Genomic DNA, 57,671 nt, shown 5'->3' on the forward strand with positions numbered 1-57,671 from the left:
CTGCTGCCTCCCGTAGGAGTCTGGACCGTGTCTCAGTTCCAGTGTGGCTGATCATCCTCTCAGACCAGCTAGGGATCGTCGCCTTGGTGAGCCATTACCTCACCAACTAGCTAATCCCACCTAGGCATATCTTGACGCGAGAGGCCCGAAGGTCCCCCTCTTTGGCCCGTAGGCGTTATGCGGTATTAGCCATCGTTTCCAATGGTTATCCCCCACATCAAGGCAATTTCCTAGGCATTACTCACCCGTCCGCCGCTCGACGCCGTTATCGTTCCCCGAAGGTTCAGATAACTCGTTTCCGCTCGACTTGCATGTGTTAGGCCTGCCGCCAGCGTTCAATCTGAGCCATGATCAAACTCTTCAATTTAAGATTTTGTGACTCAACGAATACTGACTTCAAAACTACTGTGTAATTTTAAAGCTATTATCATTCTAACAGAATGATAATGAATTGACTGTGCCGATAATAAATTATCGATTGGTCACTCAGTTCATTGAAATCATTTTGATTCCGAAGAATCTGTTTTATCTAACGATAAAACATTTTGATATTCATCAACGAGTGCCCACACAGATTGATAGGTTTAAATTATTAAAGAGCTTTTCCTTTTTGAGCTTCGCTCAAATCGGACGGCCATTTTAGCGATTTAAGTTTTAGTGTCAACCACTATTTTCAAAACTTTTTTCAAGCGCTTGGCTTGGCTAATTTGGCTTACTGATTCGTTTTGGTTTCTTTCGAAGCCATCCCGTGTCAGCGAGGTGGCATTATAGAGATTTCGATCGCACTGGCAAGCCCTTTTTTAAGTTTTTTTCGTTTTTTTATTCGTTCGATTAAAAAGAACTCAAAACGCCTCAAAAGTAGGCTTTTTTCTTACATATTCTTCAGTTTTTCAGTGAACACAGAGACTTTTTCCCAGTTCGTGTACTCAACTTCCTTGGTTGTATCCGTTTCTCCACCTGTCATATTCATAATGAAGCGAATCATGGTTTTATCGAACCAGTTATAACGAGGGTAATAGAGGGCGCCAGCAAAAACACCGATCAAAGTAGGTTGCCACGGGGACTTAAGAAGGAACTTCTTAATGTAAGCGCTGCCTTCAGGGGTATCTTTGCCTTGGTCTTCTTTACGCGCCGTTAAGTTAACGCAAAAGAAAGCAACCTTATTTGATTGCAGCTGAGCAAGGTTGGCATTAATGAATTGATATAGCTTCTTATTGAGGTGCCCATAGCGAATAGATGCGCCAATCAAAACTCGGTCGTATAGAGCAAAGTCGACATTACCAATGGTGTGCAGATCTTGAAGCTCACATTCGAACTCATTCATTTCTTCTTTTATATAGTTCAAGATTTTCTTGCTCTGCCCTTCACGGCTTGAATACAAAAATAGAGCTTTTGCCACAATATGTCCTTAGCTACGCCAAAACGTAGGGGTCAATAAAATTAATAAGGTGAATATCTCTAAACGGCCAAACAGCATGGATACGATCAACACCCATTTAGCCTTGTCATTCACATCGCCGAAGTGCATTGCCACTTCACCTAAGCCTGGACCAAGGTTATTCAATGTTGCCGCTACCGCAGAGAAAGCACTCAGCTCATCCATCCCCATAGCAATAAGAGCCAACATACAAACCACAAAAACCAATGCGTATGCTGAGAAGAAACCCCAAACCGCATCCACAACACGTTGTGGTAGTGCCGAACCGCCAACCTTGATGGTATAGACAGCACGCGGGTGAACAAGACGCTTCATTTCACGAGCACCCTGTAAGGTAAGTAGTAATATTCGAATGACTTTCATACCGCCACCCGTTGAACCTGCACAACCCCCTATAAAAGAAGAGAATAGAAGCAGCACAGGTAAGAATAACGGCCATTCAGAAAAACCGGTGGTGGTGAAGCCTGCGGTTGTTGAAATAGATACTGTCTGGAACAACGCCTGATCGAAAGCATCATAATACGAATCATAAGAGTGATGATTCAGCAGCAATAAGAAACAAACTAAGAACAGGACGACTTGAATAAAGATAAAAGCGCGGAACTCAGGATCTTTCCAGTAATATTTAGGATGTACGCCACCAGAAGCAAATGCCGCAAAGTGAAGAGAATAGTTACACGCAGATATAAGAAGGAACACCACGGTAATCATGTTGATAGCAGGGCTGTTGAAGTAGCCCATACTCGCATCGTGAGTCGAGAAGCCACCAATAGCAATCGTAGAGAAACTATGGCTAATTGCATCAAAGAAACTCATGCCAGCAAGCCAAAACGCCACCGCACAAGCAATAGTTAAGCTGAGATATATGTACCAAAGCGCTTTTGCCGTTTCAGCAATACGCGGGGTCATCTTACTGTCTTTTACTGGGCCTGGAATTTCAGCTCGGTACAGCTGCATACCACCGATGCCCAGAACAGGAAGAATGGCTACCGCCAATACGATGATACCCATACCACCGAACCATTGCAGAAACTGGCGATAAAACAAGATCGCCTTAGGTAGATCATCAAGGCCGACGATCACCGTAGCACCAGTGGTGGTCAGTGCAGAAAAGGATTCGAAGAAAGCATCGGTTACCGAAACATTCGGGTTATCAGCGATCAAAAACGGCAATGCGCCTGCACTGCCGATTACCGTCCAGAACAACACCACAATGAGAAAGCCATCTCGCGCCTTCAATTCATGTTTATAGCGTCGGTTTGGAAACCAGCAAGTTGCTCCACAAAATAATAGAACGAAGAAAGTCGTCACAAATGGCACACCCGCACCATCTCTATAGATCAGTGCGACGAGCGCAGGTGCGAGCATTGATACACTAAAAAGTGCTAATAATAATCCGACGATTCGAATAATTGAGCGAAATTGCATGAGCTATTGAACGAAGCGAAATGCTTCACACTTCCTAGTTGTCTTTGACTTTCGTTACCAGTGCCTTGGCACCGCTTTTATTGATCATGGTTTGGGTAAACGAATCTACCTGAAGGAGCTCTATTTCAATAATAAGCTCAACTTGAACACCATAATCCGCTTGGACTTCAACAGCCTGATGCTGAGCCATAATGGATTGCGCAATTGGCACAAAGCCATAGTCTAACTCTAGCCGTAATTTTGTGGTTATTTTTTTCTCGATAGTTTGAAGCAGCTTGAGAGCTTGTTGCACTCCTCCGCCATATGCCTTTACTAGCCCACCCGTTCCAAGCTTGATTCCGCCAGAATAACGAGTAACAACAGCCGTCAGTTCACCAACACCAGAACCAGACAGTTGCGCCAAGATAGGCTTACCCGCAGTACCAGATGGCTCTCCATCGTCACTAAAGCCCCATTGCATTGAGTCTTCAGGTCGCCCTGCAGCAAAGCCCCAACAATTATGTCGCGCTGATGAATGCTCTTTTTTTACCTGTTCTACGAACTGTTTAGCAGCTTCTACACTTGGAGTATGAGCAAGATGAGTAATAAAGACGCTCTTCTTGATCTCTTCTTCAAACAGAGCCGACGCTGACGGTATTAAATAGGGCTGTTCATTCATATCGTTAACTTAATTAATAAGAGCGGCGAAGTGTATCACGCGTGAATAATAAGGGTTAGAGGATCTGTGCTATCGCACAATGTTAAACAATTGTTTAAAAAATGTATTGAAATTCACCAGGCAGAGGTACAGACTAGAATAACTGGTCTTACCAGGTATTCTACAATAATAGAAAGATAACAAGATTCTCTCAAACAATCGTGGATTGTATGTCATGGAGATAGACAATGATTTACCAAGCTAACACCTTACAGGTAAAAGAATTACAAGATGGTATTGCAGAACTTAACTTCTGTGCTCCGGCCTCTGTAAACAAACTCGACCTTGCTACTTTAGAATCACTAGATAAAGCGTTAGATGCCCTTAATGCTCACGCTGGATTACGTGGTTTAATCTTAACTTCAAATAAAGATGCGTTCATCGTAGGCGCAGACATCACTGAATTTCTAGGCTTATTTGCTAAGCCAGAAGCAGAACTTGATGAATGGTTAAGATTCGCGAATTCAATCTTTAGCAAGCTAGAAGACCTTCCTGTCCCAACTCTTTCAATGATGCGTGGCCATGCCCTTGGCGGCGGCTGTGAATGTGTGCTCGCTACCGATTTCCGTATCGGTGACAAGACCACCAGCATTGGCCTACCTGAAACCAAGCTTGGCATCATGCCTGGCTTTGGTGGTTGTGTGCGTCTGCCTCGTGTTATCGGTGCTGACAGCGCAATGGAAATTATCACGCAAGGCAAAGCATGCCGTGCAGATGAAGCACTAAAAATTGGCTTGTTAGACGCGATTGTAGAAACAGATCAACTGCTAGAGTCGGCAATTAATACCGTTTCTCTGGCTGCAAATGAAAAACTTGACTGGCAGCTACGCCGTCAACAGAAAACATCAGCATTATCGCTAAGCAAACTCGAAGCGATGATGAGCTTTACCATGGCGAAAGGCCTCGTTGCTCAAAAAGCTGGCCCTCACTACCCAGCTCCGATTACTTCAGTCATTGCTATTGAAGAAGCGGCACGCAGCGATCGTGATGCAGCACTCGATATCGAACGTAAACACTTCATCAAGCTGGCGAAATCTGAAGAAGCTAAAGCACTTGTTGGTTTGTTCTTAAATGACCAATACATCAAAGGTCTTGCTAAAAAAGCAGGTAAGTCAGCAACCAAAGACACTCAGCGTGCTGCTGTACTAGGTGCAGGCATCATGGGTGGCGGTATTGCTTACCAATCTGCACTGAAAGGCGTGCCAGTGATGATGAAAGACATCGCACAAGCATCGCTTGACCTTGGTATGAATGAAGCATCTAAGCTATTGAATAAGCGTCTATCTCGCGGTCGCCTAGACGGCTTCAAGATGGCAGGCATCCTGTCTTCGATTACTCCAAGCTTGCATTACGCAGGTGTTGAGCAATCAGACGTCGTCGTAGAAGCCGTGGTAGAAAACCCGAAAATAAAAGCTGCAGTACTGAGCGAAGTGGAAGGCCTAGTTGGTGAAGACACGGTACTCACTTCAAATACTTCTACGATTCCAATCAACCTGTTAGCGAAATCTTTGAAGCGCCCAGAAAACTTCTGTGGCATGCACTTCTTTAACCCAGTACACCGCATGCCTTTGGTTGAGATCATCCGTGGCGAGCATACTTCAGAAGAAACAATTAATCGCGTAGTCGCTTACGCAGCGAAGATGGGCAAATCCCCTATCGTTGTTAATGACTGCCCAGGCTTCTTCGTAAACCGTGTACTTTTCCCTTACTTTGGCGGTTTCAGCATGTTGCTACGTGACGGTGCTGACTTCACTAAGATCGATAAAGTCATGGAGCGTAAGTTCGGTTGGCCAATGGGCCCAGCTTACTTACTAGACGTTGTGGGTCTAGACACAGCCCACCACGCACAAGCTGTGATGGCGCAAGGTTTCCCTGAGCGTATGGGTAAAGAAGGTCGTGATGCGATCGACGCACTTTACGTTGCTGAAAAATACGGTCAGAAAAACGGCAGCGGTTTCTACACATACAGCGTAGACAAACGCGGTCGTCCTAAGAAAACTTTCTCTGAAGACATTCTTCCAATCCTGGCTGACGTATGCCAACAGCCACAAGACTTTGATGACCAGACAATTATCCAACGCGTGATGATTCCAATGATCAACGAAGTGGTGCTTTGTCTAGAAGAAGGCATTATCGCGACACCGCAAGAAGCGGATATGGCACTGGTTTACGGTTTAGGCTTCCCTCCATTCAGAGGCGGCGTATTCCGCTACTTAGACAGTGTGGGCATTGCTAACTTCGTTGAAATGGCGAAAGGCTACCAAGACTTGGGTGCAATGTACCAAGTTCCTCAACTATTGCTTGATATGGCAGCGAAGGGCGAAAGCTTTTACGACAGTCAACAAGCCAGTTCTCTGTAACCCACATTTGGAAAAGGAATAGCAAAATGAATAATGTAGTTGTTGTTGATTGCCTGCGCACCCCAATGGGACGTTCCAAAGGTGGAGCTTTCCGTCACACTCGTGCTGAAGATCTGTCGGCACATTTGATGAAAGGCATTTTAGAGCGTAACCCAGAAGTTAACCCTTCAGAGATTGAAGATATCTACTGGGGTTGTGTACAACAAACTCTAGAGCAAGGCTTCAACGTTGCACGTAACGCCGCTTTGCTTGCTGGTCTACCAATTGAGATTGGTGCCGTAACGGTTAACCGTTTATGTGGCTCATCTATGCAAGCTTTGCATGATGCAACCCGTTCAATCATGGTGGGTGATGCTGAAATCTGCCTGATCGGTGGTGTCGAACACATGGGCCACGTACCAATGAACCACGGTGTTGATTTTCACCCTGGCATGTCTAAACACGTAGCGAAAGCTGCCGGTATGATGGGCCTAACCGCTGAGATGCTAGGTAAAATGCACGGTATTAGCCGTGAAGACCAAGATGCATTCGCTGCACGCTCACATGCTCGTGCTCAAGCAGCAACGGTTGAAGGTCGTTTCAAGAATGAAATCCTGCCAACCGAAGCTCACGCTGCAGATGGTTCTCTATTTACCCTAGACTATGACGAAGTGATTCGTCCTGAAACCACGGTTGAAGGCCTATCCCAGCTGCGTCCTGTATTTGACCCAGCAAACGGTACAGTAACAGCAGGTACTTCATCAGCATTGTCTGATGGTGCTTCTGCAATGCTTATCATGAGCGAAGAGAAAGCCAACGCACTTGGCCTTAAGATTCGTGCTCGCGTGAAGTCGATGGCTATCGCAGGCTGCGATCCTTCAATCATGGGTTACGGCCCAGTACCAGCAACCCAAAAAGCACTAAAACGTGCAGGCCTAGCCATTAAAGATATCGGTGTAATTGAGCTAAACGAAGCGTTTGCCGCTCAATCTCTTCCATGTGCGAAAGACCTAGGTCTACTGGATGTGGTTGATGAGAAAGTAAACCTTAACGGCGGTGCGATTGCTCTTGGTCACCCACTAGGTTGTTCTGGTTCTCGTATCTCGACCACCCTAATCAACCTGATGGAAGCACAAGATGTGAAATACGGCTTAGCGACCATGTGTATTGGTTTAGGCCAAGGTATTGCAACGGTATTTGAACGCCCATAGCGATCACTGACGGTAATACTGGAAGGGTAATCTTTTGTGCAGCTATATTTATATAGCTGCACTTTTTATTACTCGACATCCAACAATACATAGATTCGTTCAGCGAACTTAGCGAAAGAAAATCACTACTTACATCTATGCACAAAACGCATAGATTCAATGTTGATGTTTCATTATTTTTTCTCGGATGATTCAACTAAAGTTACTTCAGTTTCCTAATATTCCTCCACGGAGCAGATCATGTTTAAAGCACTTGTACTAAACCAAGAAGACAAAAAAACTATCGCGTCAGTTTCTCAAATTGAAGAGTCTCAATTACCAGAAGGTAACGTGAAGATTGATGTTAGCTACTCTTCTTTGAACTACAAAGATGGTTTGGCGATTACAGGTAAAGGGCGCATTGTTCGTAACTTCCCTATGGTTCCTGGTATCGACCTTTCAGGTGTGGTTTCACAATCTGATGACCCACGCTACAAAGCAGGCGACGAAGTCGTTCTAACTGGTTGGGGTGTTGGTGAAGGTCACTGGGGTGGCATGGCTGAGAAAGCAAGCCTAAACGGTGATTGGTTAGTACCAATGCCTGCAGGTCTTGACGCTAAAAAAGTAATGGCGATCGGTACAGCTGGCTTCACTGCGATGCTTTGTGTGCAAGCTATCGTAGATGCAGGCATCAAACCTGAAGACGGTGAAATCCTAGTAACAGGTGCAAGTGGCGGTGTGGGTAGCGTATCTATCACTCTACTAAACCAACTGGGGTACAAAGTGGCAGCGGTTACTGGCCGAGCTTCAGAAAATGGCGAGCTTCTAAAATCACTAGGTGCGACACGTATTGTAGAGCGCGCTGAACTAGAAGAACCAGCAAAACCACTAGAAAAACAACTGTGGGCTGGCGCTATCGATACGGTAGGCAGCAAAGTACTTGCTAAAGTGTTGGCGCAAATTGATTACAACGGTGCGGTAGCAATGTGTGGGCTAGCAGGCGGTTTTGACTTACCAACAACAGTAATGCCATTCATTCTACGTAACGTTCGCCTGCAAGGTGTGGACTCTGTAATGTGCCCTCGTGAAAAGCGTATTAAAGCGTGGGAACAATTGGCGGAGCTACTACCAGAATCTTTCTACGCTCAAGCAACCAAAGAAGTGTCTTTAGATGATGCAATTAAAGCTGCAGAAGACATCACTAATGGTCAAATCACTGGTCGCGTAGTCATTAAACTATAGATTCTCAAATACAAAGTTATCAAACATAAGCGCCAACTTTAGGCTTGGATAACCCAAAACAACAAAGGGCTGATTTGTATCAGCCCTTTTGCGTCTTTGTCATTTGGGTCGAGTGAACCCAAACCAAGTCTTAGCTAACCCAAGCCGACATCCGCAATCCGTTTTTGAATCAACTCACCACATTCCTCTTTGACCACTCTTCTCAACCATTGTTGTGAAGCAGAGGAATCGCAGCGCGAGTGCCAGATCAGTGAGTAATCAAACGGCATAAACTCGAATGGCAGCGGCTTGACGACTAAGTCATAACGCTCTGCAACCAAGTACGCCAAATCAGCAGGAACCGTAATCACTAACGGCATTCTATCGACGATCGCCAATGCCGCTTCAAGGTGATAAGCACGCAGTACCATTTTTCTAGGTTGTTGATTGGCTAAAGCGTTGTCCAATAAAGCCTTTACACCATCACTGATCGCAATCATGGCATGAGGTAAAGAGACATAATCCTCAAGGCTCAACGAACTGTCTGCCAAAGGGTGATTTTTAGAGAGTAAGCACGACACCCCCACAGGGCCAAGGACCTCTTGATGAAGTGGCGCAACACTGCCACTTGGTCGGCAAATCGCCATATCGACGCGCTCGGTACTAAGCTGCTTAAACAAATGTTCATGCTGCAGCGGTGCAAATTCCAAAGAGATATTCGGTGCTTGCTCATAAATCTTCGGCAGTGCATACGGCAAGATGGTTTGCATCGCGTAATCAGTGGTCGCAATTAAAAAGCGTTCACTGCAATAGTAAGGGTCAAAATCACTAGGGCTGAGTAATTGACGGAATGATTCTAGAGGCTGATCAATTCGCTGGCTGATCTCGAGCGCTTTTTTGGTCGGAATAAGATGTTGGCCCTGACGAGTAAAAAGAGGATCTTTGAGGAGGTCTCTTAAGCGTCCTAGCACTCGGCTGGTTGCCGACTGGCTCAAGTTGAGACGAAGCGCGGCCTGGCTAACGCTGCCCTCTTCAATCAATACCTTTAACGCGACCAATAAATTAAGGTCTCTACGATAGATGTCTTCTAATTCCACGCCACTTACCTAGTTGAATACAATGATCATTGTTCACTAAATTGTTTATAGCATGCTTTAGATAAAAAAAAATCCCGCAATTACGCGGGGAAGCCCAAGAAAATTTGGGGATAGTGTCGGAATGTCGTATCGGAATTTGTTTGCTGTACCTAGGTTAGTGCTCTTGCTCTTCGGCTACACCCTGCCAACGGCGCATCTCAACCCAAATACCAATAATCGTTGCTACTATGCCAAAAATAGGCATCAGTGAGGCCTCTGTCGATGAGCGTAAAACTAACGCACAAAAAGAAATAAAACAGAGAACCGAATAAATTGTTAATCTATCTAATCCTGTCAACATCGCCACTCCTTAGCTAGTTGCCTTTGTTTCAAATTGTTATCAACTTGTTAACTAAGTTATAGGAAATGATTCTGTTTGCCAAGCACTTATTGCATATTTTTTCTGCAGACGTATTATTCACACGTTAGATAGAGATAGAGATAGAGATAGAGATACAAACCATGACATTCAAACCTGAACTGGCAACCCATACTTTAGAAGCTGAAGGCCTGCGTTGCCCAGAGCCAGTAATGATGGTCAGGAAGACAATTAGAAACATGCAGGATGGCGATGTGTTACTGGTAAAAGCTGACGATCCTTCGACCACGCGAGATATCCCGAGCTTTTGTCGATTCATGGATCACCAGTTGGTAGGCCAAGAGACAGAAACGCTGCCTTATCAATATTTGATCAGAAAGGGATTGGAGGCGTAACGCCCCACCGAGTATCAAGTATCAAAAAAGCCGCTCGTACCTTATGTTCTTAATAGAACTCAGAGTACCAGCGGCTTTTTGTTTATTCGTTTCTAGATTTGTTTTGCAGATGCTCAAGCTGATGCTGGATTTCTCGGATATCTTTACGCAGCGGAATAATATGCGCGACTCGAATCCAAGCCTCTACCGCAAGCCCTGTCATGATCATGGCCCCTGCGACCATTGGCAGCCACATGTCCGTCAACACCATGCCTAGTAATGTAAGTGCAAGACCAAAGGTAAATAGATAACTTTGGCTTTGTGGAGTAATACCCATATAACGCGTCAACATAATCATGCCCTCGTGTTCTTAACTCACAAGATTAAAATATCATGACAAGTATGACAGTTATATGTCCATCCGCTCGATAAACCCCACAATACTGCAAGAGTATGACCTACAACACATTACTCCACTAATTGAGTATAATAAGACTCAATACTGCCTATTAATAGAAAGCCACTGCGATAGCTAAGCCCACGAATAACAAGGCTGTGATCTTACGAATCAGATCAAGAGGCATCTTATCCGCAGACAGTTTACCTATGATCACTACGGGTACATTCGCCAGCAACATACCAATAGTAGTACCCAAAATCACCCACGCTAATGCATCAGAATATTGAGCCCCTAGAATCGACGTCGCAATCTGGGTTTTATCGCCAATCTCAGCGATAAAGAAAGCAATAAAACTGGCGACAAACGGGCCTCGGTTTGAGATCTGCTCATCGTCATCCAGCTTATCGGGAATCAGAATCCAGCCCGCCATTGCAATAAAACTGACCACCAGCACCCACTTTAAAACTTCTGGCGATAAGTAATCAGCGACGACCACACCGAGCCACGCTGCAAGAGCATGATTGGCTATGGTGGCAAAGAAGATAGCTGCAATGATGGGTATCGGCTTTCGATATCGACTGGCTAATAAAAGAGATAACAACTGGGTCTTATCACCGATCTCGGCTAATGCGACAGTTGTAATTGAAATTGCTAAAACGCTCACGACATGCTCATTTGGGATGGAGATTATTATATTTAACCAAAGACAAACCTCGCGCCCCATCCCGGTTCACGATGCTTGTCTAAGGTCTTGCTAAGCGCCACCAAGGTGGTGGTTGCCTCGAACGCCATGATGATTTTGCATCAATTATGTTGACGAACGAACTCATTCACTAGGATATGAACAAGTAAGCTACTCCCCAAAGACCACGAGATTCTAATCACCCACGTAGTCAAAAACAAGTGTCAAACTTATCAAAATATCCACTTGCACCGAAAAACAAACATTAAAGGCAAAAAAATCCATTAAACGACATTTTAGACCACTAATTAAACAAGATTACCCCTACTCGCTTTACGAATATCTCGGTATACTCAGAGGTAATTTTTCTCATTCATTTAAAAGAATCGCGCGAACCTGACTATGCAAAAATACGATATCAAAACCTTCCAGGGAATGATCCTCGCGCTGCAGGATTACTGGGCTCAAAACGGTTGTACCATTGTTCAACCTCTAGATATGGAAGTAGGTGCAGGCACCTCTCACCCAATGACATGTCTACGAGCACTTGGCCCAGAGCCAATGTCTACAGCTTACGTTCAACCTTCTCGTCGTCCAACCGATGGCCGTTACGGTGAAAACCCTAACCGTCTGCAGCACTACTACCAATTCCAAGTAGCGCTAAAACCATCGCCAGACAATATCCAAGAGTTGTACCTAGGCTCCCTAGAGGTTCTTGGTGTTGACCCACTTGTTCACGACATTCGCTTCGTTGAAGATAACTGGGAAAACCCAACACTAGGCGCATGGGGCCTTGGTTGGGAAGTATGGCTAAACGGCATGGAAGTAACTCAGTTTACTTACTTCCAACAGGTTGGCGGCCTTGAGTGTAAGCCTGTAACTGGCGAGATCACTTACGGTATCGAGCGTCTAGCAATGTACATTCAGGAAGTAGATTCTGTTTACGACCTAGTATGGAACGTTGCACCAGACGGTTCTAACGTGACTTACGGTGACATCTTCCACCAAAACGAAGTTGAGCAATCAACATACAACTTCGAGCACGCAGACGTAGATTTCCTATTCACTTTCTTCGATCAGTGCGAAAAAGAGTGTAAAGAACTACTTGAGCTTGAGAAGCCACTTCCGCTTCCAGCTTACGAGCGCATTCTAAAAGCAGGTCACGCATTCAACATCCTTGATGCGCGCAAAGCTATCTCTGTAACAGAGCGTCAACGTTACATCCTTCGTATCCGCAACCTGACTAAATCAGTTGCTGAGGCGTACTACGCGTCACGTGAAGCGCTTGGCTTCCCAATGTGTAAGAAGGATAAATAATCATGGCGAAGAATTTTCTAATTGAACTGGGTACGGAAGAGCTTCCACCAACGGCACTTCGTTCTCTAGCAGAAGCATTTGCTTCTAACTTTGAAGCGGGTCTTAAAACGGCTGAGCTTTCTCACGAAGGCATCAAGTGGTACGCAGCACCTCGCCGCCTAGCACTTAAAGTAACCGCACTAGCTGAAGGCCAAGCAGATAAAGTCGTTGAAAAACGTGGTCCTGCTGTTTCTGTGGCATTCGACGCTGAAGGCAACGCGACTAAAGCTGCACAAGGTTGGGCTCGTGGTAACGGTATTACTGTTGAGCAAGCTGACCGTCTAAAAACAGACAAAGGCGAGTGGCTTCTTTTCAAACAAGAAGTAGCTGGCAAACCTGTTCAAGAATTGGTGATGGACATTGCAGCGAAAGCACTAGCTTGCCTACCAATCCCTAAAGCAATGCGCTGGGGTAACTCAGACATTCAATTTATCCGTCCAGTGAAAACACTGACAGTACTGCTAGGTGATGAGCTTGTTGAAGGCGAAATCCTAGGCGTAGCATCTGCTCGTACTATCCGTGGCCACCGTTTCATGGGCGAACAAGAGTTCACAATCGATTCTGCTGACCAATACCCTGCAATCCTAGAAGAGCGCGGTAAAGTAATGGCAGATTACGAAGCTCGTAAAGCGATCATCCTTGCTGACTCTCAAAAAGCGGCAGCAGCGGTTGGCGGTAAAGCTGACCTAGAAGATGACCTTGTTGAAGAAGTAACGTCTCTGGTTGAATGGCCAGTAGTGCTTACAGCGAAATTTGAAGAAGAGTTTCTAAAAGTGCCTTCTGAAGCGTTGGTTTACACCATGAAAGGTGACCAAAAGTACTTCCCTGTTTACGACGACAACAAGAAGCTACTTCCGAACTTTATCTTCGTATCAAACATCGAGTCTAAAGAGCCTCGTCACGTTATCGAAGGTAACGAGAAAGTGGTACGTCCACGTCTTGCTGATGCGGAATTCTTCTTCAATACAGACCGTAAGCGTCCGCTGATCGACCGTCTACCTGAACTAGACCAAGCTATCTTCCAGAAGCAACTTGGTACTATCAAAGACAAAACAGACCGCATCACAGAGCTTGCTGGCTACATCGCAGAGCAAATCGATGCTGACGTTGAAAAGTCTAAGCGTGCAGGCCTTCTAGCTAAGTGTGACCTAATGACATCTATGGTATTCGAATTTACGGATACTCAAGGTGTGATGGGCATGCACTACGCGACTCACGATGGTGAAGACGAGCAAGTAGCACTAGCACTTTACGAGCAGTACATGCCTCGTTTCGCAGGCGACGATCTACCAAGCACTGGTATCTCTTCTGCAGTTGCAATGGCAGACAAGCTAGACACTATCGTAGGTATCTTCGGTATTGGCCAAGCACCAAAAGGTTCTGACCCATTTGCACTTCGTCGTGCGTCTCTAGGTGTGCTACGTATCATCGTTGAAAACGGCTACAACCTAGACCTAACCGATCTGATCGGTAAAGCGAAAGAGCTACTAGGCGACAAGCTAACCAACGACAACGTAGAAGCTGAAGTTATCGACTTCATGCTAGGTCGTTTCCGCGCATGGTACCAAGATGCTGGTTTCAGCGTTGATATCATTCAAGCGGTGCTAGCACGTCGTCCAACTAAGCCAGCTGACTTTGACCAACGTGTTAAAGCGGTTTCTCACTTCCGTGAATTGGAAGCAGCAGAAGCACTAGCAGCAGCGAACAAACGTGTAGGTAACATCCTTGCGAAATTCGATGGTGAGCTACCCGCTGAAATCGACCTAACTCTCCTTCAAGAAGACGCAGAGAAAGCACTGGCTGAGAACGTTACAGTAATGACGGAAGCACTAGAACCAGCATTCGCAACAGGTAACTACCAAGAAGCCCTAAGCAAACTTGCTGACCTACGTGAGCCTGTTGATGCATTCTTCGATAACGTAATGGTTATGGCTGATGACGAAGCGCTTAAGAAGAACCGTCTAACGCTACTGAACAACCTACGTAACCTGTTCCTACAGATTGCTGACATCTCTCTACTGCAAAAATAAGTACGAGTGATAAAGTTACTTTAGTTGTCTAAAGATAAACACCCAAAGGGAAGCGAAAGCTTCCCTTTTTGTTTTTGTGAACCAAGCATTTATTTGTAGAGGTTTTATTGACCTACTGAATGAAACAGCACTCAGACTGTAGAGGGCATTGTTTGCTATAAATGACCTGTTTATTCAGGGAAAGGAAACAATGAAAAAAACAGTACTCGCGCTTTCAATGCTGGCACTCAGCGCATGCAGCCAAACCAGTGACAACAACCTATTACTGACTATTGATAACGACACTGTCGTATTTGAATCATCCGGTAAAGGCACCGTGATTGCAGAACAGGAACTCGCGAAAGGTAGCTATACCTTCTCTATCAGCGATACTCAAAATACCTGTGGCACCAGCTATGCACTGGCCGAAGAGAGTCGCATCAAGTTCAATAAACCCCTTCGCCTAGACGACTGCGCTGATAAATCTGAAATCGCTATTAAAGTCTTTCGCGCTAACACTTATCAATTTGTACTCAACCCACAGACCAATGAATTCACGGTTCAGATAAAACCAAAGCAACAACAAGTACAAAGCTTTGCTTGTCCGGTACCTAGTGACGAACCAACCATCATCAACGTTGCTCAAACCTTTGATGACGGCACTGTGGTAAGAGACGCCCTTTCAGGCAAACAAGTCACAGTGACCAACGGCAGCGTCACCATGCAGCCTGCAGAAAACAGCCAGGGTGTTCTGTTGCTTGAGAAAGTAGAACAAGAAAACAAAGCAGAATTTAGTTGGGACAACGCCACGGTCTACTTCGTAATGACTGACCGTTTCCACAATGGCAACCCTGATAACGACAACAGTTACGGTCGCAGCCAAGACGGGCAAGATGAAATCGGCACTTTCCACGGTGGTGACTTAGCCGGCTTAACCGAAAAGCTCGATTACATAGAATCACTCGGTGCTAATGCTATCTGGATAACGTCTCCATTAGAGCAAATCCACGGCTGGGTTGGCGGCGGTGACCGTGGTGACTTCAAACACTACGGCTACCACGGCTATTACCATCAAGACTGGACCAAGCTCGATGACAACATGGGCACCGAAGACGAACTGAAAACCTTCATCGATACCGCACACAGCAAAGGCATTCGCGTTGTCTGGGATGTGGTAATAAACCACACGGGATACGCGACGCTTGCCGACATGCAAGAGTTTGATTTTGGCAAGCTAAACCTAACGGATGAAGAAGCAACGAAAACACTTGGCGAAAACTGGACAGACTGGCAACCCGCTAAAGGTCAGAACTGGCACTATTTCAACAACTACATCTCATACAGCGATAAAGAAGCGTGGGAGAAGTGGTGGGGTAAAGCTTGGCTACGCAGCGATATCGGCGCCTATGATTCCCCGGGTTACAACAACCTGACCATGTCTTTAGCGCATCTGCCCGATTTCAAAACCGAATCAACAGAGACAACTGGGCTGCCGAACTTCTATCGCAACAAGTCCACCAGCGCGACCGATGAACTCAAAACACCCCGTGATCACTTAATCACTTGGTTATCGGATTGGGTACGCGAATATGGTGTCGATGGTTTCAGGGTCGATACCGCTAAACACGTAGAACTAGAAGCTTGGGCAGAATTGAAAGAGAGTACCAACCAAGCGTTAGCTGAGTGGAAGCAGAACAACCCCGACAAAGCATTGGATGACCTACCTTTCTGGATGACTGGCGAAGTATGGGCGCACAGCGTAGTCAAATCAGACTACTTTGCGAATGGCTTTGATTCGATCATCAACTTTGAATTCCAGAGTGATATCGCACCAAAGGCGCTTAAATGCCTATCCGATCTCGATGCTGATTACCTTCGTTATGCTGAGAAGATCAATAACGACAGCGAATTCAACGTATTGAGCTATCTATCGTCTCACGACACCTCGCTATTCTGGACGCAACACGGCAGTGACTTTGCCAAACAGACCAAAGCAGCAAACGCGTTGATGCTGGCTCCGGGAGCAGTGCAGATCTATTACGGGGATGAAATTGCACGAGACTTTGGCCCAACGGGTTCCGATCCTATGCAAGGCACTCGCTCTGACATGCCTTGGGATCAAATCACCGGCGAACGTGCAGAGTTGCTAGAACACTGGCAAGCACTTGGCCAATTCCGCCTGCGCCATCCAGCCGTTGCTCAAGGTAAGCACATCATCCGCAACAGCAAGGGCTACTATGCGTTCGAACGCCAATACCAAGATGACAAGGTATTAGTCGTTTATACAGGTTCAAAGTAAACCTTCATAAACATAAACACTAGAAACCAGAGGAGAAGCTTAGGCTTCTCCTTTTTTTATCACTAAAGGTACGCTCAATAAGCAAGCTGTTACTCATTAACCAAACTTTATAGAAGTTTTTTACGTGTTAGAGCATTTGGCGCTATGCGTCGCAAAAACATTGCGGTATGTTCAAGGAATACACTGATGGCAGACATAAGGTCTGCCTTAATGACACATAACAAGCAATCACAATGAATTAGGTAAAATTAGTAATGCAGTTCTCTAAGTTTGGCGAAAAGTTTAATCGATACTCTGGAATCACTCGTTTAATGGATGATTTGAATGATGGCCTGCGCACTCCTGGCGCTATCATGCTCGGTGGTGGTAACCCAGCCGCTATCCCTGCCATGCTCGATTACTTTAACCAAGCCAGTGCCGACATGCTCGCCAGTGGAGAACTCATCGCCGCCCTCGCCAACTACGATGGTCCACAGGGCAAAGACAGCTTCATCAAATCGTTAGCAGCAATGCTGAAAGAGACCTATGGTTGGGACATCAGCGAAAAGAACATCAGCCTGACTAACGGCAGTCAAAGTGGTTTCTTTTACCTGTTCAACCTATTAGCAGGTCAACAACCTGATGGTTCGCACAAGAAGATTTTGTTGCCGATCGCTCCGGAATACATTGGCTACGGTGACGCAGGGATTGATGACGATATTTTTATCTCTTACCACCCAGAGATCGAGCTGCTAGAAAACCGACAATTCAAATATCACGTCGATTTTGAACAACTCAAGGTTGATGACTCGGTGGCGGCTATCTGTGCATCTCGTCCAACCAACCCGACGGGTAACGTACTAACCGACGAAGAAGTACGTAAACTGGATAAGCTGGCGCGTGAAAACAACATTCCATTGCTGATCGACAATGCTTACGGCCTACCATTTCCAAACATCATCTTTGAAGATGTCGAACCGTTCTGGAATGAAAATACCATTCTGTGTATGAGCTTTTCTAAACTTGGCTTGCCGGGTGTGCGTTGCGGTATCGTGATTGCGAGTGAAGAAGTAACACAAGCATTGACCAACATGAATGGAATCATCAGCTTAGCGCCAAACAGTGTCGGCCCTGCGATTGCCAACCACATGATTGAGAAAGGCGATCTACTCCGCTTGAGCAGTGAGGTAATCAAACCTTTCTATAAAGATAAATCTCTACGTGCTGTCGAGTTATTACAAGATGCTATCGATGACCCACGCTTCCGAATCCATAAACCTGAAGGCGCTATCTTCTTATGGCTATGGTTTGATGAACTGCCTATTACCACTATGGAACTGTACGACCGCCTTAAAGCTCGCGGCGTATTGATTGTTCCTGGGGAATACTTCTTTATCGGCCAAGAAGACGAGTGGGATCATGCTCACCAATGCTTGCGTATGAACTACGTTCAAGACGATGAAGCGATGCAGAAAGGTATTGCGATCATTGCAGAAGAAGTAAAAAAAGCTTACTCAGCGTAGTAATAAGAGCTTTTAGCTTACCGTAGACCAAATACAAAAAGAGCACCTCATGAGGTGCTCTTTCACTTTTACTTCCCGATAGTTTTTAGCTCTGAGGAGCTAACAGCAATTAACCTTCTAGTAGGCTATTACCATTGATAGCAATCTTACGAGGTTGCATCGCTTCTGGGATTTCGCGTTCTAGGTCAATGTGAAGAAGACCATTTTCCATGCTTGCACCTACCACTTTTACGTAGTCTGCCAGTTGAAATTTACGCTCGAAATCACGCTCTGCGATACCTTGGTATACGAAGGTTTTCTCTGCTTCTGCTTTACGCTCACCTTTCACAATTAGCATGTTCTCTTTCTGAGTCAGATCTAATTGGTCATCAGCAAAACCTGCGACTGCCATAGTAATACGGTAGTTGTTTTCGTCTTTTTGCTCGATGTTGTATGGAGGGTAACCGCCAGAAGAGTTCTTCGATGTGTTCGCTTCCATCATGTTGAATAGACGATCGAAGCCGATTGCGTTGCGGTAAAGTGGAGTGAAATCTACAGTTCTCATAATGCTATCCTTTTACTAAGCAATAGTCTTAGCCGTTAATTTTACTTAGATCGAACCTGTGAGTGACCCAGTAAACAGCTAAGAGATTCAGTTCGCATTCCTCGGGTTTCACCTCTATTGGCGACAACGCTGGGACATAACAATGAATCAATTTTTAAGTTATGTGCTGCGAAAGTTATCCTCTATTGAGCGATGTTTCGTCAGCGTACTGAAGGTTCTGTTTCTTCTCTTGTAGAGCAAGACAGCCATCCTCTTCACAAATAGATATGTGGATTGAACAAATCAGTTTCAAGGGATTATTTTCAATTATTTTTACAAAACAATATTTTTCAATACCTTATAGACACAAAAAAGCACCATCCAAAGGACAGTGCTTTAAAATAATTTAGGTTTCTTTATCGAAGATGGATTGGTGAGTTCAAGAAGAAGGCGCGCAATTTATAAGTATAAATGAGCACCTTCGACGCAGAAATCGGTCAATCCAACAAAGAGAAAGCAATCTAAACGTCTAGGTTAGCTACTTTAAGTGCATTCTCTTCGATGAAGTTACGACGAGGTTCAACTTGGTCACCCATTAGCGTCGTAAACAACAGATCCGCACCAACAGCATCTTCAATCGTTACTTGCATCATACGGCGAGTTTCAGGATCCATCGTGGTTTCCCAAAGTTGATCAGGGTTCATCTCACCTAGACCTTTGTATCGCTGTAGGCTTAGACCACGACGAGACTCTTTCACTAACCAGTTCAGAGCTTCAACGAAGCTAAACACTTCTTGAGTACGCTCACCACGCTTAATGTAAGCGCCTTCTTCAATCAAGCCATCAAGTGCTTCAGAAAGATCGGCCAGCTTAGCAAACTCTTTAGAGTTAATAAGATCGATGCTCAGTACGTGTTCATGAGTCACACCGTGAGTACGAACTACAATCTTAGGAACGCTTAAACCTAGCTCTTCGTGTTTTTCAACTTCAAGGCTGTATTGGCTAGCACCCACTTCTTTCGCGTTTAGCTGCTCAACAAGCTGCTTGCCCCAAGCTTCAACTGCCGCGTCATCATGACACTGCTCAGCTGTTAGACGAGGAACGTAAATCAGTTCGTGAACCAATGCACGTGGGTAACGGCGGCTCATACGATCCACTAGCTTGATACCCGCGTTGTATTGCTGAACAAGCTTCTCTAAACCTTCACCTGCAAACGCTGGCGCTTCAGGGTTTACGTGCAGTTCTGCATTGTCTAGAGCCAAAGATACTTGATACTGGTTCATCGCATCTTCATCTTTAATGTACTGCTCTTGCTTACCTTTCTTCACTTTGTAAAGTGGTGGTTGAGCAATGTAGATGTAACCACGTTCGATCAGCTCAGGCATTTGACGGTAGAAGAACGTCAGTAGCAGAGTACGGATGTGCGAACCATCGACATCGGCATCGGTCATGATGATGATGTTGTGGTAACGCAGTTTATCTGGGTTGTATTCGTCACGGCCAATACCACAACCAAGCGCTGTGATTAGCGTAGCTACTTCTTGAGAAGATAGCATCTTATCGAAACGCGCTTTCTCTACGTTAAGGATTTTACCTTTCAGAGGTAGGATAGCTTGGTTCTTACGGTTACGCCCCTGCTTAGCTGAACCGCCAGCAGAGTCCCCTTCCACAATATATAGTTCAGACATTGCAGGATCTTTTTCCTGACAGTCAGCAAGTTTACCTGGAAGACCCGCTAAATCTAATGCGCCTTTACGACGAGTCATTTCACGAGCTTTACGCGCTGCATCACGAGCACGTGCTGCATCAATAATTTTAGAACAAACCGCTTTAGCTTCACCTGGGTTCTCAATCAGGAACTCAGATAGCTTCTCACCCATTGTAGATTCAACGGCAGACTTCACTTCTGAAGAAACCAGCTTATCTTTAGTTTGGCTTGAGAACTTAGGATCAGGCACTTTAACAGAAACAATCGCTGTCAAACCTTCACGAGCATCATCACCAGAGGTTGCAGTCTTCGCTTTCTTAGAGAAGCCTTCCTTGTCCATGAAGCTGTTCAGGGTACGCGTTAGCGCAGCACGGAAACCCGCTAAGTGAGCACCACCATCGCGTTGAGGGATGTTGTTGGTGAAACAGTAGATGTTTTCTTGGTAGCCGTCATTCCACTGCATCGCAACTTCAACGGTAATGCCGTCTTCACGCTCAGAGTTAAAGTGGAAGATTTTTTGGATGATTGGCGTTTTGTTCGTATTAAGGTGTTCAACAAACGCTTGAATGCCGCCTTCGTACTCGAAGTGATCCATTTTGTCTTCTTCGCGCTCATCAATCAGCTTGATTGACACACCTGAGTTCAAGAATGATAGCTCGCGTAGACGCTTGGCTAAAATGTCGTAATGGAACTCGATGTTAGTGAAGGTTTCTTCACTTGGCCAGAAACGAATCTCTGTACCCGTTTTATCTGTATCACCTACAATCGCTAGTGGCGCTTGAGGCTCACCATGGCTGTAAGTTTGAGTGTGGATTTTGCCACCACGGTGGATAGTAAGAGTAACTTGCTTAGAAAGTGCGTTAACTACTGAAACACCAACACCGTGCAGACCACCAGATACCTTGTACGAGTTATCATCGAACTTACCACCAGCGTGAAGAACCGTCATGATGACTTCTGCTGCTGATACGTTTTCTTCTGGGTGCAATTCTGTTGGAATACCACGGCCGTCATCGCGAACAGACACAGAACTATCTTCATGGATAGTTACAATGATGTCATTACAGTGACCAGCTAGCGCTTCATCAATAGAGTTATCTACCACCTCAAAAACCATGTGGTGCAGACCGGTACCATCATCCGTGTCGCCAATGTACATTCCAGGACGCTTACGAACCGCATCCAGACCCTTCAGTACCTTAATACTCGATGAATCGTAATTATCTGACATAGTTACTCTCTGACTAATTATCCTTGCTCTATTTTGCCATGTTCCACATGAAACATCCTGCTATTTTCGTCATGCATATCAGCAATCTGATCAGCGGTAATAGAGCTTACAAAAACTTGAGCCTGGGTCGCCTTTAAACACTCAGCAAGACGTGCGCGGCGCTGGCTATCTAATTCGGAAGCGAAGTCATCTATCAAATAGATGCACTGCTTACCAGTCATTTGAGTGAGGTGTTGCCCTTGTGCTACTCGTAGCGCGCACACCATCAACTTCAATTGACCTCGTGACAAGACATCTTCCACTGGAGTGCCGTTCACTTTTATCTTCAGATCCGCTTTGTTTGGCCCACTAAAGGTATAACCAAGCTGCTGATCCCTTTCAAAATTCTTCTCTAATATCTCGGAGTATGGGGTGTCTTTATCCCAGCCACGATAATAGTTAATCTTTATCTCAAACTCAGGAAGGAAGGTCGCACAGATTTCTTCGGCGACTTCTTTGAGCTGATCAACGTAGGTGGCACGCCACTGACTGATGCTTTCTGCTAATCGGGCCAATTCTTGGTCCCAATAGCTCAGCTCTCGATAGTGCATTGCCGTTTTCAATAAGGCGTTTCGCTGCTTATTGAGACGCTTTACCCTGCCCCAGGCATCATAAAAGCCCGACTCACTGTGGAAGACTCCCCAATCAATGAATGCTCGGCGATGCTTAGGTCCATCTGTCAGTAAATCAAACCCTTCGGGGTGAATCAACTGCAAAGGTAAGACTTGAGCTAACTGAGCTAACTTTTGCCCAGTTTGACCGCTTATTTTAACCTCTGTCGTGCCATCGCGCTGCTTATTAATGCCAATTGGCAGCTCAAATCGATCCGAGGTCATAAAACGGCCATGTACAAACAGCTCACTACAGTCGTTTTGTATGATACGACCGGTGAGTGAACTCTTGAATGAGCGACCGTGTCCGAGCAGATACACCGCTTCAAGGACGCTGGTTTTGCCGCTTCCGTTAGCCCCTATAAGAAAGTTAAAGCCTGATGACGGTTGAATGTCACAGGCTTCAATATTTCTAAACTGCTTAACGATTAAGCGCGATAAAGGCATAACGTCTTCATATTAATCTTCAATCACGACTCGGTAGTTCAACATATGGTGGCTTATAAGCGAATTGGCATAACAACGTACATCGCGCTGTCATCTTGTGCGTTCTCGATAAGCGCACTCGCATTTGCATCTGACATTGAGATACGAACCTGTTCACAACGCAGTGTGTTCAGAACATCCAATACGTAGCTTACGTTGAAGCCAATTTCTAGTGCGTCGCCGTCGAAATTAACATCGAGTACTTCTTCTGCTTCTTCTTGCTCTGGGTTGTTCGCTGTAATACGCATCTCGCTATCAGCAAGGTTAACGCGAACACCACGGAATTTTTCATTCGATAGAATAGCAGCACGAGAAAATGCTGAACGTAACTCATCACAACCCGCTTCCAGTGTTTTGGTGGTATTTTGCGGCATTACGCGGCGATAATCAGGGAAACGACCATCAACTAGCTTAGAAGTGAAGACATAGTTGTTCACTTCAGCACGCACGTTAGAGTTACCAATTTGCAGTGTTACTGGTTGTTCAGGTGCATCTAATAGCTTCACTAGCTCTTGAACACCTTTGCGAGGAACAATGATCTGCTTCTGAGCAAAATCCGCACCCAGTTGTGCTTGAGATACCGCCATACGGTGACCATCGGTCGCCACGCTGCGCAAGATAGAACCTTCAATCTCAAACAACATACCGTTGAGGTAATAACGAACGTCTTGGTTCGCCATTGAGAATTGTGTTTTCTCGATAAGACCACGAAGTTCAGCTTGTGTCACTGACACTTCAACTTCACTGCTCCAGTCTTCAATATTTGGAAAATCTGCCGCAGGTAATGTTGCTAATGAGAAGCGGCTACGACCAGAACGAACTTGAATACGGTCACCATCCAATACTACAGTGATCACTGAGTTATCTGGCAATCCACGACAGATATCTAGGAATTTACGTGAAGGTACGGTAATGCTGCCCGCTTCGAAATCACCTTCAAGCGTTACGCGGCTGATCAGTTCAACTTCTAGATCCGTTGCTGTCATCGACAACACGTTATCTTCTACTTTAATTAGTAGGTTTCCTAGAATTGGAAGCGTTGGCCTGCCACCGAGTGCGCCAGATACTTGTTGTAATGGCTTAATCAGGTGACTACGTTCAATGGTAAATTTCATATCTTGCTCTTACGGTCTAAATGGCACTGCGTAATCATACGTGGCCAAGATTCTGCTTATTAAGGTTAAGAATACTGTGTATTAAGAAGAAAGGGTACGAATCAAGTTCGAATAATCTTCTTTAATGTCGTGGCTCTCTTCACGCAGCTGAGCAATCTTACGACAAGCATGCAATACCGTGGTGTGGTCACGACCACCGAATGCATCACCAATCTCAGGCAAGCTGTGGTTGGTTAGCTCTTTAGCCAATGCCATCGCCAATTGACGTGGACGAGCAACAGAACGAGAACGACGCTTAGACAACAGATCAGCAACTTTGATTTTGTAGTACTCGGCTACTGTCTTTTGAATGTTATCAATGGTGACCAGTTTTTCTTGCAGTGCAAGTAGGTCACGCAGTGCTTCACGCACAAAATCAATCGTGATCGGGCGGCCAGTGAAGTTTGCATTCGCAATAACACGGTTCAATGCGCCTTCTAGCTCACGAACGTTCGAACGTAGACGCTTCGCAATAAAGAACGCCACTTCATCCGCTAGGTGAATTTGGTGGTCTTCGGCTTTCTTCATCAAGATCGCAACACGCGTCTCAAGCTCTGGTGGCTCAATCGCTACCGTCAAACCCCAGCCGAAGCGAGATTTAAGACGATCTTCTACACCGTTGATCTCTTTTGGATAACGGTCAGACGTTAGGATGATCTGTTGGTTACCTTCAAGCAGCGCGTTAAAGGTATGGAAGAACTCTTCTTGAGAACGCTCTTTGTTAGCAAAGAATTGGATGTCATCGATAAGCAATGCATCAACACTACGGTAGTAGCGTTTAAACTCTTCGATCGCGTTGTTTTGCAGTGCCTTTACCATATCCTGAACAAAACGCTCGGAGTGCATGTAAACCACTTTTGCATTCGGCTTATTATCAACAATGGCGTTACCCACCGCATGCAATAAGTGCGTTTTACCTAGACCAGTACCGCCGTATAAGAATAACGGGTTGTAGGCTGTTCCTGGGTTATCAGAAACCTGACGTGCCGCAGCCAAACCCAGTTGGTTCGACTTACCTTCAACAAAGTTATTGAACTTGTGTTTTGGGTTCACGTTTGAGCGGTGGTTCAAGTCAACCGCAACAGGCTCTTCATCACGCCAGATATTATGGACTGGTTTGCGAGCTTGTAATTGCGCAGGTGCTGATGATTCAGCGGCTACATCGGCTGCAGTACGAGTTTGAGTCGGTGCAAGTGTCGCTGGCTTTGGTGCAACCACACGCTTACTTCCCACTTCAAAGTGAAGATGTGGGATATCGTTACCGCAATATTCTTGCAGTAGACGGTTAATGCTATTTAGATACTTATCACGAACCCAATCGAGTACGAAACGGTTCGGTGCAAATAGAGTTAGAGTATTGTCATTGAGTTCCGCTTGTAACGGACGAACCCACATACTGAATTCTGTAGCTGGTAACTCTTCTTGAAGCTGTTGCAAACACTGCAACCAAAGCGAAGATGACACGGTGCCCCCACTCTATTTAAGTAATATGAAATGACTGTTAATTTTACCTGTTGATAAGTCAGATCACCAGCAATTGATCACGGTTCCAGTGAATAAGATCCAAGTTATTCACAATAAATTTGTAATTAATTGGCGGATCCGCACATCTTGCCCCTAATTTACTCACACAACGATCCACTTATGCCCGGATCCTTGCTAGTTATCCCCAAAATGAGAATGCGATCTAGTTATGGTTAATAACATCTGGTTATTTATTCTATCGAGCACTTTCCCAGTAACATCCAATCCCATAAATATAAGGAGTTACCAAATGAATAACTGGATTAAGGCTGCAATTGCAGCTATCGCACTCTCTGCTGCTACTGTTCAAGCTGCGACTGAAGTTAAAGTCGGCATGTCTGGTCGCTACTTCCCATTTACTTTTGTTAAACAAGACCAGCTACAAGGTTTTGAAGTGGATTTATGGGATGAGATCGGTAAACGCAACGATTACAAGGTTGAGTACGTGACAGCTAACTTCTCTGGTCTGTTTGGTCTTCTTGAAACGGGTCGAATCGATACCATTTCTAACCAAATTACAATGACGGATGCACGTAAAGCGAAATACCTATTCGCAGACCCATACGTAGTAGACGGCGCGCAAATTACCGTTCGTAAAGGTAATGACAGCATTAAGGGTATCGAAGACCTTGATGGTAAGACGGTTGCGGTAAACCTAGGCTCGAACTTCGAACAACTGCTACGCAGCTACGATAAAGATGGCAAGATCAACGTAAAAACCTACGACACAGGTATTGAGCACGATGTAGCCCTTGGCCGTGCCGATGCATTTGTTATGGATCGTCTGTCAGCACTAGAGCTTATCAAGAAGACGGGTCTACCATTACAGCTAGCAGGTCAGCCATTCGAAACAATTGAAAATGCTTGGCCTTTCGTAGACAACGATAACGGTAAGAAACTACAAGCCGAAGTAAACGAAGCATTAGCAGCAATGCGCGCAGATGGTACGCTAGAAAGTATCTCTCAGAAATGGTTTGGTGCGGACATTACTCAGAAGTAATCACTCACTCTCCACTCAAGGCCCACTGCTTTATACAGCGGTGGGCTTTTACTTTTATATCACTAATAAAAACGCTTGATATCACGCGGCTTCCAATAAAAATACGAGATAGATTATGGGATTTGATTTTAACTACATGCTAGAGCTGCTACCGATACTGTTGAAGTATCTTGGCACCACCATGGAGATGGCGATTTGGGGCTTGTTCTTTGCTCTGATCCTGTCTGTGATACTGGCAAACATTCGTGTGTTCAAAATCCCAGTACTCGACCAACTCAGCCAGCTGTATATTAGCTTCTTCCGTGGCACACCACTGTTGGTTCAGCTATTCCTCCTTTATTACGGCTTACCTCAGGTATTCCCGTGGATGGTTGGCTTAGATGCCTTCAGTGCTGCAGTCATTGGTTTAACCCTGCACTTTGCTGCTTACATGGCAGAAAGTATTCGCGCCGCGATTATCGGTATTGATCGCAGCCAGATGGAAGCGAGCCTTTCAGTAGGAATGACGACGAGCCAAGCGATGCGTCGAGTGATCTTGCCGCAAGCAACCCGTGTCGCTCTGCCTTCTTTGATGAACTACTTCATCGATATGATCAAATCGACCTCACTTGCCTTTACGCTAGGCGTGGCTGAAATTATGGCTAAGGCTCAAATGGAGGCATCTTCAAGCTTCCGTTTCTTCGAGGCTTTCTTAGCGGTTGCTCTTATTTACTGGGGCGTGGTGGTTATCCTCACTCGTATTCAAATCTGGGCCGAAGTCAAACTGAATAAGGCATACGTACGATGATCAAATTACAAAATATCCACAAGCACTTTGGTGACACCGAAGTTCTCAAAGGGATCGACCTAGAAATCAAGCAAGGTGAGATCATTGTTATCATAGGTTCGAGTGGTACCGGTAAGTCGACACTACTGCGCTGTGTGAACTTTCTTGAGCAAGCCGACCAAGGCACGATCTCGATTGATGACATCAAAGTCGATGCCCAAAAGCACACGAAAGCAGAAGTGCTGGCACTGCGACGTAAGACCGGCTTTGTTTTCCAAAACTATGCCCTATTTGCTCACCAAACCGCCAAGCAGAACATTGCTGAAGGTTTGATTACAGTGCGTGGTTGGAAGAAGCTGCAAGCCTATGAAAAAGCACAACAAATACTTGATAATATCGGCCTAGGTGACAAAGCAGATAGCTACCCAGCTGCGCTTTCTGGTGGTCAGCAGCAACGTGTCGGTATTGGCCGTGCTATGGCACTCCAACCAGAGCTTTTACTGTTCGATGAGCCAACTTCGGCGCTGGATCCTGAGTGGGTTGGCGAGGTACTTAACCTAATGAAAAAATTGGCAAACCAGCATCAAACCATGCTGGTAGTTACCCACGAAATGCAGTTCGCTAGAGAGGTCGCAGACCGAGTGATCTTCATGGCTGAGGGCCATATTGTCGAGCAGGGATCTCCACAGGATATTTTTGGTAATCCACAAGATCCTAAATTAAAAAAATTCCTAAATAAGGTTGGGATCGACTAAGGATCCTTGTGATTTTAGTTATTCTACGTATAATCCCCCGACCGGAATTTTAGTTAACCCAATCATTGACACTTTTTGTGACAGTGATTACAATTCCGCCTCTTTGTTGAGAGGCGTCGGTTTTCCTTTCTTATATAAAGAAGAGAAAAAATGCCCACGCCGGGTTTAACAAAAACCTAAAACTACTGATCAGTAAGGTAATTACAATGAAACGCACTTTTCAACCTACAGTTCTAAAGCGTAAGCGTACTCACGGTTTCCGTGCTCGCATGGCTACTAAGAACGGTCGCGCAACAATCAATGCACGTCGTGCAAAAGGCCGTAAGCGTCTTTCTAAGTAATCTTTGATTATTTTGAATAAGCTAGCCTTCGGTCGGGAGTTACGCTTGTTAACTCCCGAACATTATCAAAATGTCTTCAAGCAAGCTCATCGAGCTGGCTCTCCTCATTTCACCATCATTGCTCGAAATAACTCTCTTTCAAATCCTCGTCTTGGATTAGCCGTTCCGAAAAAGCAGATTAAAACCGCCGTGGGTCGTAACCGATTCAAGCGTCTTACTCGTGAAAGCTTTCGTAACACTCAACACAAACTTCCTAACAAAGATTTTGTTGTAATCGCTAAGAAGAGCGCGCAAGATTTAAGCAATGAAGAAATGTTCAAGCTACTCGACAAATTATGGCTTCGCCTGTCTCGCCCTTCGCGTGGATAGCGCTAATACCCATCTATTTTTATAGATGGTTTATTAGTCCACTCATCGGCCCACGCTGCCGATTTACTCCAACCTGCTCTTTATATGCGATAGAAGCGTTGAAAGCTCACGGTTTTGTAAAAGGGTGTTGGTTATCAGGCAAACGTCTATTAAAATGCCATCCTTTGAACGAAGGGGGCTTTGACCCCGTTCCACCAGTCCAAAAACAAGACAGAGATAAATAACGATGGATTCTCAACGTAATATCCTGTTAATCGCATTGGCTTTGGTTTCTTTCCTACTGTTCCAACAATGGAACGTAGCTAAGAACCCAGCTCCACAAGCGGTTGAGCAGGCACAATCTGGCAGCACCCTACCAGCGCCATCTTATGCAGATGATCTAGACCCGGCTCCTGGTCAAATTGCTTCTTCTGCAAAAACTATCACAGTGACCACTGATGTACTGACTCTGTCAATTGATACGGTTGGTGGTGATGTTGTGAAAGCAAACCTAAATGATTACTCAGCTGAGTTCGATTCTAAAGAGAGCTTTGTTCTTCTTAAGAATGAACCAGGCCACCAATTTATCGCTCAAAGCGGTCTAGTTGGTCCTCAAGGTATCGACCTTAGCAGCACAAACCGCCCTAGCTACACGGTTTCATCAGACAGCTTCACGCTAGCTGACGGTCAGGATGAACTACGCATCCCAATGACTTACCAAGCGAACGGCCTAGATTACACAAAAACATTCATCCTTAAGCGCGGCAGCTACGCGATTGACGTTGAATATGATGTAGTCAACAACTCTGGCAACAACGCGACATTCGGTATGTACGCTCACCTACGTCAAAACGTTATGGATGACGGCGGTAGCCTCACAATGCCAACTTACCGTGGTGGTGCTTACTCTACGGAAGACACGCGTTACAAGAAATACAGCTTCGACGACATGCAAGATCGCAACCTGTCTCTTAACCTAGCAAACGGTCAAGGTTGGGCAGCGATGATTCAGCACTACTTTGCAAGTGCTTGGATCCCACGCAACGAAGCAGGCAGCAACCTTTACACTCGCGTAATTGGTAACCTGGGCGATATCGGTGTTCGTATGCCGAACAAAACCATCGCTAACGGTGACGAAGCAAGCTTTAAAGCAACGCTTTGGGTTGGTCCTAAACTTCAAGACCAAATGGCAGCAACTGCACCAAACCTAGACTTGGTAGTAGATTACGGCTGGCTATGGTTCATTGCTAAACCACTTCATACTCTGCTTTCGTTCATTCAAGGCTTTGTATCGAACTGGGGTGTGGCAATCATCATCCTAACTTTCATCGTTCGTGGTGCTATGTACCCACTAACGAAAGCTCAGTACACGTCTATGGCGAAAATGCGCATGCTTCAGCCTAAGCTGACTGCAATGCGTGAGCGTATCGGCGACGACCGTCAACGCATGAGCCAAGAAATGATGGAGCTTTACAAGAAAGAGAAAGTAAACCCACTAGGTGGCTGTTTACCTATCCTTCTGCAAATGCCTATCTTCATTTCGCTATACTGGGCACTAATGGAGTCTGTTGAACTGCGTCACTCACCGTTCTTCGGTTGGATTACTGACCTTTCAGCGCAAGATCCATACTACATCTTGCCACTTCTGATGGGTGCTTCAATGTTCCTAATCCAGAAGATGAGCCCGACAACTGTAACGGATCCAATGCAGCAGAAGATCATGACCTTTATGCCGGTTATGTTCACATTCTTCTTCCTGTTCTTCCCTTCAGGTCTGGTTCTTTACTGGCTAGTATCGAACATCGTAACTCTGATTCAGCAAACGCTTATCTACCGCGCACTGGAAAAGAAAGGCTTACATTCTAAGTAAGTTCGATAATAGAAAGAGCTAAAGAAAGGCGACCTTTTGGTCGCCTTTTTGTTTTTAGCTGATTACAATTCAGCTAATTGATTAATCGTGAATGCCCTTTTTGGCGTTCGCATGCTAGCAGGCACAACTATGACTACAGATACGATTGTTGCTCAAGCCACCGCGCCCGGCCGTGGTGGCGTCGGTATTATCCGCGTTTCCGGCCCATTAGCGACTCAGGTTGCCCTAGAAGTAACAGGAAAAACACTTAAGCCTCGCTACGCTGAGTACCTACCTTTTAAATCTGCCGATGGCATCGAGATCGACCAAGGTATCGCGTTCTACTTCCCTAACCCGCACTCTTTTACCGGCGAAGACGTTCTAGAGCTTCAAGGTCACGGCGGCCCAGTGGTTATGGACATGCTCATCAAGCGCATCCTAGGCATATCAGGTGTGCGTGCTGCTCGTCCTGGTGAGTTCTCTGAGCGTGCGTTCTTGAACGACAAGATGGACTTAACCCAAGCTGAAGCGATTGCTGACTTGATTGATGCAAGCTCAGAAGAAGCGGCTAAATCCGCACTGCAATCTCTTCAAGGTGAGTTCTCAAAACGCATTAACACCCTAGTCGATTCGCTGATTCACCTGCGTATCTATGTTGAAGCGGCTATCGACTTCCCAGAAGAAGAGATCGACTTTCTGGCAGACGGTAAAGTAAGTGCTGACTTACAGGCTATCATCGATAACCTAGAGGCAGTACGCCAAGAAGCCAACCAAGGTGCCATCATGCGTGAAGGCATGAAGGTGGTGATTGCAGGTCGCCCAAATGCCGGGAAATCTAGCCTACTGAACGCGCTGTCAGGCAAAGAATCGGCAATCGTGACTGATATTGCTGGTACCACACGTGATGTACTGCGAGAACACATCCATATTGATGGCATGCCACTGCATATTATCGATACCGCTGGCCTGCGTGATGCTTCCGATGAAGTCGAAAAAATCGGTATTGAACGTGCTTGGGAAGAAATAGCTCAGGCAGACCGAGTCCTATTTATGGTGGATGGCACTACAACCGATGCAACTGACCCGAAAGATATCTGGCCAGATTTCGTTGATCGTTTGCCAAATAACATTGGGATGACCGTCATTCGTAACAAAGCGGATCAAACCAATGAAGAGCTCGGGATTTGCCACGTAAACGATCCAACTCTGATTCGCTTATCAGCAAAGACAAGTCAAGGCGTAGATGCCCTACGCAGCCATCTAAAAGAGTGTATGGGCTTTGCTGGTGGTCATGAAGGTGGCTTTATGGCTCGCCGTCGTCACTTAGATGCTCTTGAGCGTGCCTCAGAGCACCTCGATATCGGCCAGCAGCAACTTGAAGGCTACATGGCGGGTGAAATCTTGGCGGAAGAGCTTCGTATCACTCAGCAACACCTTAATGAGATCACGGGCGAATTCAGCTCAGACGATCTCTTGGGGCGTATCTTCTCTTCATTCTGTATTGGTAAATAACCCAAGAAGGCTGGCTGATGCCGGCCTTTTTCTTTAGTAAGGACAGCTTAATGATCCACATTATTACAGGTAGCACCTTGGGTGGCGCTGAATACGTTGGCGATCACCTTAATGATCTTCTAGAAGAACAAGGCCATGAGATAACGCTACACAACCAGCCTGAATACAATGATATTCCTCAGCAAGGCTTCTGGTTAGTAGTGACCTCGACCCATGGCGCCGGTGAATTCCCTGACAATATCAAGCCATTCATTGCCGATCTGACAGATCACACACCTCAACTCGATAAGGTTCGCTTTGCAGTAATTGCCATTGGTGATTCAAGCTACGACACCTTCTGCGCAGCAGGCCAAGCCGCTCATGAGTTATTAACAAAACTTGGCGGTCAGGCAATTTCTGACTATTTTACCATCGATGTATTGGAGACTCAGGTCCCTGAAGACGCTGCAGAAGAATGGTTTAGCGATCATAGTGACCAATTTTAATACTCTCTTCTCATAAAAAAGCGGCTTTTGCCGCTTTTTTTGTGCCTGAATATTGAGATTGTGAATAACTTTTTGGGGTAAAAACCGAAAATTAGCCATTTATCTTCAAGATCTTTTGTGGATAAGATCATACATATTCGGTGATTAACCTATAGTTATCCAAAGAACAAGTTTTACAGCGATTTACCCCTGTGAATAAGTAGCCATTTTGATCCCAGCTAATCCTCATCCTGATCAAAGTTAGATCACATCATTTGATCTTAAAAAGATCCATGATCTCGTTGATCATTTCCGACTTATCCACAGATCGCATCGTTCCTAATAATAGATCCAATAAAAGATCTCTTTAAAGATCTTATCTATATTAATTAAAAACAGCTTAATCGAAAAATTCCAAAAACGTTTTCTCAAGCTATGAAAACAGGTAGAATATCGCTCTTTTTTATCAATCTAGAAAACGTTTGAATACCTGAGGTCGGTTCATGCTTTATCACGAAAAATTTGACGTCATTGTTGTTGGTGGCGGCCATGCAGGAACGGAAGCCGCACTCGCATCTGCACGTACTGGTCAAAGTACGTTATTACTTACTCATAATATCGATACCTTAGGACAAATGTCTTGTAACCCAGCTATCGGTGGTATCGGTAAGGGCCACTTGGTGAAAGAGGTCGATGCAATGGGTGGTTTGATGGCGCAAGCCATTGATCATGCAGGTATTCAGTTCAGAACACTAAACGCATCAAAAGGTCCAGCGGTTCGTGCAACTCGCGCTCAAGCAGACCGAGCGCTTTACAAAGCTTTTGTCCGTAATGTTCTTGAAAATACACCAAACCTAACCTTGTTCCAGCAATCGGTTGATGACCTGATTGTTGAACAGGATCAAGTGGTCGGTGTGGTAACCCAAATGGGCCTTAAGTTCCGTGCTGATGCTGTGGTACTGACGGTGGGTACGTTCCTAGGCGGCAAGATCCATATTGGTATGGAAAGTTCTTCTGGTGGTCGTGCTGGTGATCCACCATCGATCGCTTTAGCTGATCGTCTTCGTGATCTTCCATTTAGAGTTGATCGCCTGAAAACCGGTACGCCTCCTCGTATCGATGCGCGTAGTGTTGATTTTTCTGAGCTTGAGGTTCAGCACGGTGATAACCCAACACCGGTTTTCTCATTCATGGGCAGCCGAGCACAACAGCCACGCCAAATCCCATGTTACATCACGCACACCAATGAAAATACGCACGATGTGATTCGTGCCAACCTTGACCGTAGCCCTATGTACGCTGGCGTGATTGAGGGGATTGGTCCTCGCTACTGTCCTTCGATTGAAGACAAAGTGATGCGTTTTGCTGATAAAAACAGCCACCAAATTTTTATTGAGCCTGAAGGCCTAACGACACATGAGTTATACCCTAATGGTATCTCTACCAGTCTGCCGTTTGATGTACAGGTTCAAATTGTTCGCTCAATGAAGGGCTTTGAAAATGCTCACATCGTGCGCCCTGGCTACGCGATTGAGTATGATTTCTTTGATCCTCGTGACCTAAAACTGACTTACGAAACGAAGTTTATCAAAGGTCTGTTCTTTGCTGGTCAAATCAACGGTACAACCGGTTATGAAGAAGCGGCTGCGCAAGGCCTTATGGCTGGTTTGAACGCGAGTCTGTTTACTCAAGGCAAAGAAGGCTGGAGCCCACGTCGTGACCAAGCTTACATGGGCGTTCTTATCGATGACCTATCAACCATGGGCACCAAAGAACCGTACCGTATGTTTACGTCTCGTGCGGAATACCGTCTGTTGCTTCGAGAAGACAACGCCGATATCCGTCTGACAGAAAAATCTCGTGAACTTGGTTTGGTTGATGATGCGCGTTGGGCTCGATTCAACGAGAAGATGGATAACATGGAGAAAGAACGTCAGCGTCTTAAAGAGACTTGGATTAATCCAAAATCTGAAGATATTGGCGCGCTGAACCTGATCCTAAAAACACCAATGTCTCGTGAAGCGAGCGGTGAAGATCTTCTGCGTCGTCCTGAAATGACTTATTCACAGCTGACGGCTCTGGATCGTTTTTATCCAGCACTAGAAGATCAACAAGCGGCTGAGCAAGTTGAGATACAAGTGAAGTACGAAGGTTACATTCAGCGCCAACAAGACGAAATTGAAAAATCACTGCGTCATGAAAACACCAAACTGCCTGCTGATATCGATTACAGCAAGGTAAAAGGACTTTCTAACGAAGTGGTTCTTAAACTGACGACAGCTAAGCCTGACTCAATTGGTATTGCTTCGCGTATTTCAGGTATTACACCTGCGGCAATTTCAATTCTACTGGTTTACTTGAAAAAACACGGTCTATTGAAAAAGGGTGAGGAAGCATAATGAGCGTATTACGCGAAAAACTGGATCACCTGATTGGCCAGACTGACCTAGAAGTATCTGAAAAACAACGTAGCCAGTTGGTTGGCTACGTTGAGTTACTCAACAAATGGAACAAGGCTTACAACCTGACTTCGGTTCGTGACCCATTAGAAATGATGGTGAAACATATCTTAGATAGCATCATTGTTAGCACTCACTTACAGGGTAAGCGCTTTATCGATGTGGGGACTGGACCTGGTTTACCTGGGATTCCGCTCTCAATCATGAACCCAGACTGTGAGTTTTACTTGCTAGATAGCTTAGGTAAGCGTATTCGTTTCATTAAGCAAGTGGTTCATGAGCTGGGCATCGACAACGTTGTGCCGGTTCAAAGTCGTGTTGAAGAGTTTCAACCTGAAGAAAAGTTTGATGCAGTGCTCAGTCGCGCATTTGCGTCAATGACAGACATGGTAGAGTGGTGTCACCATTTACCTAAAGAGCAATCCGGTGTATTTTTGGCTCTTAAGGGACAACATCCTAGAGACGAAATTGACCTGTTACCTGAATGGTGTTCAGTGACAGACATTAAAGCTTTGCGAGTGCCAGAGCTTGACGGAGAGCGTCATCTAGTAACTTTATCGCGTCAGGGATAATCAGCGAGGCCATAGTGGGTAGAATCGTAGCAATTGCCAACCAGAAGGGCGGCGTAGGAAAAACAACAACTTGCATTAACTTAGCAGCATCAATGGCGGCAACTAAACGCAAGATATTGGTTGTTGACCTCGATCCTCAAGGTAATGCCACTATGGCGAGCGGTGTCGACAAATATCAGGTTGAAGCAACTGCTTACGATTTGTTGGTTGAAGACACCCCATTTGATGAGGTAGTTTGCCGGAGTACATCTGGCAATTATGACCTCATCGCCGCAAACGGTGATGTTACTGCGGCAGAAATCAAGCTAATGGAAGTGTTTGCGCGTGAAGTTCGCCTTAAAAATGCACTCGCATCCATTCGCGAGAATTATGATTTTATCTTTATTGATTGCCCACCTTCTTTAAACCTTCTTACAATTAATGCCATGGCAGCTGCCGATTCCGTATTAGTTCCAATGCAATGTGAATACTTTGCTCTTGAAGGTTTGACTGCGTTGATGGATACCATAAGCAAGCTTGCGGCGGTGGTTAACGAGAACCTGAAGATCGAAGGTCTTCTGCGTACTATGTATGATCCTCGCAACCGCTTATCAAACGAAGTGTCAGATCAACTCAAAAAACACTTCGGTAGCAAGGTCTACCGAACCGTGATCCCTAGAAATGTACGTCTTGCTGAAGCGCCGAGTCACGGCAAACCAGCAATGTACTACGACAAATATTCCGCTGGTGCGAAGGCATATCTTGCTCTTGCAGGCGAAATGTTGCGTCGTGAAGAAGTCCCAGTATAGGTCTAACCAAAGGAATTCGCTCAATGTCTAAGCGTGGTTTAGGAAAAGGGCTAGATGCATTACTTGCAACTAGCTCATTGGCTCGTGAAAAACAGCAAGTAGCTTCTCATAGTCAGGCGTTATCGGCTGAAGGAGAGCTAACAAAATTGGCTGTTGGTAGCTTGAAGCCAGGTGTTTATCAACCGCGTAAAGATATCGCGCCTGAAGCGCTAGAAGAGCTGGCTGCATCAATTCAATCTCAAGGCATTATCCAACCGATCGTTGTTCGCCCATTGGCGCACGACCAGTTCGAGATTATTGCTGGTGAACGTCGTTGGAGAGCGGCTCGTCAAGCTGGCCTTAAACAAGTGCCATGTCTGATCAAGAGAGTCGAAGACAAGGCTGCGATCGCGATGGCATTGATTGAGAATATTCAGCGTGAAGACCTGAATGTCATCGAAGAAGCACAAGCGCTAGAGCGCTTACAGAACGAATTTGAACTGACACACCAACAAGTCGCTGAAGTGATTGGTAAATCGAGAGCGACGGTGAGTAACTTATTACGTCTAAATCAATTAGAAAATGAAGTAAAAGGTTTAGTTTCAAATAAACAACTGGAAATGGGGCATGCTCGAGCATTGCTTGCGCTTGAAGGTGATACCCAGGTTGAAGCAGCAAACACTGCAGCGACTAAAAAAATGACCGTGCGTCAAACCGAGCAGCTTGTTAAAAAGTGTTTAAAACCAGACGTTGAGCCAGAATCGAAGCCTGAAGACACAGAAGCTATCGAACTTTCACGAAGACTCACGGAAAAATTGCAAGCAAACGTTTCAGTCACTCGTTCTGTTAGCGGTAAGTCAAAAGTAATAATTACTCTTGATGAGCCTCACAAATTAGAGCAACTTATTGCTAAACTAGAGTACTAAATGAGATAATTGATTTAGGTCAATTAAGTAATAAACAAGTGATTTCGTACAAAAGTTGTCGGTTTGTATGCAAAAATGTAAATGATTGCTGCGTTGTTGTTGCAATCAATTTGGCTGAACGTATAATTTTCGCCAATTTCTCGGCACGCTTTTAAGCGAGTGGTAAAGTGGGCTTAAAAGAGGAACGAATACATGGTAGCGGCGTTAGCAAGACCAGGACGAGTGCTTGCAAAGCAAATGTTATTGATCGAGCTTAGCGCGGTTATATTAGTGGCGGTAGGGTTAGGTTTAGCTGTTAATCCTGATTGGGGTTTTGCTGCATTAATCGGTGGCGGTATTTTTGTCATCGCGAATGTAGTTTTTTGTGTGTGTGCTTTCCTATTTTGTGGAGCTCGCGCAACTAAGTTAGTTGCGGCGTCGTTCTATGCAGGCGAAGCGCTAAAAATTCTAATCACAGTTCTACTATTCTCTATTGTCTACATGTATATGCAGGTGGAATTAATTCCCCTCAAACTGACCTATTTACTGGTTCTAGGTATTAATATCTTTGCGCCAGTGCTTTTCATTAACAATAAAAAATAGGATGAGTTATGGCTGCGCCAACAGCATCCGGATACATTGAACACCATTTACAAAACCTTTCTTTAGCTAAGTTTGGTCTTGTAGAGGAAACAAGTTTCTGGAACGTACATATAGACAGTCTGTTTTTTTCGGTGTTGACAGGGATGTTATTCCTTTGGGTTTTTCGCTCAGTCGCTAAGAAAGCAACAGTAGGTGTACCTGGTAAGCTTCAGTGTTTTGTTGAAATGGTAGTAGAATTCGTTGGTGACAACGTTAAAGAAACTTTCCATGGCCGCAACCCTCTGATTGCCCCACTAGCACTGACTATATTCTGCTGGATTATCATTATGAACTTGATGGACTTAGTGCCTATCGATTTCTTACCATATCCTGCAGAGCATTGGCTAGGTATCCCTTACTTGAAAGTGGTTCCTACTGCTGATGTTAATATAACAATGGCAATGGCTTTAGGTGTTTTTGCTCTGATGATCTACTACAGCATCAAAGTAAAAGGTCTAGGCGGATTTGCTAAAGAATTGGCACTGCATCCATTTAATCACCCAATCATGATTCCATTTAACCTGGTACTTGAGGTAATTTCGTTACTAGCGAAGCCACTATCTCTAGGTATGCGTTTATTTGGTAATATGTTTGCGGGTGAGGTGGTGTTTATTCTTATCGCGGCAATGCTACCGTGGTATTTACAATGGGTAGGTGCACTACCTTGGGCTATCTTCCATATCTTGGTTATTTTGATTCAAGCGTTTGTTTTCATGATGTTGACAATCGTTTACTTATCAATGGCTCATGAAGATAGTGATCACTAAAAAATTTTTTAAGCTTTATTCTAACTATTAATGTTAATCGGAGAACGTAAATGGAAACTGTACTAAGTTTTTCAGCAATCGCTGTTGCTATTATTGTTGGTCTTTGTGCCGTAGGTACTGCAATTGGTTTTGCTATTCTTGGTGGTAAATTCCTAGAAGGCGCTGCGCGTCAACCTGAAATGGCTCCAATGCTACAAGTTAAGATGTTCATCATCGCTGGTCTACTGGATGCTGTTCCAATGATCGGTATCGTAATCGCACTACTATTCACGTTTGCTAACCCATTTGTTGGTCAACTAGCAGGCTAATTAACTCTTAATAGTTAATTAAATTTTTGTAGTTGATTCTTAACGAGGGGTAGCTGTTGTGAATATGAACGCAACTCTGTTAGGTCAAGCAATTGCTTTTTCATTGTTTGTTTGGTTCTGCATGAAATATGTATGGCCACCAATCATGCAAGCAATTGAAGAACGTCAGAAAAAAATTGCTGACGGTCTAGTAGCCGCTGAACGCGCTGCTAAAGACTTGAACCTGGCACAAGCCAACGCTTCTGAGCAAATGAAAGAAGCAAAGCGCACTGCAACTGAGGTTATTGATCAGGCAAACAAACGTAAAGCTCAAATTATTGATGAAGCACGCGAAGAAGCTCAGGCAGAACGCCAGAAAATCTTAGCGCAAGCTGAAGCAGAAATTGAAGCAGAGCGTACACGTGCCCGTGATGACCTGCGCAAACAAGTCGCAACTCTGGCTATAGCTGGTGCTGAGAAAATCCTTGAGCGTACAATCGATAAAGATGTACACGATGATCTTCTTAACAACATTACTGCAAAACTTTAAAGCAAGGGGCTGTATATGTCTGATTTGACTACAATCGCACGCCCCTATGCTAAAGCAGCGTTTGACTTTGCGGTAGATAAAGGTGAGCTAGACCAATGGGGTCAGATGCTTACTTTTGCTGCCGAAGTGGCACAAAATGATGATGTTCATAATTTATTAAGCGGTTCTATGACTGCTGAAAAATTAGCTGAAGTATTCATTGTGATTTGTGGCGAACAATTTGATGAATTCGGTCAGAACTTAATTAAAGTGATGGCAGAGAATGGCCGCTTAATGGCTTTTCCTGATGTTTGTAAAGAGTTCTTTATACTCAAAAAAGAGTATGAGAAAGAGATCGACGTTGAAGTTACTTCAGCGGTAGAACTTTCTGAAGAACAATGCGCAGAAATCAGCAGCAAATTGGAACAGCGCTTAGCGCGCAAAGTTCAGCTGAATTGCAGTATAGATGAGACTCTACTTAGTGGAGTTATTATTCGAGCCGGAGACCTAGTCATCGATAACTCAGCGCGCAGTCGTTTAGACCGCCTGAGCGATGCATTGCAGTCTTAATGGGGATTGGAGCATGCAACTTAATTCCACTGAAATTAGCGATCTAATTAAACAACGTATTGAATCTTTCGACGTTGTTAGTGAAGCTCGCAATGAAGGTACTATCGTTTCTGTAAGCGATGGCATCCTTAGCATCCACGGCCTAGCGGACGTGATGCAAGGTGAAATGATCGAACTACCGGGTGGCCGTTACGCTCTAGCACTAAACTTGAACCGTGATTCGGTTGGTGCTGTTGTAATGGGCCCGTATGCTGACCTACAGGAAGGCATGAAAGTTACAGGTACTGGTCGTATTCTAGAAGTACCAGTAGGTCCTGAAATGCTTGGTCGTGTTGTAAACACGCTAGGTGAGCCAATTGATGGTAAAGGTCCAATCGAAGCTAAATTGACTTCGCCTGTAGAAATTATCGCACCAGGTGTAATCGACCGTAAATCGGTAGATCAACCTGTTCAAACTGGTTACAAATCTGTTGACTCAATGATCCCTATCGGTCGTGGTCAACGTGAACTAGTAATCGGTGACCGTCAGACTGGTAAAACAGCAATGGCGATCGATGCGATTATTAACCAAAAAGATTCTGGTATTTTCTCTATCTACGTAGCTATCGGCCAAAAAGCGTCGACTATTGCTAACGTAGTTCGCAAACTAGAAGAGCACGGCGCACTAGCAAACACTGTTGTTGTTGTTGCATCTGCTTCTGAATCTGCAGCGTTGCAATACCTTGCACCGTATGCTGGTTGTGCGATGGGCGAATACTTCCGTGATCGCGGTGAAGATGCACTGATTGTTTATGATGATCTATCTAAGCAAGCGGTAGCTTACCGTCAAATCTCGCTACTACTTAAGCGTCCACCAGGTCGTGAAGCGTTCCCAGGTGATGTTTTCTACCTTCACTCTCGTTTACTAGAGCGTGCTGCTCGTGTAAGCGAAGCATACGTAGAAAAATTCACTAACGGCGAAGTGACAGGCAAGACTGGTTCTTTAACTGCTCTACCTATCATCGAAACGCAAGCTGGTGACGTATCTGCATTCGTACCAACGAACGTAATCTCGATTACTGATGGTCAGATCTTCCTACAAACTGAGCTATTCAACGCGGGCGTACGTCCAGCTGTTGACCCAGGTATCTCTGTTTCTCGTGTAGGTGGTTCGGCGCAGACTAAAATCATCAAGAAGCTATCTGGCGGTATCCGTACTGCTCTAGCTCAATACCGTGAACTTGCAGCATTTGCTCAGTTCTCTTCGGATCTTGATGAAGCGACTAAGAAGCAGCTAGACCACGGTCAAAAAGTTACAGAACTGATGAAGCAGAAGCAATACGCTCCTATGTCTGTATTTGACCAAGCTCTAGTAATCTTCGCTGCAGAGCGTGGATACCTTCAAGACGTTGAACTTTCTAAAGTTCTAGACTTTGAAGCTGCTTTACTGTCGTTTGCTCGTGGTCAATATGCCGATCTAGCAACACAGATCGACACAACGGGTGCTTTCAATAAAGAAATCGAAGCTGAGCTGAAGAAGCTTGTTGACGATTTCAAGGCAACCCAGACCTGGTAATTGGTAGGTGGTCTTAGGGCCACCTCATACCATTAACGGAGAGTAACGATGGCCGGCGCAAAAGAGATACGTAATAAAATCGGTAGTGTTAAAAGCACACAGAAGATTACGAAAGCAATGGAAATGGTAGCAGCTTCAAAAATGCGTCGTTCTCAAGACGCAATGGAAGCTACTCGTCCATATGCAGAAACAATGCGTAAAGTGATCGGTCATTTGGCTAATGGTAGCCTCGAGTATAAGCATCCTTATCTTGAGGAACGTGAAGCCAAACGTGTTGGTTACATCATCGTTTCTACAGACCGTGGTCTTTGTGGTGGCTTGAACATTAACTTGTTCAAGAAAGCCATGAACGACATGAAAGATTGGTCTGAGAAAGGTGCTGACGTTGAACTTGCAATTGTAGGTTCAAAAGCGACAGCATTTTTCAATAACAGCGGCGCGAAAGTAGCAGCTCAAGTTTCTGGTCTGGGCGATCGTCCAAGCCTTGAAGACTTGATTGGCTCTGTAAGCGTTATGCTGAAGAAATATGATGAAGGCGAATTAGATCGCCTGTTCGTAGTGTTCAACAAGTTTGAAAACACTATGGTTCAAGAACCAACGATCGATCAATTACTTCCTTTGCCTAAATCAGACAGCGAAGAAATGAAACGCAGTCATTCTTGGGACTACATTTATGAGCCCGAGCCAAAACCACTACTAGATGCACTATTAGTTCGCTATGTCGAATCTCAAGTGTACCAAGGTGTGGTTGAGAACCTTGCTTGTGAGCAAGCGGCTCGAATGATTGCAATGAAATCAGCAACAGATAACGCTGGTGACATTATTGATGACTTAGAACTTGTGTATAACAAAGCGCGTCAAGCGGCGATTACACAAGAACTTTCTGAGATCGTTTCAGGCGCAGCTGCGGTTTAAGCTTAGGTAAAACTAAATAGTTAGAGGATTAACGATGGCTACAGGTAAGATCGTACAGATCATCGGTGCGGTAGTCGACGTAGAGTTCCCACAGGGTGAAGTACCTCGTGTATACGACGCTCTGAATGTTAATGAAGTACAAGAACGTCTAGTTCTTGAAGTTCAGCAACAACTTGGCGGTGGCGTAGTTCGCGCAATCGTAATGGGTAGCTCTGATGGTTTACGTCGTGGTTTGACAGTTGAAAATACTGGCGCTCCAATCTCAGTACCAGTAGGTACTAAGACATTGGGTCGTATCATGAACGTCCTAGGTGACGCGATTGATGAGTGTGGTGAAATCGGTGCTGAAGAGCATTACGCAATTCACCGTGAAGCTCCAAGCTACGAAGAGCAGTCTAACGAGACAGCTCTTCTAGAAACTGGTGTTAAAGTAATCGACTTGATTTGTCCATTCGCTAAGGGTGGTAAAATTGGTCTATTCGGTGGTGCTGGTGTAGGTAAGACCGTTAACATGATGGAACTTATCAACAACATCGCACTTCAACACTCAGGCCTATCTGTATTTGCAGGTGTAGGTGAGCGTACTCGTGAAGGTAACGATTTCTACTTTGAGATGCAGGAAGCTGGCGTTGTAAACGTTGAAAAACCTGAAGAATCAAAAGTAGCGATGGTTTACGGTCAGATGAACGAGCCACCAGGTAACCGTCTACGTGTTGCACTGACCGGTCTAACAATGGCAGAGCGCTTCCGTGACGAAGGTCGTGACGTTCTACTGTTCGTTGATAACATCTACCGTTACACACTAGCAGGTACTGAAGTATCAGCACTTCTAGGTCGTATGCCTTCTGCGGTAGGTTACCAACCTACACTAGCTGAAGAAATGGGTGTTCTACAAGAGCGTATCACGTCAACGAAATCTGGTTCTATCACGTCTGTACAGGCGGTATATGTACCAGCGGATGACTTGACTGACCCGTCTCCAGCAACAACGTTCGCTCACTTGGATGCAACGGTTGTACTTAACCGTAACATCGCATCTATGGGTCTATACCCAGCGATCGACCCGCTAGACTCTACTTCACGTCAACTGGATCCATTGGTAGTTGGACAAGAGCACTACGACATCGCTCGTGGCGTTCAGTCTACTCTTCAGCGCTATAAAGAGCTGAAAGATATCATTGCTATCCTAGGTATGGACGAGCTATCTGAAGAAGATAAGCAAGTTGTATCTCGTGCTCGTAAGATTGAGAAGTTCCTAACTCAGCCTTACCACGTAGCGGAAGTATTTACAGGTGACCCAGGCGTTTACGTACCTCTTAAAGAGACTCTACGTGGCTTCCAAGGTCTTCTATCTGGTGAATACGATGACATTCCAGAGCAAGCGTTCATGTACTGTGGTGCAATTGACGAAGCTATCGAGAATGCTAAGAAGCTATAAGGCTAACTAGGAGGCGATATGGCAGCAATAACCTTTCACCTAGACGTTGTAAGTGCAGAGAAACAAATTTTCTCAGGCCTTGTTGAGACGTTTCAGGTGACCGGTAGTGAGGGTGAGCTTGGTATTTTCCATGGTCATACTCCACTGCTGACCGCTATCAAGCCTGGTATGGTGCGTATTGTTAAGCAGCACGGCCACGAAGAAATTATTTATGTTTCTGGTGGTATGGTAGAAGTTCAGCCTGGTACAGCGACTGTACTGGCTGATACAGCTATCCGTGGTGAAGAGCTAGACGCAGCAAAGGCGGAAGAAGCTAAACGCAAGGCTGTGGAGAATATCCAAAATCAGCATGGCGACATAGACTTCGCACAAGCGGCCGGTGAACTGGCTAAAGCCATTGCTCAGTTACGAGTTATCGAACTGACAAAACAGCGCCGTTAATCTTTTATAAGATTATTGGTTCTGAGATAAAGGCGACCTAAGGGTCGCCTTTTTGCATTTTTAGATTCTCAAAAATGCTTCTTTTACGTATCACTACTGGTTAAATGGTTATTGCGATTTAATTTTTTGGCCAAAAACGGTTACAATATCGGCTTAATAAAAATAACGTTGGATAGGTTTACAATGAAGTTTAGCGCGGTAATTCTCGCGGCGGGCAAAGGCACTCGCATGTATTCAAACACACCAAAGGTTCTGCACACACTTGCAGGTAAGCCAATGGTGAAGCATGTTATCGATACATGTAATGGTTTAGGCGCTCAAAATATCAACCTGGTTTACGGCCACGGTGGTGATCAGATGAAGGCTACTCTAGCTGAAGAATCTGTAAATTGGGCACTGCAAGCTGAGCAGCTGGGTACAGGCCACGCGGTGGATCAGGCATCAGCGCACTTTGCTGATGATGAGAAAGTACTGGTGCTTTACGGTGATGTTCCTCTTATCTCGCCTGAAACTATTGAAAACTTATTAGACGCTCAACCAAACGGTGGTATCGCGCTACTTACGGTCGTGCTAGACAACCCAATGGGATACGGTCGTATTATTCGTCGTAATGGCCCAGTAGTGGCGATCGTTGAACAAAAAGATGCAACGGATGAGCAGAAGCTTATCAAAGAGATCAACACTGGCGTTATGGTTGCGACAGGTGGCGATCTGAAGCGCTGGTTGTCTGGCCTAAGCAACGACAACGCACAAGGTGAATACTACCTGACTGACGTTATTGCAGCAGCTCACGATGAAGGTCGTGCGGTTGAGGCGGTGCACCCAGTAAGCCCAATTGAAGTCGAAGGTGTTAACGATCGCTCTCAACTGGCTCGTCTAGAGCGCGCTTATCAAGCTGAGCAAGCAGACAAGCTATTGAAGCAAGGCGTAATGCTACGCGACCCAAGCCGCTTTGATCTACGTGGTGAATTGCAGTGCGGTATGGATGTTGAGATTGATACTAACGTTATCATCGAAGGCAGCGTTAGCATTGGCGACAACGTAGTTATCGGCACAGGTTGTGTCTTGAAAGATTGTGAGATCGATGACAACACCATCATTCGCCCATACAGCGTAATCGAAGGTGCAACGGTCGGTGAAGACTGTACGGTTGGTCCATTTACTCGCCTACGTCCAGGTGCAGACATGCGTAACGATTCGCACGTTGGTAACTTTGTTGAAGTGAAGAACACTCGCCTTGGTGAAGGTTCTAAAGCGAATCATTTAACGTATTTAGGCGATGCTGAAATTGGTCAGCGTGTAAACGTGGGAGCGGGTGCTATTACTTGTAACTACGATGGTGCGAATAAGTTTAAGACCATTATCGGCGACGACGTATTCGTTGGTTCAGATAGTCAATTAATCGCGCCTGTTACGATTGGTAATGGTGCAACTGTTGGTGCTGGCTCTACAGTAACGCGCGATGTTTCTGAAAATGAGTTAGTTATCAGCCGTGCGAAAGAACGTAAGATTGCTGATTGGAAACGTCCGACTAAGAAAATGTAGTCTCGCAATAAACAAGATGATTTAGATAGAGCTACTGGCTTATTCTATATAACTCTAGATAAAAAAGAGCGAGTAATATCGCTCTTTTTTGTTTTCGTTAACCTATAACCTAGTCTTGCTTCTCTTCTGCTACAACACGAGAGTTATCTGGTGCTGCAAAGTGTTCTGATAGCTCTTTGTTCGACACGATGTAGCCAATCCATAAAGCGCCCAAACAAATCACAACTGCAATACCTGTTGCACTTAGTGCTTGGCTCGCCATTGCTGCTACCAATGCGCTTGATAGGCCGCTGATGCTGATTTGTAAGCTGTTCTGTAGACCTGCAGCTGTTGCAGGGCTTTGCTTCGCACTTGATAGGGCACGATTTACTACGATTGGGTAAAGTGCGCCATTCGCGACTGCAATCAGACAGAACGGTGCAAGTAGAGGCCAGATTGATGTCAGCTCCCACTGCGATGCGATGAAGATAAGCATTGCAGCAACGCTGAACAAACCAATCAAATTTCTTAGCACCACACCATCGCCATATTTCTTCACTGCTTGTTTACCAAAGTAACCACCAGCCATGAATGCGATTGTTTGTGGGATGAAGCTTAGGCCGATGTCTTTTGCTTCATAACCTAGTTGAGCCATGATCTCTGGCATACCCGTTAGGTAAGCGAAGAAAGCTGCAGACGCAGAAGCAAACATTAAAACGTTACCCATGTAAGGCTTTGATTTAAGCAACATCTTGATGTCTGTCTTAATAGATGTTTGTTTTACTTCTGGTGCTTCTTTTGGTTGAGCCATCGTCGTTGCGACAAGTAGCGCACCCATTAGCGTTAAGGTAACGAAGATGCTGTGCCAACCAAAGTTATCCGCCAATAACACACCTAACTGAGGTGCTAGTGCAGGAGATAACGCAACCAAAGGCATGATGGTTGCAAAAATTTGCTGGCTACTGCTTTGCGAGTAACGCTTGATAACCATTGCTTGCCAGATCACCGCAGGAGCACATACACCGATCGCTTGGATGAAGCGTAGTGTCAGTAGGTGCCATACCTCAGTACTGAATGCTAAGCCAAATGAAGCTGCAGTAAAGATAACAAGACCAACCGCCAGCGTATTGCGGTGACCATACTTGTCACTTGCTAGACCCCAAAGAAGTTGACCCATCGCCATACCGCCAAGGAATACGGTTAGAGACAAAGCAATTTGCTCTGGACCGGTTGCGAAATCAACTTCCATTGCCTTAAATGCAGGAAGGTACATATCGGTCGCGATAAAGCCAAGCATTGAAAGAACTGCAAGGTAGACCAATTGAAATTTAGAAATATTCATAAGATGCCATTAAGCTAAAGGTAGTGATGTCTTTATCATCAAAAAAATTGTTTGATATACAGAAGTAAAAGCCCCTGTTTATGTATACTGATATTCTATTTTTCAGACCTGATAAAATAAAACGCTAAAATATGTGGTTATCAATCAAAAAATTTGAAGGCTTATGTTCTCTAAATCCTCTTTAGAAATGCTCGACACTGTTGCTCGCTTGGGCAGTTTTACTGCTGCGGCAGAGCAATTGCACAAAGTACCATCGGCGATCAGCTACGGTGTTAGGCAGGTCGAGCAAGAACTGGATGTTTTACTTTTCAGACGTTTACCGAGAAAGGTAGAGCTGACACCTGCAGGTGAACTGTTCATTGAAGAGGCGCGCGCGTTGCTGAGGCAGATGGAAGAGGTCAGTGCCCAGACTCGACGAGCGGCTCGTGGTTGGAAGAAAACCTTGCGCTTAACGCTCGATAACGTGGTGAAGCTCGACAAGATGAAGCCGATGATTGAAGAGTTCTATCAAACGTTTGAGTTTGCAGAGCTTCAGATCAACATGGAGGTGTTTAATGGTTCTTGGGAAGCCATTGCACAGGGCAGAGCGGATATTGTGATTGGAGCAACCTCTGCGATTCCGGTTGGTGGTGACTTTGAGGTTAAAGACATGGGCCGTTTAGATTGGGCGTTTGTCATGTCGCCAAGTCACCCATGTGTGCGAGAGCAAAACCTCAATGAAGAGTTTGTTAGCCAATACCCCGCGATATGTTTGGATGATACCTCTAGCGTGCTCCCTAAGCGGCACACAGGTCACTACTCAAATCAAAGACGCCTTTTATTACCTAACTGGTATAGCGCGATAGAGTGTCTCAAGAATGGAGTTGGGGTAGGGTATATGCCAAGACACATTGCTGAACCTATTATCGAACAAGGCCTGCTGGTGGAAAAAATATTGCCTGAACCAAGCCCGCAGAGTCACTGCTGCTTGGTGTGGCGAAAAGATGATAACCATAAACTGATTGAGTGGATGGTAAAGTACTTAGGATCAAGTGAGCAGTTGTATCAAGATTGGTTGGATCATCGCAAGGCGATTTAATGATCTCTTTGAAAGAGGATCCTTTAGGGTTTGGTACTAATAAAAAGAGCGAGTAAATACTCGCTCTTTTTGATTCGGTCGTTAACTCTTAAGACAAGAAGAACTTGTAGGAAGGGTTATCGGTTTCATCTTTACATTGATAGCCAAGCTCTCGTAAGTGGGTCGAGAACTGAGCCAAATCATCATCATCAAGCTCAAAGCCACACAATACACGGCCGTAGTCGGCACCGTGATTGCGATAATTGAACAGGCTGATATTCCAGTGGGTACCTAAGGTATCAAGGAATTTAATCAATGCACCTGGGTATTCTGGGAACTCAAAGCTGTATAGGCGTTCTTTCAGAGGTTTCGATGGTTTACCGCCAATCATGTAGCGAATGTGCAGTTTTGCCATCTCATCATCAGACAGATCGACAACTGGGTAGCCACCGTCACGTAGGTCATTGATGATGTGTTCGAGTTCTTCTTGTCCACCTTGCAGACGTACACCAACGAAGATATTTGCTAGGCTTTCGTCGTTGTGGCGGTAGTTAAACTCAGTCACTGCACGACCACCAATAATATTACAGAACTCAAGGAATGCACCTTGTCGCTCTGGAATCGTCACCGCAAGCAGACCTTCTCGCTTCTCACCCAGTTCACAGCGTTCAGACACATAGCGCAGACCGTGGAAGTTGGTGTTAGCACCAGACAGTACCGTTGCTAATTGCTTATCTTGCAGCTGATTCTGCTCAGCAAACTTCTTTAAGCCAGCTAGAGCAAGCGCACCAGAAGGCTCGGCAATTGCACGAGTGTCTTCAAAGATGTCTTTTACTGCTGAGCAGATCTCATCGCTAGACACGGCAATGTGACCGTCGATGTATTGCTGACACAGACGGAATGTCTCTTCACCAATGCGTTTAACCGCAACACCATCAGCAAACATGCTGACTTGATCCAGTACTACTGGCTCACCAGCATCTAGAGCTGCCTTCAAGCAAGCCGAATCTTCAGGTTCTACTGCAATGACTTTAATCTCTGGCATCAGCTGTTTAACAAGCACTGCAACACCTGCGGCTAAGCCACCACCACCAACAGGCACAAAGATGTAATCCATGTGACCATTTTGCTGAAGCATCTCCATACCCATGGTGCCTTGCCCAGCGATCACCAATGGGTGATCGAATGGAGGCACAAAGGTGTAACCATGCTCAGCTGACAGTCGCTCAGCTTCTGCTTTGGCTTCATCAAAGTTGCTACCGTGTAGAACAACGTTACCGCCAAATCCACGTACCGCATCAACCTTGATGTCAGGTGTGGTTTTTGGCATCACAATCGTGGTTTGAATACCCAACTTAGAACCGGACAGCGCCATACCTTGAGCATGGTTACCCGCCGATGCTGCAATCACACCTGCGGCTTTCTGCTGCTCTGAAAGGCTTGATACCATGTTGTAGGCACCACGTAGCTTGAACGAGTGGACCGGCTGACGGTCTTCTCGCTTAAGCTGCACCTGATTTCCAATGCGCGCGCTTAAACGTGGCATATCCTGTAGAGGTGTCACTATTGCCGCTTCGTAAACCGGCGCTCTCAGGATCTGACGCAGATAATCTGCGCCAGTTTGTTTTTGGGGGCTGGAAGTGTCATCACTCATAGTTAGCCCTCTAGCTTAGACTTATCACGCACGGCGCCTTTGTCGGCACTGGTTGCCATGCTTGCGTAAGCTTTCAGTGCGAATGAAACTTCACGCTGACGGTTTTCTGGTTTCCAGCCTAGTGCATCTTGCTTAACACGACGGGCTTCTAGCTCAGCTTCAGGCACATCAAGTGTGATTGAGCGGCTAGGGATGTCGATAGTGATGATGTCGCCAGTGTTCACTAGACCAATCACACCGCCACTTGCTGCTTCTGGAGAAGCGTGACCGATAGACAGACCCGATGTACCACCCGAGAAACGACCATCTGTTAGCAGTGCACAAGACTTGCCTAGACCCATCGATTTTAGGTAAGTAGTTGGGTAAAGCATTTCTTGCATGCCCGGACCACCTTTAGGACCTTCGTAACGGATAACAACCACTTCACCCGCTTTTACTTTGCCGCCTAAGATGCCCTCTACGGCTGTGTCCTGGCTTTCAAATACGATAGCAGGACCTTGGAATTTCAGGTTCTCTTCATCAACGCCAGCTGTCTTAACGATACAACCGTCAACGGCGATGTTGCCTGAAAGTACCGCTAGGCCACCTTCTTGGCTGAATGCATTCTCTTTAGTGCGGATACAACCTTCTTTGCGGTCGTCATCAAGGCGATCCCAACGACAATCTTGCGAGAAGGCTTTAGTTGTACGAATACCAGCAGGACCCGCGCGGAAGAACTTAAGTACCGCTTCGTCTTCTGTTTGCATGATGTCGTATTGAGCAAGCTGCTCTTGCATGCTTAGGCCAAGCACAGTGCGAGTTTGGTTGTTCAGTAGGCCAGCGCGGTCTAGTTCACCTAGGATAGCCATTACACCACCTGCGCGGTGAACGTCTTCCATGTGATATTTCGGTGTTGAAGGAGCCACTTTACATAGGTGTGGAACACGGCGAGACATCTCGTCGATATCACCCATATCAAAGTCGACTTCACCCTCTTGAGCCGCTGCCAATAGGTGAAGAACGGTATTACTTGAACCACCCATTGCGATATCTAGAGCCATCGCATTTTCAAAGGCTGCGCGGTTCGCGATATTGCGAGGCAGTGCTGATTCGTCGTCTTGCTCGTAGTAACGCTTAGTCAGGTCAACGATACGCTTACCTGCATTGATGAATAGCTCTTCACGGTCTGCGTGGGTTGCTAGCATAGAGCCGTTACCTGGCTGAGATAGACCAAGCGCTTCAGTTAGACAGTTCATTGAGTTAGCCGTGAACATACCTGAACATGAACCACATGTTGGACATGCAGAGCGTTCTACTTGCTCACTTTGCTCATCTGAGATTGTTGGATCGGCACCTTGGATCATCGCATCAACAAGGTCTAGCTTGATGATCTGATCGGAAAGCTTGGTTTTACCTGCTTCCATTGGGCCGCCTGATACAAAGATCACTGGGATGTTTAGGCGCATAGCTGCCATCATCATTCCCGGAGTGATTTTGTCACAGTTAGAGATACATACCATCGCATCTGCACAGTGTGCATTGACCATGTATTCTACAGAGTCTGCGATAAGCTCACGTGATGGCAGTGAGTACAGCATGCCGCCGTGACCCATTGCGATACCATCATCAACCGCGATGGTGTTGAATTCTTTAGCGATACCGCCTGCTTTTTCGATTTCACCTGCAACCAATTGACCCATATCTTTAAGGTGAACGTGGCCTGGTACGAATTGAGTGAAAGAGTTTACAACTGCGATGATTGGCTTACCGAAGTCATCATCTTTAACGCCAGTTGCACGCCATAAAGCGCGCGCACCAGCCATGTTGCGTCCGTGGGTAGTCGTTGCTGAACGATAGATTGGCATTGCTTAAATCCTTATAAAATATTTGGCTGTTGCTTACTGATTTTCTAAAGTTTGGTTTTCTGGGTAAACATAGTCTAGCCAGCCCCACTTATCTTCAGTGGTACCATTGAAAAGACCAAAGTAAGCCGCTTGAACTTTTTCAGTGATAGGACCGCGTTTGCCTTCACCTACTGTAATTTTGTCTACACTGCGAACTGGAACAATCTCTGCTGCTGTGCCTGTCATGAAGACTTCGTCGGCAAGGTATAGCGCTTCACGAGCAATGTTCTCTTCACGGATCTCATAACCCATGTCTTTTGCTAGCGTCATGATCGAATCACGCGTGATGCCCGGCAGAATCGCGCTGGTTGCTGGTGGTGTAGATAGCACGCCATTGCGCACGACAAAGATGTTCTCACCCGCACCTTCAGAAAGGTAACCATCGACACTGAGAGCGATACCTTCATCGTAACCATGACGACGTGCTTCACCACCAACTAGTAGTGAAGATAGGTAGTTGCCACCCGCTTTCGCAGCCGTTGGGATAGTGTTTGGTGCTGCACGGTTCCAGCTTGAGATCATCGCATCTACGCCATTTTCTAGCGCCTCTTCACCTAGGTAAGAGCCCCAAGGGAAAGCGGCGATGATTAAGTCCATTTCAGTGTTTTCTGGAGGACATACACCCAAACCCACGTTACCAACAAAACCTAGAGGGCGGATGTATGCTGACTCTAGTTTGTTTTGACGTAGGGTTTCGCGAGTCGCTTCCATAATCTCTTCCTCAGTGTAAGGAATCGGGAAGCGGTATATTTTTGCTGAATCTTTTAGGCGCTTTGCGTGTTCTGGGTGACGGAAGATCACCGGCCCTTTTGGCGTGTCGTAGCAACGTACACCTTCAAACACTGAAGTACCGTAGTGCATAGCGTGGGTTAAGACGTGAACGTTCGCCTCTGCCCAAGGAACCATTTCACCGTTAAACCAAATATAGTCTGCCGTTTTTGCTGTCATGTTTGCGGTTCCTTATGCACTTATCTTTTGTTGTAAGTTATTGTTTGGCAATTCATTACGACTGATAGAGATAACGTCAACGGTACGTACATCCCACAGTTTTTCGATTTGATTGACCAAGAAGGAAATCGGACGCTCACTGTCGACAATGATCTCAACGCTGGCGATCTTGCTTTCATGGTTCTGAGTGCCGGCTACTTGCTTAACGATGAAACCACGGTGACGAATAACACGAAGAACACGCTCTAGTAGTACTGGCTTATCATCGGCTTTGATGTCTAATAAGTATCTTTTCATGTTATGTGTTCTCCAACATATCACTGTTTGAAGCACCTGGCGGTACTAGTGGCCATACGTTCTCTTCTTCATCGATAAGAACATGAAGTAGGTAAGCCGTCTTGCTTTCAAGCATCTCTTTTAGAGCGGGTTCTACTTCTTCTTTGCGAGTGATGGTCTTGCCTGGAATATCGAAGGCTTTTGCAAGCATTACGAAGTCTGGGTTGTCATCTAAGATGGTTTCACTGTGGCGACCATCAAAGAACAGAGATTGCCATTGGCGAACCATGCCTAAGCGAGAGTTGTTTAGCAGAACCATCTTCACTGGGATTTGGCGGCGTTTTAGCGTACCAAGCTCTTGCACGTTCATCATGAACGAGCCATCACCAGAGATAAGGATAGATTGGTCATCAGGACGGCCAACCGATGCACCCATCGCGGCTGGTAAACCAAAGCCCATGGTGCCCAAACCGGCAGAGGTGATGAAGTTCTGTGGATCGCGAGGCTGAATATGTTGCGCAGCCCACATTTGATGTTGGCCCACATCAGTTGAAACGATAGAGCTTGCAGGCATCATGTCTGACAGTTGCTTCAACAGCAGTGGAGCAAAGATCAGATCGCCAGGGTGGTCATAGCGCCACTTGAATGAGCTACGTAGGCCTTCTGAGTGGTGAACCCAAGAAGAGATATCTTGAGTAAGCTCTAGTTGAGGCATGATCTTGTTGATGTCACCACGAATTGGCGCATTAGCCAGACGCAGTTTGCTGAATTCAGCTGCATCGATATCGATATGGATAACCTTAGCGTGAGGTGCAAAGGTATCGAGCTTGCCTGTTACTCGGTCATCAAAACGAGCCCCAACAACAATCAATAAGTCACTCTCTTGAACCACTAGGTTAGCGGCTTTGGTGCCGTGCATACCTAGCATGCCTAAGTAGTGTGGGTCGTCACGCTCAATGGTACCTAAACCTTTCAATGTGCTTACAGCTGGCATTGGGTTAAGACGTAAAAACTCACGAACCGCACCGGTTGCTTTTGCTAGTTGCACACCACCACCTACGTATAAAACAGGGCGGGTTGCTTGAGATAAGAAGTATTGTGCCTGCTCAATCGCATCGGTTGTCGCAACCGGAATTGCAGGAGGAGTAAATTCAGGAAGAGAGTTAACGGGAGCTTCAGCCAGTTGAACATCTTTTGCGATATCAACGATAACGGGGCCTGGTCGGCCAGACTTTGCTACCACAAACGCTTCGGCTAGTGTTGGAGCTAGCTCTTCAATGTCGGTGACTAGGTAGCTGTGTTTAGTACATGATAGAGACATACCAATCACATCCATCTCTTGGAATGCATCGGTACCTATGTGGGAGCTTGCAACTTGACCTGTGATTGCAACCAGTGGGATAGAATCCATAAAGGCATCGGCTAGGCCAGTGACTAGGTTAGTAGCACCAGGGCCTGAGGTTGCCATACACACTGCCACATCTTGTGTTGCACGAGCCATACCGATCGCAGCCATTGCTGCGCCTTGCTCATGGCGACATAAGATATGTTCAACTCCGCCGTCATAAAGTGCATCGTAGATTGGCATGATGGCACCACCTGGGTAGCCAAATACGGTCTCTATTCCTTGCTGCTTTAGTGCGGATACGACTAATTCTGCGCCTTTCATCGGAATTCTCCCGTATTACCTTTATTTTGGTAACTTTTTCCTTTGTCTCTGCACATCTTGTGCTCCCATTCTTCCTGTAAATCGGCAAAGCCGAAAATGTTCAAAAATATAAAATTCGAATCTATAAATTAGAAAAAACCCCCGGACTTGTCAGTGCGGGGGTTTTTTCTAATTCGTGGTTACTTTTTTCCCACTCGCCCCCGCGCAGTCTCAATAATGACTACGATAATCAGGTTAATCAGTGCGTAAATGCGAGCGTTGAAGTTCATATAATTCGAGTTTTCTTGTTTATTCTGTTCAGTAAATGTCTCCATCTCTAGTGTTATCACACAAATCTGTCGCATGACAAGGAAAATGTCATTCTTTTTTCACATTAAAACACCATTCCACCAAGCTATATAACAATCTTATTGCTTTGGTGCGCAACGAATATCCAGAGCGAATACTTTTAAATCAAAGACAAAGGAAAGTTATGGGACTCGCGATAATTCATAGCCGGGCTAGTGTGGGGGTAGAAGCGCCAGAAGTTACGGTTGAGGTGCATATCAGCAATGGAATGCCGGGGTTCACGCTGGTGGGTTTGCCTGAAACGACAGTTAAGGAGTCCAAGGATAGAGTCAGAAGTGCCATCATCAATTCTCGCTTTGAGTTTCCATCGAAAAGAATCACGGTCAACCTTGCTCCGGCGGATTTACCAAAAGAGGGCGGGCGTTTTGATTTGCCGATTGCGCTAGGGATCTTGGTGGCATCCGATCAACTACCCACATCAAAAATAGCTCAACATGAATTCATCGGGGAATTGGCACTGTCTGGAGAACTGCGTTCAGTGAAAGGGGTACTACCAGCAACACTGGCTGCTGATAGTGTCGAGCGCTGTTTGGTTGTACCGCATTACAATGGTGATCAGGCAGCCCTAGTTGGTAAAGGGGCCCATAAGTCGGCACAAACCCTATTGGAAGTTTGCGCAGATATATGTGGTCAGGCTCAACTGGGTTTGTATCGTACTGAGCAACATCAAGTCGATGTGTCTGAGCTTCGCGACTTGCAGGACATCATTGGCCAACAGCAGGGTAAGCGAGCATTGGAGATTGCAGCGGCGGGTAACCATAACTTACTTTTTCTCGGACCTCCCGGAACGGGCAAGACCATGTTGGCGTCTCGCCTGCGTGATTTGTTACCCGACATGAGTGATGACGAGGCGATGGAAACGGCATCGGTCGCTTCGTTGACTCAACAAGAGATCAATCAGTACAACTGGAAGCAACGCCCTTTTCGCGCGCCACACCATTCGAGTTCCATGGCTGCGCTGGTTGGTGGTGGTTCTATACCTCGCCCGGGCGAGATCTCTTTGGCGCATAACGGCTTATTATTCTTGGATGAAATGCCAGAGTTTGAGCGTAAGGTGCTTGATTCTTTGCGAGAGCCACTAGAGTCGGGCGAGATTATTATCTCCCGTGCTGCGGGCAAGACGCGTTTCCCTGCGCGCTTTCAGTTGGTCGGTGCACTCAACCCAAGCCCAACAGGTTACTACGAAGGTAATCAAGCGCGGGCTAACCCGCAGATCATATTACGTTACCTCAACCGACTATCAGGGCCGTTGCTTGATCGGTTTGATATGTCTCTCGAGATCCCATTATTGCCCAAAGGAATGCTCGCCGAAGGTGGTGACCGAGGTGAGACCACCCAAATCGTAAAGCAAAGGGTCAAGCAGGCTCGTCAAACCATGCTGTCTAGGAACCATAAATCGAATGCACTGCTCGGTAGTCGAGAAATTGAAAAGTACTGCCCATTGAGACGCGAAGATGCGGAGTTTCTCGAAACAGCACTGCATCGTTTAGGGTTATCGATTCGCGCCTATCACCGAATCATCAAGGTCGCACGAACTATTGCCGACCTTGACGGTAACGAGCAGATAGAAAAGAAACACTTATCGGAAGCTCTCGGTTATCGCGCGATGGATAGATTATTGAAGCAACTTACGGCACAAGCTGTGTAGTGAAAAGCAGAAAAAAGCCTGCATAGATGCAGGCTTTGGTTTGATAGTGCATCCGTATCGGCTGGGGTTAGAACTTGTAGTTCAAGCCAACAGAAACGATGTATTGAGACTCATCATAGAAGGTAATGTTCGAGTCGCTTGTGCCGTAACCTGCAAGAGAAACGAACGACCAGTTTTCCCAATCCATGAATTGATCATACTCATACGCGGCGAATAGATTGATGTTGTCATCGCTGCGCTTCTTTTGGAAAGTCATGCTGCTTGCATCGTAAGAGCGTTGGTTGTAACCCGCTGTTAGTGCGTATTGATGGCGTCCCATACCACCAAATAAGCTGATCTCACCACCGAATTGCTCGAACGATGCCGCATCGCCGTCTGCATCACTTGATTGGTAAATCAAAGATGGTACTAGCATCATGGTACGGCTAATTGGTTGACGGTACTGTCCTTTCAGGTAGAAGGTATCGGCGTCGCGTTTTAGCGCGTCTTCAACTAAATCGCTTTTCACATCTTTGGTCGCATAAGCCATATCCAGTGAGAACGCAGAGCCAGCAATACTTTCTAGTTTTAGACGGAACGCATTACCGGTTTCATCGGTTTTACTACGAGCTGAGCTCGTGTTGTATGGATCAGCCCAAGTTTCACCAGACATAATGGTTGGCAGTAGTGAAGCATCAATAACCATGCCTGACTCAAGTTGGTATTTGTAACCAACCTCAAGCACTACGGTACCCGTAGCCACGTCATCACGTGCGGTACCTGTGTAAACCTGAT

General features: G+C 45.6%; 52 protein-coding genes and 1 rRNA gene (1 of these 53 running past the window's edge). 33 read left to right on the forward strand and 20 right to left on the reverse strand.

Annotation, left to right across the window (positions count from 1 at the left end):
- From L1D11_RS16425 to L1D11_RS16440, 4 genes are all read right to left on the reverse strand, one after another.
- Nucleotides 1-367 (reverse strand): 16S ribosomal RNA (locus tag L1D11_RS16425); the annotation flags it as partial.
- 504 nt (nt 368-871) lie between these two features.
- The gene (gene hemG, locus L1D11_RS16430; protein WP_239832889.1) at nt 872-1,399 is read right to left on the reverse strand and encodes a menaquinone-dependent protoporphyrinogen IX dehydrogenase; all 528 of its coding nucleotides are present in this window, start codon (nt 1,397-1,399) and stop codon (nt 872-874) included.
- A gap of 9 nt (nt 1,400-1,408) precedes the next feature.
- Nucleotides 1,409-2,866 carry a TrkH family potassium uptake protein gene (locus L1D11_RS16435; protein WP_239832890.1) on the reverse strand — a complete coding sequence of 486 codons (1,458 nt, stop codon included), beginning with the start codon at nt 2,864-2,866 and terminating at the stop codon, nt 1,409-1,411.
- 34 nt (nt 2,867-2,900) lie between these two features.
- The gene (locus L1D11_RS16440; RefSeq protein ID WP_009848168.1) at nt 2,901-3,524 is read right to left on the reverse strand and encodes a YigZ family protein; all 624 of its coding nucleotides are present in this window, start codon (nt 3,522-3,524) and stop codon (nt 2,901-2,903) included.
- A gap of 227 nt (nt 3,525-3,751) precedes the next feature.
- Between L1D11_RS16440 and fadB the strand changes: the two genes are divergently transcribed.
- From fadB to L1D11_RS16455, 3 genes are all read left to right on the forward strand, one after another.
- The gene (gene fadB / locus L1D11_RS16445) at nt 3,752-5,923 is read left to right on the forward strand and encodes a fatty acid oxidation complex subunit alpha FadB (RefSeq protein ID WP_239832891.1); all 2,172 of its coding nucleotides are present in this window, start codon (nt 3,752-3,754) and stop codon (nt 5,921-5,923) included.
- Nucleotides 5,924-5,949: 26 nt separating this feature from the next.
- Nucleotides 5,950-7,113 carry an acetyl-CoA C-acyltransferase FadA gene (fadA, locus tag L1D11_RS16450; RefSeq protein WP_239832892.1) on the forward strand — a complete coding sequence of 388 codons (1,164 nt, stop codon included), beginning with the start codon at nt 5,950-5,952 and terminating at the stop codon, nt 7,111-7,113.
- Nucleotides 7,114-7,353: 240 nt separating this feature from the next.
- On the forward strand, nt 7,354-8,334 hold the full coding sequence (locus L1D11_RS16455) for an MDR family oxidoreductase (protein WP_239832893.1): 981 nt from the start codon (nt 7,354-7,356) through the stop codon (nt 8,332-8,334).
- A gap of 134 nt (nt 8,335-8,468) precedes the next feature.
- Here the strand turns inward: L1D11_RS16455 and L1D11_RS16460 are convergent, their stop codons facing one another.
- Both L1D11_RS16460 and L1D11_RS16465 read right to left on the reverse strand, forming a co-directional pair.
- Nucleotides 8,469-9,410: a LysR family transcriptional regulator gene (locus L1D11_RS16460; RefSeq protein ID WP_239832894.1), complete on the reverse strand. Its 942-nt coding sequence runs from the start codon at nt 9,408-9,410 to the stop codon at nt 8,469-8,471.
- A gap of 154 nt (nt 9,411-9,564) precedes the next feature.
- A complete protein-coding gene (locus tag L1D11_RS16465; protein ID WP_239832895.1) occupies nt 9,565-9,750 on the reverse strand; it encodes a hypothetical protein in 186 nt (61 codons plus the stop codon).
- Nucleotides 9,751-9,911: 161 nt separating this feature from the next.
- Between L1D11_RS16465 and tusA the strand changes: the two genes are divergently transcribed.
- Nucleotides 9,912-10,163 carry a sulfurtransferase TusA gene (gene tusA, locus L1D11_RS16470; protein WP_239832896.1) on the forward strand — a complete coding sequence of 84 codons (252 nt, stop codon included), beginning with the start codon at nt 9,912-9,914 and terminating at the stop codon, nt 10,161-10,163.
- 82 nt (nt 10,164-10,245) lie between these two features.
- Here tusA and L1D11_RS16475 read toward each other — a convergent pair whose 3' ends face one another.
- Both L1D11_RS16475 and L1D11_RS16480 read right to left on the reverse strand, forming a co-directional pair.
- Entirely contained in the window at nt 10,246-10,500 is a 255-nt protein-coding gene (locus L1D11_RS16475; RefSeq protein WP_239832897.1) for a hypothetical protein, read from the reverse strand.
- A gap of 151 nt (nt 10,501-10,651) precedes the next feature.
- Entirely contained in the window at nt 10,652-11,206 is a 555-nt protein-coding gene (locus L1D11_RS16480) for a TMEM165/GDT1 family protein (RefSeq protein ID WP_239832898.1), read from the reverse strand.
- Nucleotides 11,207-11,626: 420 nt separating this feature from the next.
- On the opposite strand from L1D11_RS16480, the gene glyQ reads away from it, so the two are divergent.
- The 4 genes from glyQ (at nt 11,627) to L1D11_RS16500 (ending at nt 18,390) form a co-directional block, all read left to right on the forward strand.
- Nucleotides 11,627-12,541 carry a glycine--tRNA ligase subunit alpha gene (glyQ, locus tag L1D11_RS16485; RefSeq protein WP_017632669.1) on the forward strand — a complete coding sequence of 305 codons (915 nt, stop codon included), beginning with the start codon at nt 11,627-11,629 and terminating at the stop codon, nt 12,539-12,541.
- 2 nt (nt 12,542-12,543) lie between these two features.
- Nucleotides 12,544-14,610, forward strand: coding sequence for a glycine--tRNA ligase subunit beta (glyS, locus tag L1D11_RS16490; RefSeq protein WP_239832899.1), 2,067 nt, complete (start codon nt 12,544-12,546; stop codon nt 14,608-14,610).
- A 190-nt stretch (nt 14,611-14,800) separates the two neighbouring features.
- On the forward strand, nt 14,801-16,888 hold the full coding sequence (locus L1D11_RS16495; RefSeq protein WP_239832900.1) for an alpha-amylase: 2,088 nt from the start codon (nt 14,801-14,803) through the stop codon (nt 16,886-16,888).
- 254 nt (nt 16,889-17,142) lie between these two features.
- Entirely contained in the window at nt 17,143-18,390 is a 1,248-nt protein-coding gene (locus tag L1D11_RS16500; RefSeq protein ID WP_239832901.1) for a valine--pyruvate transaminase, read from the forward strand.
- A gap of 109 nt (nt 18,391-18,499) precedes the next feature.
- Here the strand turns inward: L1D11_RS16500 and L1D11_RS16505 are convergent, their stop codons facing one another.
- The 5 genes from L1D11_RS16505 to dnaA form a co-directional block, all read right to left on the reverse strand.
- Nucleotides 18,500-18,934 carry an Hsp20 family protein gene (locus L1D11_RS16505; protein WP_009848140.1) on the reverse strand — a complete coding sequence of 145 codons (435 nt, stop codon included), beginning with the start codon at nt 18,932-18,934 and terminating at the stop codon, nt 18,500-18,502.
- A gap of 500 nt (nt 18,935-19,434) precedes the next feature.
- Nucleotides 19,435-21,852, reverse strand: a complete 2,418-nt coding sequence (gyrB, locus tag L1D11_RS16510) for a DNA topoisomerase (ATP-hydrolyzing) subunit B (RefSeq protein ID WP_239832902.1) — start codon at nt 21,850-21,852, stop codon at nt 19,435-19,437.
- Nucleotides 21,853-21,869: 17 nt separating this feature from the next.
- Nucleotides 21,870-22,949: a DNA replication/repair protein RecF gene (recF, locus tag L1D11_RS16515; RefSeq protein ID WP_239832903.1), complete on the reverse strand. Its 1,080-nt coding sequence runs from the start codon at nt 22,947-22,949 to the stop codon at nt 21,870-21,872.
- A 53-nt stretch (nt 22,950-23,002) separates the two neighbouring features.
- The gene (gene dnaN, locus L1D11_RS16520; RefSeq protein WP_017058809.1) at nt 23,003-24,103 is read right to left on the reverse strand and encodes a DNA polymerase III subunit beta; all 1,101 of its coding nucleotides are present in this window, start codon (nt 24,101-24,103) and stop codon (nt 23,003-23,005) included.
- A gap of 81 nt (nt 24,104-24,184) precedes the next feature.
- Nucleotides 24,185-25,606 carry a chromosomal replication initiator protein DnaA gene (gene dnaA / locus L1D11_RS16525; protein ID WP_239832904.1) on the reverse strand — a complete coding sequence of 474 codons (1,422 nt, stop codon included), beginning with the start codon at nt 25,604-25,606 and terminating at the stop codon, nt 24,185-24,187.
- A gap of 310 nt (nt 25,607-25,916) precedes the next feature.
- Between dnaA and L1D11_RS16530 the strand changes: the two genes are divergently transcribed.
- The 23 genes from L1D11_RS16530 (at nt 25,917) to glmU (ending at nt 46,093) form a co-directional block, all read left to right on the forward strand.
- Nucleotides 25,917-26,666: an amino acid ABC transporter substrate-binding protein gene (locus L1D11_RS16530; RefSeq protein ID WP_009848135.1), complete on the forward strand. Its 750-nt coding sequence runs from the start codon at nt 25,917-25,919 to the stop codon at nt 26,664-26,666.
- A 115-nt stretch (nt 26,667-26,781) separates the two neighbouring features.
- Complete coding sequence (locus L1D11_RS16535) at nt 26,782-27,453, forward strand: amino acid ABC transporter permease (RefSeq protein WP_004739268.1); 672 nt, start codon at nt 26,782-26,784, stop codon at nt 27,451-27,453.
- Nucleotides 27,450-28,187 carry an amino acid ABC transporter ATP-binding protein gene (locus tag L1D11_RS16540; RefSeq protein WP_239832905.1) on the forward strand — a complete coding sequence of 246 codons (738 nt, stop codon included), beginning with the start codon at nt 27,450-27,452 and terminating at the stop codon, nt 28,185-28,187. Before L1D11_RS16535 ends, L1D11_RS16540 begins: the two co-directional genes overlap by 4 nt.
- Before the next feature lie 206 nt (nt 28,188-28,393).
- Nucleotides 28,394-28,528 (forward strand): 50S ribosomal protein L34, encoded by a 135-nt coding sequence (rpmH, locus tag L1D11_RS16545; protein WP_004735800.1) that lies wholly within the window; start codon nt 28,394-28,396, stop codon nt 28,526-28,528.
- A 45-nt stretch (nt 28,529-28,573) separates the two neighbouring features.
- The gene (gene rnpA, locus L1D11_RS16550) at nt 28,574-28,897 is read left to right on the forward strand and encodes a ribonuclease P protein component (RefSeq protein ID WP_017055478.1); all 324 of its coding nucleotides are present in this window, start codon (nt 28,574-28,576) and stop codon (nt 28,895-28,897) included.
- On the forward strand, nt 28,864-29,121 hold the full coding sequence (gene yidD / locus L1D11_RS16555; RefSeq protein ID WP_004735802.1) for a membrane protein insertion efficiency factor YidD: 258 nt from the start codon (nt 28,864-28,866) through the stop codon (nt 29,119-29,121). Before rnpA ends, yidD begins: the two co-directional genes overlap by 34 nt.
- Nucleotides 29,122-29,123: 2 nt before the next feature.
- Entirely contained in the window at nt 29,124-30,746 is a 1,623-nt protein-coding gene (gene yidC / locus L1D11_RS16560) for a membrane protein insertase YidC (protein ID WP_239832906.1), read from the forward strand.
- Between the two features lie 129 nt (nt 30,747-30,875).
- Complete coding sequence (gene mnmE, locus L1D11_RS16565) at nt 30,876-32,237, forward strand: tRNA uridine-5-carboxymethylaminomethyl(34) synthesis GTPase MnmE (protein ID WP_239832907.1); 1,362 nt, start codon at nt 30,876-30,878, stop codon at nt 32,235-32,237.
- A 50-nt stretch (nt 32,238-32,287) separates the two neighbouring features.
- The gene (mioC, locus tag L1D11_RS16570) at nt 32,288-32,722 is read left to right on the forward strand and encodes an FMN-binding protein MioC (protein ID WP_239832908.1); all 435 of its coding nucleotides are present in this window, start codon (nt 32,288-32,290) and stop codon (nt 32,720-32,722) included.
- 482 nt (nt 32,723-33,204) lie between these two features.
- Nucleotides 33,205-35,100 carry a tRNA uridine-5-carboxymethylaminomethyl(34) synthesis enzyme MnmG gene (mnmG, locus tag L1D11_RS16575; RefSeq protein ID WP_239833534.1) on the forward strand — a complete coding sequence of 632 codons (1,896 nt, stop codon included), beginning with the start codon at nt 33,205-33,207 and terminating at the stop codon, nt 35,098-35,100.
- Nucleotides 35,100-35,732: a 16S rRNA (guanine(527)-N(7))-methyltransferase RsmG gene (rsmG, locus tag L1D11_RS16580; protein ID WP_004739283.1), complete on the forward strand. Its 633-nt coding sequence runs from the start codon at nt 35,100-35,102 to the stop codon at nt 35,730-35,732. Before mnmG ends, rsmG begins: the two co-directional genes overlap by 1 nt.
- Before the next feature lie 14 nt (nt 35,733-35,746).
- On the forward strand, nt 35,747-36,520 hold the full coding sequence (locus tag L1D11_RS16585) for a ParA family protein (RefSeq protein ID WP_239833535.1): 774 nt from the start codon (nt 35,747-35,749) through the stop codon (nt 36,518-36,520).
- 23 nt (nt 36,521-36,543) lie between these two features.
- Nucleotides 36,544-37,425 (forward strand): ParB/RepB/Spo0J family partition protein, encoded by an 882-nt coding sequence (locus L1D11_RS16590; RefSeq protein ID WP_239833536.1) that lies wholly within the window; start codon nt 36,544-36,546, stop codon nt 37,423-37,425.
- Between the two features lie 192 nt (nt 37,426-37,617).
- On the forward strand, nt 37,618-38,007 hold the full coding sequence (locus L1D11_RS16595; protein ID WP_060983471.1) for a F0F1 ATP synthase subunit I: 390 nt from the start codon (nt 37,618-37,620) through the stop codon (nt 38,005-38,007).
- 8 nt (nt 38,008-38,015) lie between these two features.
- Complete coding sequence (gene atpB, locus L1D11_RS16600; protein WP_009848124.1) at nt 38,016-38,813, forward strand: F0F1 ATP synthase subunit A; 798 nt, start codon at nt 38,016-38,018, stop codon at nt 38,811-38,813.
- Between the two features lie 50 nt (nt 38,814-38,863).
- Nucleotides 38,864-39,121 (forward strand): F0F1 ATP synthase subunit C, encoded by a 258-nt coding sequence (atpE, locus tag L1D11_RS16605; protein WP_004411110.1) that lies wholly within the window; start codon nt 38,864-38,866, stop codon nt 39,119-39,121.
- Between the two features lie 58 nt (nt 39,122-39,179).
- Complete coding sequence (gene atpF, locus L1D11_RS16610) at nt 39,180-39,650, forward strand: F0F1 ATP synthase subunit B (protein ID WP_010433231.1); 471 nt, start codon at nt 39,180-39,182, stop codon at nt 39,648-39,650.
- Between the two features lie 15 nt (nt 39,651-39,665).
- Nucleotides 39,666-40,199 carry a F0F1 ATP synthase subunit delta gene (gene atpH / locus L1D11_RS16615; RefSeq protein ID WP_048618352.1) on the forward strand — a complete coding sequence of 178 codons (534 nt, stop codon included), beginning with the start codon at nt 39,666-39,668 and terminating at the stop codon, nt 40,197-40,199.
- Between the two features lie 13 nt (nt 40,200-40,212).
- The gene (gene atpA, locus L1D11_RS16620; RefSeq protein WP_010433235.1) at nt 40,213-41,754 is read left to right on the forward strand and encodes a F0F1 ATP synthase subunit alpha; all 1,542 of its coding nucleotides are present in this window, start codon (nt 40,213-40,215) and stop codon (nt 41,752-41,754) included.
- A gap of 48 nt (nt 41,755-41,802) precedes the next feature.
- Nucleotides 41,803-42,669, forward strand: a complete 867-nt coding sequence (atpG, locus tag L1D11_RS16625) for a F0F1 ATP synthase subunit gamma (RefSeq protein ID WP_016794171.1) — start codon at nt 41,803-41,805, stop codon at nt 42,667-42,669.
- A 34-nt stretch (nt 42,670-42,703) separates the two neighbouring features.
- Nucleotides 42,704-44,107: a F0F1 ATP synthase subunit beta gene (gene atpD, locus L1D11_RS16630; RefSeq protein WP_019825544.1), complete on the forward strand. Its 1,404-nt coding sequence runs from the start codon at nt 42,704-42,706 to the stop codon at nt 44,105-44,107.
- Between the two features lie 18 nt (nt 44,108-44,125).
- On the forward strand, nt 44,126-44,548 hold the full coding sequence (locus L1D11_RS16635; RefSeq protein WP_004735742.1) for a F0F1 ATP synthase subunit epsilon: 423 nt from the start codon (nt 44,126-44,128) through the stop codon (nt 44,546-44,548).
- Nucleotides 44,549-44,731: 183 nt separating this feature from the next.
- Nucleotides 44,732-46,093, forward strand: a complete 1,362-nt coding sequence (glmU, locus tag L1D11_RS16640; RefSeq protein ID WP_239833537.1) for a bifunctional UDP-N-acetylglucosamine diphosphorylase/glucosamine-1-phosphate N-acetyltransferase GlmU — start codon at nt 44,732-44,734, stop codon at nt 46,091-46,093.
- Between the two features lie 109 nt (nt 46,094-46,202).
- Here glmU and punC read toward each other — a convergent pair whose 3' ends face one another.
- Nucleotides 46,203-47,414 (reverse strand): purine nucleoside transporter PunC, encoded by a 1,212-nt coding sequence (gene punC, locus L1D11_RS16645; protein ID WP_239833538.1) that lies wholly within the window; start codon nt 47,412-47,414, stop codon nt 46,203-46,205.
- A gap of 163 nt (nt 47,415-47,577) precedes the next feature.
- On the opposite strand from punC, the gene punR reads away from it, so the two are divergent.
- Nucleotides 47,578-48,492: a DNA-binding transcriptional activator PunR gene (gene punR, locus L1D11_RS16650; RefSeq protein WP_239833539.1), complete on the forward strand. Its 915-nt coding sequence runs from the start codon at nt 47,578-47,580 to the stop codon at nt 48,490-48,492.
- Nucleotides 48,493-48,580: 88 nt separating this feature from the next.
- Here punR and ilvA read toward each other — a convergent pair whose 3' ends face one another.
- From ilvA to ilvG, 5 genes are read right to left on the reverse strand one after another with little or no spacing between them, the layout of a single operon-like run.
- On the reverse strand, nt 48,581-50,125 hold the full coding sequence (gene ilvA, locus L1D11_RS16655) for a threonine ammonia-lyase, biosynthetic (protein ID WP_239833540.1): 1,545 nt from the start codon (nt 50,123-50,125) through the stop codon (nt 48,581-48,583).
- A gap of 2 nt (nt 50,126-50,127) precedes the next feature.
- The gene (ilvD, locus tag L1D11_RS16660) at nt 50,128-51,969 is read right to left on the reverse strand and encodes a dihydroxy-acid dehydratase (RefSeq protein ID WP_186171840.1); all 1,842 of its coding nucleotides are present in this window, start codon (nt 51,967-51,969) and stop codon (nt 50,128-50,130) included.
- Nucleotides 51,970-52,002: 33 nt separating this feature from the next.
- Nucleotides 52,003-52,956 carry a branched-chain amino acid transaminase gene (locus L1D11_RS16665; protein WP_239833541.1) on the reverse strand — a complete coding sequence of 318 codons (954 nt, stop codon included), beginning with the start codon at nt 52,954-52,956 and terminating at the stop codon, nt 52,003-52,005.
- Nucleotides 52,957-52,968: 12 nt separating this feature from the next.
- The gene (ilvM, locus tag L1D11_RS16670; protein WP_004739310.1) at nt 52,969-53,253 is read right to left on the reverse strand and encodes an acetolactate synthase 2 small subunit; all 285 of its coding nucleotides are present in this window, start codon (nt 53,251-53,253) and stop codon (nt 52,969-52,971) included.
- Nucleotide 53,254: 1 nt separating this feature from the next.
- Nucleotides 53,255-54,901 carry an acetolactate synthase 2 catalytic subunit gene (gene ilvG / locus L1D11_RS16675; RefSeq protein ID WP_128162535.1) on the reverse strand — a complete coding sequence of 549 codons (1,647 nt, stop codon included), beginning with the start codon at nt 54,899-54,901 and terminating at the stop codon, nt 53,255-53,257.
- A 472-nt stretch (nt 54,902-55,373) separates the two neighbouring features.
- On the opposite strand from ilvG, the gene L1D11_RS16680 reads away from it, so the two are divergent.
- On the forward strand, nt 55,374-56,897 hold the full coding sequence (locus L1D11_RS16680) for a YifB family Mg chelatase-like AAA ATPase (RefSeq protein ID WP_239833258.1): 1,524 nt from the start codon (nt 55,374-55,376) through the stop codon (nt 56,895-56,897).
- A gap of 67 nt (nt 56,898-56,964) precedes the next feature.
- Here L1D11_RS16680 and L1D11_RS16685 read toward each other — a convergent pair whose 3' ends face one another.
- On the reverse strand, nt 56,965-57,671 hold the 3' portion of the coding sequence (locus L1D11_RS16685; protein WP_239833257.1) for a DUF2860 domain-containing protein. It continues 247 nt past the right edge of the window; only the last 707 of its 954 coding nucleotides appear in the window; the start codon falls outside the window, past its right edge — the gene reads right to left on this strand; it ends in the stop codon at nt 56,965-56,967.

It is taken from the genome of Vibrio sp. Isolate32 (genome assembly GCF_022397955.1).
In the GTDB taxonomy this organism is placed as follows: domain Bacteria; phylum Pseudomonadota; class Gammaproteobacteria; order Enterobacterales; family Vibrionaceae; genus Vibrio.

Bases quoted from the DNA above. Each gene is read 5' to 3' on its own strand.
- L1D11_RS16435 (WP_239832890.1), bottom strand. From the start codon at position 2,866: ATGCAATTTCGCTCAATTATTCGAATCGTCGGATTATTATTAGCACTT.
- L1D11_RS16440 (WP_009848168.1), bottom strand. From the start codon at position 3,524: ATGAATGAACAGCCCTATTTAATACCGTCAGCGTCGGCTCTGTTTGAA.
- fadB (WP_239832891.1), top strand. From the start codon at position 3,752: ATGATTTACCAAGCTAACACCTTACAGGTAAAAGAATTACAAGATGGT.
- fadA (WP_239832892.1), top strand. From the start codon at position 5,950: ATGAATAATGTAGTTGTTGTTGATTGCCTGCGCACCCCAATGGGACGT.
- L1D11_RS16455 (WP_239832893.1), top strand. From the start codon at position 7,354: ATGTTTAAAGCACTTGTACTAAACCAAGAAGACAAAAAAACTATCGCG.
- L1D11_RS16465 (WP_239832895.1), bottom strand. From the start codon at position 9,750: ATGTTGACAGGATTAGATAGATTAACAATTTATTCGGTTCTCTGTTTT.
- tusA (WP_239832896.1), top strand. From the start codon at position 9,912: ATGACATTCAAACCTGAACTGGCAACCCATACTTTAGAAGCTGAAGGC.
- L1D11_RS16475 (WP_239832897.1), bottom strand. From the start codon at position 10,500: ATGATTATGTTGACGCGTTATATGGGTATTACTCCACAAAGCCAAAGT.
- glyQ (WP_017632669.1), top strand. From the start codon at position 11,627: ATGCAAAAATACGATATCAAAACCTTCCAGGGAATGATCCTCGCGCTG.
- glyS (WP_239832899.1), top strand. From the start codon at position 12,544: ATGGCGAAGAATTTTCTAATTGAACTGGGTACGGAAGAGCTTCCACCA.
- L1D11_RS16495 (WP_239832900.1), top strand. From the start codon at position 14,801: ATGAAAAAAACAGTACTCGCGCTTTCAATGCTGGCACTCAGCGCATGC.
- L1D11_RS16500 (WP_239832901.1), top strand. From the start codon at position 17,143: ATGCAGTTCTCTAAGTTTGGCGAAAAGTTTAATCGATACTCTGGAATC.
- L1D11_RS16505 (WP_009848140.1), bottom strand. From the start codon at position 18,934: ATGAGAACTGTAGATTTCACTCCACTTTACCGCAACGCAATCGGCTTC.
- gyrB (WP_239832902.1), bottom strand. From the start codon at position 21,852: ATGTCAGATAATTACGATTCATCGAGTATTAAGGTACTGAAGGGTCTG.
- recF (WP_239832903.1), bottom strand. From the start codon at position 22,949: ATGCCTTTATCGCGCTTAATCGTTAAGCAGTTTAGAAATATTGAAGCC.
- dnaN (WP_017058809.1), bottom strand. From the start codon at position 24,103: ATGAAATTTACCATTGAACGTAGTCACCTGATTAAGCCATTACAACAA.
- L1D11_RS16530 (WP_009848135.1), top strand. From the start codon at position 25,917: ATGAATAACTGGATTAAGGCTGCAATTGCAGCTATCGCACTCTCTGCT.
- L1D11_RS16535 (WP_004739268.1), top strand. From the start codon at position 26,782: ATGGGATTTGATTTTAACTACATGCTAGAGCTGCTACCGATACTGTTG.
- L1D11_RS16540 (WP_239832905.1), top strand. From the start codon at position 27,450: ATGATCAAATTACAAAATATCCACAAGCACTTTGGTGACACCGAAGTT.
- rpmH (WP_004735800.1), top strand. From the start codon at position 28,394: ATGAAACGCACTTTTCAACCTACAGTTCTAAAGCGTAAGCGTACTCAC.
- yidD (WP_004735802.1), top strand. From the start codon at position 28,864: ATGGCTTCGCCTGTCTCGCCCTTCGCGTGGATAGCGCTAATACCCATC.
- yidC (WP_239832906.1), top strand. From the start codon at position 29,124: ATGGATTCTCAACGTAATATCCTGTTAATCGCATTGGCTTTGGTTTCT.
- mnmE (WP_239832907.1), top strand. From the start codon at position 30,876: ATGACTACAGATACGATTGTTGCTCAAGCCACCGCGCCCGGCCGTGGT.
- mioC (WP_239832908.1), top strand. From the start codon at position 32,288: ATGATCCACATTATTACAGGTAGCACCTTGGGTGGCGCTGAATACGTT.
- mnmG (WP_239833534.1), top strand. From the start codon at position 33,205: ATGCTTTATCACGAAAAATTTGACGTCATTGTTGTTGGTGGCGGCCAT.
- rsmG (WP_004739283.1), top strand. From the start codon at position 35,100: ATGAGCGTATTACGCGAAAAACTGGATCACCTGATTGGCCAGACTGAC.
- L1D11_RS16590 (WP_239833536.1), top strand. From the start codon at position 36,544: ATGTCTAAGCGTGGTTTAGGAAAAGGGCTAGATGCATTACTTGCAACT.
- L1D11_RS16595 (WP_060983471.1), top strand. From the start codon at position 37,618: ATGGTAGCGGCGTTAGCAAGACCAGGACGAGTGCTTGCAAAGCAAATG.
- atpB (WP_009848124.1), top strand. From the start codon at position 38,016: ATGGCTGCGCCAACAGCATCCGGATACATTGAACACCATTTACAAAAC.
- atpE (WP_004411110.1), top strand. From the start codon at position 38,864: ATGGAAACTGTACTAAGTTTTTCAGCAATCGCTGTTGCTATTATTGTT.
- atpH (WP_048618352.1), top strand. From the start codon at position 39,666: ATGTCTGATTTGACTACAATCGCACGCCCCTATGCTAAAGCAGCGTTT.
- atpA (WP_010433235.1), top strand. From the start codon at position 40,213: ATGCAACTTAATTCCACTGAAATTAGCGATCTAATTAAACAACGTATT.
- atpG (WP_016794171.1), top strand. From the start codon at position 41,803: ATGGCCGGCGCAAAAGAGATACGTAATAAAATCGGTAGTGTTAAAAGC.
- atpD (WP_019825544.1), top strand. From the start codon at position 42,704: ATGGCTACAGGTAAGATCGTACAGATCATCGGTGCGGTAGTCGACGTA.
- L1D11_RS16635 (WP_004735742.1), top strand. From the start codon at position 44,126: ATGGCAGCAATAACCTTTCACCTAGACGTTGTAAGTGCAGAGAAACAA.
- glmU (WP_239833537.1), top strand. From the start codon at position 44,732: ATGAAGTTTAGCGCGGTAATTCTCGCGGCGGGCAAAGGCACTCGCATG.
- punC (WP_239833538.1), bottom strand. From the start codon at position 47,414: ATGAATATTTCTAAATTTCAATTGGTCTACCTTGCAGTTCTTTCAATG.
- punR (WP_239833539.1), top strand. From the start codon at position 47,578: ATGTTCTCTAAATCCTCTTTAGAAATGCTCGACACTGTTGCTCGCTTG.
- ilvA (WP_239833540.1), bottom strand. From the start codon at position 50,125: ATGAGTGATGACACTTCCAGCCCCCAAAAACAAACTGGCGCAGATTAT.
- ilvD (WP_186171840.1), bottom strand. From the start codon at position 51,969: ATGCCAATCTATCGTTCAGCAACGACTACCCACGGACGCAACATGGCT.
- L1D11_RS16665 (WP_239833541.1), bottom strand. From the start codon at position 52,956: ATGACAGCAAAAACGGCAGACTATATTTGGTTTAACGGTGAAATGGTT.
- ilvM (WP_004739310.1), bottom strand. From the start codon at position 53,253: ATGAAAAGATACTTATTAGACATCAAAGCCGATGATAAGCCAGTACTA.
- ilvG (WP_128162535.1), bottom strand. From the start codon at position 54,901: ATGAAAGGCGCAGAATTAGTCGTATCCGCACTAAAGCAGCAAGGAATA.
- L1D11_RS16680 (WP_239833258.1), top strand. From the start codon at position 55,374: ATGGGACTCGCGATAATTCATAGCCGGGCTAGTGTGGGGGTAGAAGCG.